This is a genomic window from Roseovarius sp. ZX-A-9 (genome assembly GCF_028369135.1).
In the GTDB taxonomy this organism is placed as follows: Bacteria; Pseudomonadota; Alphaproteobacteria; order Rhodobacterales; family Rhodobacteraceae; genus Roseovarius.
This window is the reverse complement of record NZ_JAPWHW010000018.1, coordinates 56,388-110,721: the sequence shown is the minus strand read 5'-3', so window position 1 is coordinate 110,721 and position 54,334 is coordinate 56,388. Positions and strand designations below refer to the sequence as shown.

Here is a 54,334-nt window from a genome sequence, read left to right as displayed (position 1 = left end):
CGGCCGATGTTCCAGCGCCCAAAGCGTCTGCAGGTTGCAGCGCTGTGTCATCGTGGCGCGGGCAAGGAGACCGAGGTGTTGCTGGTTACCAGTCGCGGCACCGGTCGCTGGATCATTCCCAAGGGCTGGCCGATACGGGGGCTCGACTCTCCGCAAGCGGCACTGCGCGAGGCGTGGGAAGAGGCCGGAGTGTCCGGCACCGCCGCCAACCGCAATCCGATCGGCAGTTACAGCTATGACAAGATCATGCCCGCCGGACTGGCGGTCCCGGTCGAGACGCTGGTTTATTCCGTTGAGGTCGAAAAGACCGCGACCCGGTTTCCCGAAGCGCATCAGCGTCGTCGGAAATGGATGAGCCCGAGCGCGGCTGCGGAGCTGGTAAACGAAGTGGAATTGAAGGCAATTTTGCACAATCTGGCCAGAGCCTGCTGAATGGGGTCTCTGATCGGTTGATCTTTGCCCGGCTGCACGGTTAGGTCGCCGCGCAGCGGTCGGGGGAATCCACATGAGCGCACCGAATGACAATGATCCGCGTCACCTTGAGACGCTGGACCGCGACCTGGCGCGATATTCCAACCTGGAACTGGCGACGAGCTATGTCGCGCGGCCGATCGTGGGACCGGGGCTGGCCTTGCTCTTTGTCATATTGGCCGGGCTGGCGGCGGCCCTGTTCCTGGGACAAGCCAACAATACGCTGATTGTCGTCATCGCGGCCTGTCTCGGGGCCTATATGGCGCTGAATATCGGGGCCAACGATGTGGCCAACAACATGGGGCCGGCGGTCGGGGCCAATGCGCTGACCATGGGCGGCGCCATCGTGATCGCTGTCGTATTCGAGAGTGCCGGCGCATTGATTGCGGGCGGCGATGTTGTCTCGACCATCGCCAAGGGGATCATCGCGCCCGACAGCATGGCGAATGCGACCGTGTTCATCTGGGCGATGATGGCGGCGCTGCTGGCAGCCGCACTCTGGGTCAATATGGCGACGTGGATCGGGGCGCCGGTTTCGACCACGCATAGTGTTGTCGGCGGTGTCATGGGGGCAGGGATTGCGGCGGCGGGGTTCGCGGCGGTCAACTGGCCCACGATGAGCGCCATCGCGGCAAGCTGGATCATCTCGCCGCTGCTGGGCGGTATCATCGCGGCGGCGTTCCTGTGGCTGATCAAGACGCGCATCATCTATCAGGAAGACAAGATCGCAGCAGCGCGGTGCTGGGTGCCGGTGCTGATCGGGCTCATGGCCGGGACGTTCGCCACCTATCTGGCGCTCAAGGGGCTCAAGCATCTGATTGCCATCGATTTGACCGCCGCATTGCTGATCGGAGCGGGCATCGGTGTGGCGATCTGGGTCGCGATGATCCCGGTGATCGCGCGGCAGTCCGTGGGGCTGGAGAACCGCAACAAATCTCTCAAGACGCTGTTTGCTGTCCCGCTGGTGATCTCTGCGGCGCTGCTCAGCTTTGCGCATGGGGCGAATGATGTGGCCAATGCGGTCGGGCCGCTGGCGGCGATCGTGCAGGCCTCGCAATCGGGCGATTTCATGAGCGCTGTCAGAATCCCGCTCTGGGTGATGGTGATCGGTGCGCTGGGCATCTCGTTCGGCCTCTTTCTCTTTGGACCAAAGCTGATCCGCATGGTCGGCGGCCAGATCACCAAGCTCAACCCGATGCGCGCCTATTGCGTGGCGCTGTCTGCGGCGATCACGGTGATCGTCGCCAGTTGGCTGGGCCTGCCGGTCAGCTCGACCCATATCGCCGTAGGCGGGGTCTTCGGTGTCGGCTTCTTTCGGGAATGGGATGCCGAGCGGCGGCTGAAAAAGGCACGGTTGACCATGCCGGACCGTCCTTCGTATTCCAAGGAAGAGCGTCAGCGCCGCAAGCTGGTGCGCCGGTCGCATTTCATGACCATCATCGCGGCCTGGGTCGTGACCGTGCCTGCGGCGGCGGTCCTGTCGGGGATGATCTTCTGGGGGATCACATTGATCCTGGGGTAGGTCCGTAGCGGCCTGCGCTGGCGGCCGTCAGGGCGTGCCACTGGCGGTAAAATCCGCCGCGATACGCATCTCGCGCATTGGGCGCACGCGCGCGATGCAGGCGGTGTAGATCGGGTGCGCCTTGTAGGCGGCAAGCGCGGCCTCGTCGGCGAATTCGGCATAGACCACCAGATCGGGCGCAGGCCCGCTGATCGGGTCTGTCCCGAGGTTGCGGCCCACTTCGAAATGCAGCGCATGGGGAATGTCTGCCAGCATCATCAGCCCGTCGCGGACTTGCTCCACGCTCGCCCCTTCGGCGGCGCTGAAAAAGACGATGTGCCGGATCATCTAACTGTCTCCGGTGCCGCCTGTGCGCGCCGCTTTTTCGGCCAGCCCCGATTGGGCCTGCCGCCGTTCAAGTTCGGCCATGACATCAGCCAGTGCCACGTCGCGTGATTGCAGCATGACCAGCAGGTGAAACAGCACATCGGCGGCTTCGGATGTCAGCCTTGCGCGGTCGCCTTTCACGGCTTCGATGATCGCCTCAACGGCCTCTTCGCCGAATTTCTCGGCGCATTTTTCCGGACCCATGGACAGCAACTTGGCAGTCCAGCTGCTGTCAGGGTCGGCATCCGCGCGGGCGGCGACGATTGTGGCGAGATCATCCAGCGTCATGCTGCGAGCCGCATCGGTATACCGGCGGCGGCCATGTGCTCTTTGGCTTCGCCGATTGTGAATTCGCCGAAATGAAAGATAGACGCGGCCAGCACCGCGCTGGCGCCGCCCTCGAGCACGCCTGCGACGAGGTGATCCAGCGTACCGACGCCGCCCGACGCGATCACGGGGACGTTCACGGCGTCGCTGATGGCGCGGGTCAGGGGAAGGTTGAAGCCCGCGCGCGTGCCGTCTCGGTCCATCGAGGTCAGCAGGATTTCACCCGCGCCGTTGCTTGCCGCCAGCCGGGCGAATTCCACGGCGTCGATGCCGGTGGGTTTGCGCCCACCATGGGTGAAGATCTCCCATTTGCCGGGAGAGACCGTCTTGGCGTCGATGGCCACCACGATGCACTGGCTGCCGAACTGATCGGCGGCAGCGCGTACCACCGAAGGGTCGGCCACGGCGGCGGAATTGAAGCTGACCTTGTCGGCGCCCGCCAGCAGCAGGGCCCGTACATCGGCGGGTGTGCGCACGCCGCCCCCCACGGTCAGCGGGATATAGCATTGCTCGGCGGTGCGGCTGACTACATCGAACATGGTGCCGCGATTCTCGTGCGTGGCGTGGATATCGAGAAAGCACAGCTCGTCCGCGCCAGCGGCGTCATAGGCGCGTGCGGCATCGACCGGATCGCCTGCGTCGCGCAGACCGACGAAATTGACGCCCTTGACCACGCGGCCATCGGCCACGTCGAGACAGGGGATGATACGGGTTTTGAGCATGGTTTTGCCGCCCTTTGCGTGTCACGCAATCGTTTATGGGCAATCGCGCCCGGATGCCAGAGGGTAGAGGTGAAATTGGATGGAGGGAATTTGATGAAACGTTTGATCACAGCAATCGCACTGATCTGGATGGCAGCCCCGGCACTGGCCATGTCGGACGATATCGTAAAGGTGAAATCGGCGCAGGACGTGGCCGCGACGATGGACGCGCTGGAGGCGGCGGTCACGGGGGCAGGGGCCACGGTCTTTGCCCGGGTGGATCACGCGGCCGGGGCGGCGTCGGTGGACATGGCGCTTGATCCCGCACAACTGCTGATCTTTGGCAATCCCAAGCTGGGCACGCCCGCGATACAGGACGATGCGCTGGCCGGGCTTTACCTGCCGCTGCGGGTACTGGTGTATCGCGACGGGGCCGGGCAGGTCTGGCTGGCCTATGAGGACCCCAAGGCCATGCTGTCAGGTCTGGGCGGCGTCGCACCCGATGCCGGGTATATCGCCAAGATGACCGGCGCATTGGGCAAGCTGACGGGCAAGGCTTCGGGCATGTAGGCTCTGGGGGAGGCTCCGGCGCCGTGGCGCCGGGCCTCTATCCCTTGAGGGTTGCCAGTGCGGCGCGCAGGTCAAGCGCGCCGTCATAGAGCGCGCGTCCCGAGATCGCACCGTCAAGCGCTGCGCCGCAATCGCGCAGGGCGACGAGATCTTTCAATGAACTGACGCCACCCGACGCGATCACCGGAATATCGACCGCCCGCGCAAGCGCTGCCGTGGCCTCGACATTCGGGCCCTGCATTGCGCCGTCGCGGTTGATGTCGGTGTAGATGATCGCCGCCACACCGGCATCCTCGAAGCTGCGGGCAAGGTCGGTGACCATCACTTCGGTCTCAGTCGCCCAGCCCTTGGTCGCCACGCGCCCGTTGCGGGCGTCGATGCCCACCGCGACCTGCCCGGGAAAGGCGCGGGCCGCTTCGCGCACCAGATCGGGGTTTTCGACCGCGACGGTGCCCAGGATCACTCGCGCCAGCCCCTTGGTCAGCCACATCTCGATGGTGGCCATGTCACGGATGCCACCGCCCAGTTGCGCGGGCACCGCGCAACGCTTCAGAATGGCCTCGACCGGGGCTGCATTGACCGGGGTGCCGGCAAAAGCGCCGTTGAGGTCCACCAGATGCAGCCATTCGCAGCCCGCATCCACGAACTCGGCCGCCTGTGCTGCCGGATCGTCGTTGAACACCGTCGCCTTGGCCATGTCGCCGCGCAGCAGTCGCACGGCGGCACCGTCTTTGAGGTCGATCGCGGGATAGAGGATCATCGGCCTCTCCTGAGTTGGGTTTCACGGGTGGTCTTATGCATGAGGCCGCCGGGAATGCAACGCGACCCAACGTCATTGTTGATCCGCAGGGGGCATTGCAAGCAGTCTGATCGCCAGAGTTGAGGAGGATACGTCATGAACAAGTTTGCACTGGCCGCGGCTGCGGTTCTGATGGGAGCGGGCATGGCAGCGGCCGAGCCGTTGCTGGGGATGTGGCGCACCGCCGCCGATGACAACGGCAATTCGGGCCTGATCAAGGTGGAAAATTGCGGCGCGAAACTGTGCGGCACGCTGGTCAAGGCATACGGCCCGAACGGGAAAGAGATCAAATCCGATAATATCGGGCGCAAGCTGATCTCGGAGACCGTGAACAAGGGCGGCGGCGAGTATCGCGGCAAGGTCTATTCGCCCGATCGCGGCAAGACCTACAAATCCAAGCTGCAACTCAGCGGTGACACGCTGCAGGTCAATGGCTGCGTCATGGGCATCTGCCGCAGCGGCGGCACCTGGAAGAAGGTCAAGTAAAGCTGGCAACCGCGTCACACTTGCCCAGTAAATCAAGGCGGGCAGGGCGGCCCGCGTGAATTATCTGGACGCAAGGCGGCTGCGGCCCTAGATCAACGTTTGTTCCGGCGCCACGAGCCGGGACACGCGCCCTCCGGCCGAGGGTTCGCTGGTGGAGGATACGCCGGTGAAAACAACTCTTTTCTCCCTGATCGCAGTTGCTTTGCTAGCAGCCCCGGCTTTCGCCAAAGACCCCGTCGAGGGCCTGTGGCAGGCGCCGCCCGACGCAAAGGGCCAGATCGGTCATATCGAGATCAAACCGTGTGGCGCGATGATGTGCGGCACGATCATCAAAGCCTATGCGCCCGATGGCCAAGAGGTGATGACCCCCAATGTCGGCAAGCGCCTGTTCTGGGATATGCAGGTTCAAGGTGGCGGCAATTACGGCGATGGCCGGGTCTATGTGCCGGCGCACCGCAAGGAATATGACGCCAAGATGAAGCTGAGCGGCAACAGCCTGAAGGTGAAGGGCTGCGTCGGTCCTGTCTGTCAGGGGCAGACCTGGAAGCGGGTCAGATAGTGAGGCGGTGACGTGCCCGCCCGCGGGCAAGAAAAGCCTCAGCTCGCCGCTGCGCCAAAGACCGACCAGCCTGTGAGGTCGGTCAGGCGCTGCATCGCCTCGGTTCCAAGCTTTGAATTGCCGTAGTTGTTCAGCCCCGGCGCCCAGACCGCGATAGAGGCGATGCCCGGCGCGATGGTCAGGATGCCGCCGCCGACGCCGCTCTTGCCGGGCAGGCCGACACGGTAGGCGTAATCGCCCGATCCGTCATAATGCCCGCAGGTCATCATTAGCGCGTTTATGCGGCGGATACGGCTGGGCGCGACCATGCGCGGCGCATTCTCGCAGGCAGTCAGGAAAAGGCCCGCATTGGCCAGCTGCGCACAGGTCATCTCGATGGCGCATTGGTGGAAATACGTGCCCAGCGTCAATGCGGGCGGATGCCGCAGGTTGTCATGCGACAGCAGGTAATGGGCGAGCGCGAAATTGCGGTGGCCGGTGGCGATCTCGGATTGCGCGACGCTTTCGTTGATATGGATGGAATCGTCGCCCGCCGCCTCGCGCACGAAGCGCAGGATGGAGGCCAGCGTCTCTTTCGGCTCGGAGCCTTCGAGAATGGCGTCGGTGGTCACGATGGCGCCGGCGTTGATGAACGGATTGCGCGGGCGGCCCTTTTCCAGTTCCAGCAGCAGCACACTGTCAAAGGCCTGTCCCGACGGTTCGCGGCCGACGCGGTTCCACAGCCGGTCGCCCAATGTTCCCAAGGCCAGGGCGAGGGTGAAAACCTTGGACACCGACTGGATCGAGAACGGCTTGTTCGCGCGTCCGGCGGTCAGCAGCGGCTGGCCGGGGCGGGCCACGGCGATACCGAACTGGTCGGGGTCAACGGCGGCCAGTTCGGGGATATAATCGGCAACGCGGCCCTTGTCCGCTGTGGCAAAAGCCGCATCGGCGACCTGATCGAGGATGCGTTGTAGCCGCCCGTCGTCCATCGCTCACGGCCGCCAGCGCAGGAAGTTCGCAATCAGCGCCAGCCCGGTGGCCTGACTTTTTTCGGGGTGGAACTGCGTGCCGATGATGTTGTCTCGCCCCACGATGGCGGTGACCGGGCCTGCATAGTCCACATGCGCCAGCAGATGCGCCGGATCGGTCACCTGAAACTGGTAGGAATGCACGAAATAGGCATGCTGACCGGTTGTGATCCCGTCCAGCACCGGGTGGCTTTGGTCCACCACCAGATCGTTCCAGCCCATATGCGGCACCTTCAGCGCCGGGTCTGCGGGTGCGATGGGGGCGATCGTGCCCGCGATCCAGTCAAAGCCGGGGGTCTCGGTATATTCTAGCCCGCGCGTGGCCAACATCTGCATGCCGACGCAGATGCCCATGAACGGGCGCGCGCGGTTGATCACCATCTCGTGGATGGCCTCATGGATGCCACGATGATCAAAGAGCGCCTCGCGGCAGGCCGGGAAGGCACCGTTGCCGGGCAGAACGACCCGCTCTGCGCCCAGAATCACATCCGGGTCGGAGGTCACGCGAACGTCGCCGGCGCCGACCTCGCGGGCCACGCGTTGGAATGCCTTTTCGGCCGAATGCAGGTTGCCGCCTTCGTAGTCGACGATGACAGTGGTCATGTGGTCTACAGCGCCCCTTTGGTCGATGGGATTGCGTCGGATTTGCGAGGGTCGGTCTCGATCGCGGCGCGCAGGGCGCGGGCAACCGATTTGAACGCGGCCTCGGCGATGTGATGGCTGTTGATTCCGTGCAGCGCATCGACATGCAGCGTCATGGCCGAATGAGTCGAGAAAGCCTGAAAGAATTCGCGCACCAGTTCGGTGTCGAACGTGCCGATCTTGGCTGTGGGCAGATCCACATTCCACACCAGATAGGGCCGCCCGCTAAGGTCAAGTGCGGCCCGCACGAGCGCGTCGTCCATCGGCAACAGGCAACTGCCATAGCGGTGGATGCCGCGCTTGTCTCCGAGGGCCTGGGACAGCGCCTGACCCAGCGCGATGCCAACATCCTCGACCGTATGGTGATCGTCGATATGCAGATCGCCGGCACAGCGTATCTTCATGTCGATCAGCGAATGGCGTGCCAGTTGGTCCAGCATGTGGTCGAAAAAGCCGACCCCGGTCTGGTTGTCGTAGCTGCCGGTGCCGTCGAGGGTGATTTCGACGGAAATATCGGTCTCATTGGTCTTGCGGGTCACGGTCGCGCGGCGCATGGCAATCTCTCGTCCAGAGGAATGTGCCGCCCTTATAGGCACAAGCCCTTGCCGCGCCAAGAGCGCGCAGACCGCGCGAGCTGCCGCTTAGCTCTCGGCAGTATCGCTGATTGCCTTGCCAACCGATTGGATGTCCTTGCCTGCGCCCTCTACGGTTTCGCAGGCAGCGAGACCAAAGAGCGTGAAGGCAGCAATCATGCAGCGGAGTGTCGGTGTCATTCGGGATCTCCAAGGGTTGGTTGCGGGCGCTGGTCGTGGAACGCACTGGCGCAGCATTGGTTCCGGCAGGAAGTGGGGCGATTTCAGTAATCGACCTGCTCGACGAAGGTATCGGCGTCATGTGCCGTGAATGTGACGTGCAACTCGTAGCGGTCGGGCAGATCGTTGATTTCGAGCGTGCCATCAAGCTGCATCACGAAGGAATCGATCAGTTGCGAGCCAAGCCCCGAGGGCGAGGCATCCTCGACAGGCTCTGCCGATTCGTCACGTGAATTGACCACGCTGAGACAATAGACCCGGTCCCCTTGATCGTGCAGGACCATTTGCATCCATGCGGGCTTGCCCCCGGCGGGGCCGGCGTATTTCACGGCGTTCATCGCGGCCTCGGTTGCCAGCAGGCAGAGCGGCACCGCCTGATCCGGGGTGATTTCCGCCGGGCAGATATTGGTCGAGACCGAAATATGCCGATCCCCGTCCTCCATGCCACCAGCCTTGACCAACTGGCTGACAATCGATTCCAGCAGGTCGTTGGCCTGCACAACCGACAAGGAGCGCGCGGTGTAGAGCGTGCGGTGGATCGCGGCCAAGGCCATCACCCGGTCCTGGACGCGGCGCAAAAGCAGGCGGGCCTCGGGGGTGCGGGATTTGCGGATTTGCATGTTCATGATGCTGGAGATCAGTTGCAGGTTGTTCTTGACCCGGTGGTGCACCTCCTTGAGCAGGACGGTCTTTTCCGCCAGATCCTCTTCACGGCGATGTTCGTGTTCGCTCAGCCTGCGGGTCATTCGGCGAAACGCTTCGGCCACGACCTCCAGCTCTTCGGGGGGATTGTCCAGCCTGGCATCGGTAAAGTCGATCCGACCGGCGGAATACATGCGCATCCAGTTACGCAGCCGGTAGATGTGCCGCACCACGAGGCGATTGATGCCGAAATAGGCCACCACCATCGCCACCGCCCACATCAGAAGAGGAAAGTAGAGCGCGATGGTCGAGGACGAACCGAGCAATGCGCCGCTGCGCTGCGGCTCCCAACTGCCGAGGCCGTAAACGATGCCCTCGACAATCGGGACCACGGCAAAATCACGCTCTACCCCGGCGCGGTTCATGTGCTGGAAGGTGCGGGCGTCACCCTGCACCAGATCGATCAGCTGCATGTCGGCAGGCAGGGACATGCGCCGGTCATCGTCAAAAGCCTGAGTGGCCAGCACCTGGCCCTTGGCATCGAAAACCAGAAGATCAACGGCCTGATCGTTGCCCGCCACAAGCAGTTCGTTGGCGATCGCGTAGGGGATCGCGATCCAGACTGCGCCCAGATATGTCCCGTTGTCGATCACCGGGACGCTGACGCTGAGCACCATGCGCCCGTTCAGAACCTCGCTCGGGCGGGTTTCGACCCGCGGGGCGTGGTTGGCCTGACTGTCGGCAAAGATATCATCCTTGGACAGTTGGCCGCGTTGCCCGGACGACGAACAATGCAGCACGCCGTCCTCGGTCACATATCCCACAAAGATGTACTGTTCGTTTTGCTGATCGAGCGCCGCCAGAACGGTGTTGCAGGTCTCGACATTGGCGCGCAGGACCGTCGCCACGGAGGACACCGCATTGGCCGCGCCAATGGCGGACTGGATCAGTTCGCGTTCGGCCGATGTCATGGACTGTGTGCGTTGCAGAAGCGCGGTTGCCGATAACGACCGCGATTCGCGCAGGACATTGGACGTCTGGTAAACCGAGATCAGCCCAAGTGGAAGGATCGCGATGCTGAGTATCGCGATCAATTGAACAACCAGCCGTGTATACGGTTTTTGTCCGTCTACCGCTGGCAGCCGTTTCATGCCGCGGGCTTAACCGACGTAACTGCCAAAGTTGCGGCATCGGTCATTTCCAGCTCTTCCTCGTCTTCCAGATGCATCAGCTCCGCCAGCCTCTTGCGGGCGCGGTTGGTACGGCTCTTGATCGTGCCGACGGCGCAACCGCACATCTCGGCGGCCTCTTCGTAGGAGAACCCTTCGGCGCCGACCAGCACGAGCGCCTCGCGCTGCTCGTCGGGTAGCTGGGCAAAGGCGGTGCGGAAATCGTTCATCGCAAGCCGACCGTCGTGATGCGGCTTTTCCGACAGTTGCTCTGCCATCACCCCATCCGGGTCCTCGACTTCGCGGCGGCGCTTGCGGTGCAGCGAATAAAAGGTGTTACGCAGGATGGTGAACAGCCAGGCGCGCAGGTTGGTGCCCGGCTGGAACTTGTCGAAATTGCTCCAGGCCTTGACGAGGGCGTCTTGCACCAGGTCATCGGCGGTCGCTGAATTGCGCGTCAGGCTCATGGCGAACGCCCTCATGGCGGGCAGGTGCGTTACCAACTCGTCTCTGGGGTCTGAATGCGAGGTCACTTCTGGTGCCCATCCTCTTTATCATCGCTCTCGGCTTCCTGCTGGCGCAATTGCTCCAGCAGTTTGGTAAAGCGGTCGGGCACCTTTTCCTGGACGGCTTCGGAATATACCCGGCGTAGGTTGGTATCTATGTCTTGTTCCACACGGCTGACTCTATCTTTGTTTGGCATTTTCAGATCTTCTGCGCTTTCAATCACTGTTTTACGGCGCGCGAATGGAATTTTCGCGTATGGTCGGGAACCTAACACGCCGGGCGGCGTTCGGTTCCCGATAACATCGAAAAAAATTGAGGATGTCATGACGCAAACGATGGGACACGCAAACCTAGCTGACAAGATCGGGCAGGAATTGCCCTATTTGCGGCGCTACGCGCGGGCGCTGACCGGCAATCAGCAGACCGGCGACACCTATGCCGCCGCAACGCTTGAGGCGATACTGGCGGACCGGAGCCTGTTTGACAGCGCGCAATCGGCCAAAGTGGCCTTGTTCAAGGCGTTCAACCAGATCTGGGTCTCTTCGGGGGCGCCGGTCGACCATACCGATGGTGAAGGCGATGGGTCGCCAGAGGCGCGCGCACAATGGCGTCTGGCCGGGCTGACCAAGCACAGCCGCGAGGTGCTGCTGCTACATGCGATCGAAGGGCTGACCATTGATCAGGTTGCCGAGGTGATCGGCGCGAGCAAGGATGAGGCAGCCGAGTTGCTGACGATTGCGCGCACCGAAATGGCCAAGGCCGTCACCGGCCGTATTCTGGTGATCGAGGATGAGGCGATCATCGCGATGGACATCATGGCGATCGTCGAGCAGATGGGGCACCGCGTCACCGGCAACGCCCGCACCCGTGACGCGGCGATCAAACTGGCGCGCAAGGATCCCCCCGACATGATCCTCGCCGATATCCAGCTGGCCGACAAATCCTCTGGCATTGATGCGGTTGCGCATATCCTCAAAGAGCAGGGCGATATCCCGGTCGTGTTCATCACGGCATTCCCAGAGCGGCTTCTGACCGGCGAGCGCCCCGAACCCGCCTTTCTAATCACCAAGCCGTATTCCGAAGAGCAGGTCTGCTCTGCGGTGAGTCAGGCAATGTTCTTTGCCAGCACCCAGACGCTGTCGACCTGAGCGCGCGGTATCCGGACAGACAAGAGGCCCCCGCAGGTGATGCGGGGGCCTTTTTTGATCTTGGTGTGAGGGGGGGGGGCGAGGGCGGCTAGCTGCGCGCGTGTTTGATGATAGAGGCGATCAGGCTGAGCACAAATAGAGCTAAGAAGATGAAGAAAAGGATCTTGGCAATCCCGGCCGATGCCGATGCGGCCGCGACAAAGCCGAACGCCCCGGCGATCAGGGTGATTATGAAAAAGATCGCGGTCCAATACAGCATCTCACCAGTCCCTCTCGGTAGGTTCCGTTATCTGCGCAACCCGGAGCAACCGCAGCGGGTTCCGGAAAATCCGGGGTTTCGGCCAATCTGCGACTGACTGACGCGGCCCCGCTTTCGCGGGAAATTACGCGGGAACCATTGGGTGATCCCGGCGTTGACCGGGCAGAAGTTGCATAACGCAAACCAAAATGGAGATGACGACATGGCACAATCCAAAAGTTCGGCAGAGTCTGGTGGGGCAACCGTCGAGGAGCTGACAAGCCAGATCGAAGCACTGAAGGGCGATATCGCGGCCATTACCGGGACCCTCGCGGATCTGGGGGCCGAGACGCGTGATCAGGCCAAGGCGCGGGTGCGTGATGCGGCTTCTGATGTAAGGGCGCGGAGCGAGAAACATCTGAAGGACGCACAGGCGTGTGCCGAAGATCTGAGTGCCCAGGCAACGGATGCGGTCCGCCAGCAACCCGCGATGGCCGTCGGCATCGCCGTCGGTGTCGGGTTTCTCATCGGCCTCGTGACAGCGCGGAGATAGCGCATGCTGGGCTTGGTCGACACACTACGGCAGGAGGTCCGCGCAGCCGCGCGGGCCGCTGCGCTGAGATCGGTCGCAATGGTGCTGTTGTTGGTGGGGCTGGCGTTCCTGACAGCGGCCCTGTGGCTGTTCATCGTGACCGTTGCCACAGCGCTTACAGCGGCCGTGGTGATTGGCGCGCTCTATTGCGGGGTGGGATTGATCCTGCTCGCGATGGCGTCGTTCCGGTCGGGCGGGCATACTTCCGCCCATACGGCGGCAAGCCCCACGCCCGGTGCCACGCCAACGCCGCAGGCACCGTTGGTACAACTGGCCGAAGGCTTCGCGATGGGTATGCAGGCCGGGCGCGCAGCGCGGTCACCGGGCCGCGGCAGCTAGCCTTGCCGCGGTTTCAGTGCGCCGCTGCCGGTCCGTCCGGGGCCGGCGCATTTTCCAGCGACGCCAGAACCATGGTGTCCGTAAAGGGGCGGGCCAGCAAGGTCACGCGCTCGGGCTGCGGCGGGGCAAGCGGAGCGTCATCCCCTTCCGGTTCATCACAGGTAAGGATCAGCTGCGCACCACGTGCGCGCAGGAACCTGCCCATCCCGCTCTGGTCCAGCTCTTCGGCGCGCATTTCAAGGAATGCGGCAGAAACCGCGCGGATATCGGCCAGCGCCTCGGGAATCCGCGCGGCGGATCTGGCATGAACGACCCGGCAGGTGAAGGCCGCCTCGAGCGTTCCGATCAGGTCGGCGGCGATCAGCGGATTCGATTCGAGCACGAGATAGACCCGCATCGCAGTATCCGTCGTGTCGGCAGGCGTCGCCAGGCACATGGTGTCCATCATTCTTCATCCTCAGACTGTCGCGCGATGATGGAACAAAACGACGTGTCGCGCATTAAACTATGACGTGTGTGGAGGAGATAGATGATGCAGACGGAATGCCGGCGCTGCCCACTGAGAAAATTTCCCATCTTCGTCAAGATGACCGACCGCGAGGTCGATTTCATGCAGAGCTTCAAGGTCGGGGAATTGAAAGTGGATGCCGGGACCACGCTCATGATGGAAGGGTCCAACAGCCCGCAGCTTTACACGCCGCTGCGTGGCATGGGCCTGCGCTACAAGACATTCGAAAGCGGCGAGCGGCAGGTCCTGAATTTTGTTTTACCGGGCGATTTCATCGGCTTGCAGGCAGGTGTCATGCACGAAATGCAGCATTCGGTCGAGGCGACGACGCACATGACCTTGTGCGTTTTCGACCGCAAGGCGCTTTGGACGATGTTTCGCGATTACCCTGAACGCGCGTTTGACCTGACCTGGCTGGCCGCTGTCGAAGAGCATTTTCTGGGCGAGAGCCTGGCTGCCGTCGGCCATATGGACGGGCTGGGCCGGGTCGCCCGCGCCTTTGTCAGGCTACATGACCGGGCCTTGGCGATTGATCTTGTGACAAAGGACGGGATGCATCTGCCGTACAAGCAGCAAGATCTCGCCGATGCGCTGGGCCTGTCACTGGTGCACACAAACAAGACGCTGAAGAAATTGCGCGAACGCGAGATTGCCATCTGGCGCGACGGGCAGCTCAAGATCCTGTCCTATCCAAAGCTGTGTGCGATGGCGGAACTCAGCGAGGCGCGCGAGCCGGTCTTGCGCCCGCTGATCTGATTGATGCCGGTTTTTACTGGCGCGGCCCCGGGATGCGGGTGCCGGGCTTTCCACCCTGAAAGGTGCCATAGATGTCCATCAGTTCCGACCGCGACGCGGTACAGCGCACCGCCCTTGTCATTCTTGCGATTGTCACGACCTTTGTCACCCTGAAACTGGCCGAAGATATCCTGGCGCCAATGGTGCTGGCACTGGTCACCGGCGTGATCCTGTCGCCGCTCGGCCGCATGTTTGAACGGCTGGGATGGCCGAACGGTCTGGTGGCTACCGGAGTCGTCGTGCTGTGCATGTTGCTGGTCGGGGTCGTTGCATTCCTTGTCGAGCCATTGATCTGGCGACTGGTCGAGACACTGCCGCGGATCCGCTGGGAATTGCGCGGTTTTGTCGAGCAATTCCGCGACCTGATACAGGGCCTGTCAGAGGTGAACCAAGAGGTCGAGGAGGCATTGGGCACGAATTCGGGGGCCGGAACCGGGGGCGGCGAGGACGTTTCCGAAAGCATGCCAAAGCTGACCGACGCGCTGTTTTTCGCGCCGGTGATCATCGCGCAGGCGCTGGTTTTTCTGGGCACTCTGTTCTTCTTCCTGCTGACGCGTCGGGACATTTACGATTGGATTTCGGACCGCGTCACAGGCAGCCCGCAGGATGCAGGCCGCGTGCGCGGGCGTTTCAGAACCGCCGAGGCGCTGGTCTCGCGCTACTTTCTGACCGTGACGATCATCAACGTGGCGCTTGGCGCAGCGTTGGCGTGCGCGTTGATCATTGTCGGATTGCCCGCGCCGCTGGTCTGGGGCGTGGTTGCCGCCGGGCTCAATTTCGTACTCTATCTGGGGCCGATGGCGGTCACGGCTGGGTTGCTGGTGGCCGGGATCGTGGCCTTTGACGGGCCGACGGTTCTGGCACCGCCGCTGATTTTCCTGTGCCTCAACATGGCCGAGGGTCAATTCATCACGCCAGCGCTTGTCGGGCGGCACATCTCGGTCAATCCGCTTTTGGTGTTCGTGTCGCTGGTCGTGTGGCTGTGGCTGTGGGGGCCGATTGGCGGTATCGTGGCGATCCCGGTTCTGGTCATCACGATGGCGATGCTCGATATTTTTGAAACGGACGACGCGGCCACCGAAGAGGCGCAGGATCAGCCATCAATTTGATGGCGTCACGGGGGCTCTGCGCCCCGAATCCTTGTGGTGAATGGACTGCTCGCTCTGCCGTGCCCCTGTACCGAAACAGACGAAAAAGCCCCCGCCGCGCTGGGCAGCAGGGGCCAATGCCACACCGGGAGGGACACAAGGGGTGCGGCAGGACGATGCCGGGTCAGGGAGGGAACGCGGCGTGTCCGGGGTTGAGACGCGGCAAGGCAGACTGCCGGTCTGACAGGGTAACACCGCCGGGCGGCATTTCGTTCCGGTCAGGATCAGGATTTCTTGTCCGGCCCGGCAAGTGTTTCGGGATGCGGGCCGTCGCCCGGCTCTTCACCCGAATCGTTCGCCAGGCGGGCGGTCCCGTCTGCATCGCGCACGTGATCGGCCACCCAGGCCTGCCGCCGCCCCGGCGGGGCCGATGCGCCAACGGTCGTGTCATGCGTGGTCGACAATTCCAGTTCGGCGTTCACCTGTGCGCCCAGCAGTACCACATACGCACTGAGATACAGCCAGAAGAGCAATGCCACCACCGCCCCGAGCGAGCCGTAGACTTCGTTGAAACTTCCGAAGTTGCGCAGATAGATCGTGAATACAGCCGACCCTGCCGCCCAGAGGACCAGTGCCAGAACCGCCCCCGGCGTCAGCCATGGCACCCGTGCGCCGCGTCGGTTGGGGCCGTAGCGATAGAGCAGGCAGATGCCGAAGAAGACCACCAGCAACACCACCACCCATTTCACCGCGGCAATGATCATCTCGGTCAGCGCCGGGATCGCCAGAAAGGCGAGCATGGCGGGCAGGATCACGATGCAGGCAAAGGCAAAGACCCCCACCAGGATCAACAGGACTGTCAGGAATATCGCCACCGCGAAGCGCCGCAGCGGATTGCGCCGATGTTTCTGGCTGTAGATCGAGTTCAGCCCGCGGATCAACGCGGCGATGCCGTTGCGGGCGGTCCAGATTGCCAGCAGCAGCGACACGAGGCTGGTCACTTGCAGGGCAGAGTTGTTGGCGGCGACAAGTACGCTCACCTGATCGTTCAGGATGGCGAAGGCCTCTGAGGGCAGGAATTGTTCGGCGATGCTCATCTGCTGGGCAATCATGACAGGGTCCGCCACATAGCCCCACAATGCTATGATCGCAGCAAGACCGGGAAAGATCGACAGCAGCGCGTAAAAGGCGACGCCGGCAGACACCAGACCCAAGTTGCGCTCGTCCGCTTGCTGCATTACCCGGCGCGCTACTCGCCACCAGACGCGCCAGCCCAGACGTGAAGGGTGGGCGGCGTCTGTAGCGTTCGGGGCGCTCTGATGAGGGAGGGTGTCGGTCATGGCCGCAGCCTATCATGGCTCATGCGCCACGCCCACTGTGTCCGGTGCTTGTCGAAGGCCGATGACCAAGATGATTGCCCAAAGATCGAGGGCCAACAGGATGAGGCCACCGAGGCCGGTGATGTCCAGCATGGAGTGTCTCCTGCAAGGTAGGCTAGGTCACCTACGCAACGCGCAGACCGGTGCCGAAGTTCCTTCGGGGGAGAGGCGGCTCAATGGCCGATTATGCTATGTATGATTGGAAGAATTTGGAGCGGGTGATGAGATTCGAACTCACGACATTTACCTTGGCAAGGTAACGCTCTACCCCTGAGCTACACCCGCGTCCTTGGGTAGGGCCGAGATACGAACTCCGCGCGGTGGTGGCAAGTGCAAATCGCGCCTTGATGGCATTTTTTTGCCCAGAATCTTCCGGACACAAATATCCGGGGTCCGGGGCAGGGCCTCCGGGGCCTGTGCCCGTGCGAGAAGCGTCATTTTGCGCGGCCGGGCGTGCTGGCGGGTCAGTCGTAGAACAGGGCCTGCCGGCCGGGGATGTCGAAATCTTCTGAATGCACGACCACACCGGCGCCAGTCAGGTAGAGCAGGCCATAGGCACCCGGCTCGTCGATCGAGGTATGTTCGTCCATTCCCGGACGCAGGATCGGCGATTGATGGCAGCTGCTCTTGAAGAGGGCGGTGGGAATGCCGCCCGCGCCGCCTGAAATCGTCCGGTGCACATGGCCGCTGATGATCTGGCAGACCTGCGGGTAGGCGTCCAGCAGGGCCAGCAACTCGGCCTTGTTGGTCAGCCCGATTCGGTCCATCGAGGCAAAGCCCACATCCATCGGCGGGTGATGGGCAAAGACTATCACCCGGCGCGTGCCGGCCCCGTCCAGCGCTGCGCGAAGCCAGTCAAGCCGCGCGGTGCAGAGCCGCCCGCTATGCTTGATTTCGGCGTCTTCATCGACTGTGTCGAGAAGGATCAGCCGGTAGTCGCCGGTGTCGATCACCTGTTGCACATGCCCCGCCTGGGTCAGCGGCGCATCCGGGAAGGCCGCGCAAAACGCCGCGCGCCGGTCATGGTTGCCGATCATCAGATGCACCGGAATCGGGCAATCGGCCAGCGCGGCACGCAACCGTTCATATTGCGCGGGGCGACCGTGATGTGCCAGATCGCCACAGATCACGATTCGCTCCGCATCGGGCACTTCGGCCAGCGCGTGGCGCAAACCGCTCAGCAGCCGGTCTTCGGGATCAAGGTGGCCGATGCGCTGGCCATGTTCGACAAAATGGACGTCGGTAAAAACCAGGATCTTTTGCATCGGCCTTCTCCCATGGCGAGGTTATTCGAATTCGATCAGCAGGTCCTTGGCGTCGATCTGCCCGCCCGGCTGGACATGCACGGCCTTGACGGTCGCATCGCGTTCGGCGTGAATGCCGGTTTCCATCTTCATCGCTTCGATGGTCAGTAGCAAATCGCCTTCCTTGACCTGCTTGCCCACGGTTGCGGACACACTGGCCACGACCCCCGGCATCGGCGCGCCGATATGCAACGGGTTGCTGGCCTCGGCCTTGGGCCGCGCCGCTGTCGTCGCCTTGACCAGACGGTTCGGCACCCGGATCACCCGCGGTTGGCCGTTCAGCTCGAAGAAGACTTTGACCTCGCCATCTTCGCCGGTTTCACCCACTGCCTGCAGGCGGATTTCGAGGATCTTGCCGGGATCGATTTCGGCAGTGATCTCTTCGCCCGGTTGCATGCCGTAAAAGAAGGTATGCGTCGGCAGGCTGCGCACCGGACCATAGAGACGGTGGCGCCCCATGTAGTCGAGAAACACCTTGGGATACATCAGGTACCCGCAGAGATCCTCGTCATCGACAGCTTTGCCTTCCATCTCGGCGATCAGATCGGTGCGGGTCTGCTCCAGATCGACCGGCGGCAGGTGCTTGCCGGGGCGCTCCGTGTTCGGGGCCTCGTCCTTGAGCACTTTCTTGACGATATTCGCCGGAAAGCCACCTGGAGGCTGGCCGAGATTGCCGCGCATCATGTCCACGACAGATTCGGGAAACGCCAGATCGCGTGCGGGATCTTCGACTTCGGCACGGCTGAGGCCTTGGCTGACCATCATCAGCGCCATGTCGCCTACCACCTTGGAGCTGGGCGTGACCTTGACGATATCGCCGAACATCTGGTTCACGTCCGCATAGGTCTGAGCCACTTCGGGCCAGCGATCTTCCAGACCGAGGCTGCGTGCCTGCGCCTTGAGGTTGGTAAACTGCCCACCGGGCATTTCGTGTAGGTAAACCTCGGAGGAGGGCGCCTGCATGCCGCTCTCGAAGGCCGCGTAATGGGCCCGCACCGCATCCCAGTAATCCGAGATTTCGCGCACCGCGCTGATATCAATCCCGGTGTCCCGGTCGGTATGGGCCAGCGCCTCGACGACGCTGCCCAGTGTGGCCTGGCTGGTGTTGCCGCTGAGCGCGTCCATCGCGCAATCGACAGCATCCACGCCCGCGTCTGCGGCGGCAAGGATGGTGGCGCAGGCGATGCCGGCGGTGTCGTGGGTGTGGAAGTGGATCGGCAGGCCGACCTCTTGTTTGAGGGCGCGGATCAGAACCTTGGCCGCTGCGGGTTTCAGCAACCCGGCCATGTCCTTGAGCCCCAGCACATGCGCGCCTGCGGCTTCCAGCTCCTGCGCCATGCCGACATAGTATTTCAGGTCATACTTGGCACGGTCAGGGTTCAGGATATCGCCGGTGTAGCAGATCGTGCCTTCGCAAATCTTGCCCGATTCGATTACCGCGTCCATCGCGACACGCATGTTCTCGGTCCAGTTGAGGCTGTCGAACACCCGGAAAACGTCGATGCCGGTGTTGGCCGCGACGCGCACGAATTCCTGCACGACGTTGTCGGGATAGTTGGTGTAACCTACGCCATTCGAGGCGCGCAGCAGCATCTGGGTCATCAGGTTGGGCATCGCCGCGCGCAGGTCGCGCAGCCGCTGCCACGGACATTCCTGCAAGAACCGGTAGGCCACATCAAAGGTGGCACCGCCCCAGCATTCGACCGAAAACAGTTGCGGCAGATTGGCGGCATAGGTCGGCGCCACCTTGATCATGTCGTGGCTGCGCATCCGTGTGGCCAGCAGCGATTGGTGACCGTCGCGCATCGTGGTGTCGGTGATCAGCAGGCGTTTCTGCTTTTTCATCCAGTCAGCGACGGCGGCGGGGCCCTTCTGCTCCAGAAGGTTGCGGGTGCCCATGGTCGGCTCGCCTTGCGGCTCTGGCGGGCGCGGGTTGCGCAGGTTTGCGCGCGGACTCGGCCGATCCTTGGTCTCGGGGTGGCCGTTCACGGTGATGTCGGCGATGTAGGTCAGCACCTTGGTGCCGCGGTCGCGCCGGCGCGAGAACTGGAACAGCTCGGGCGTCTCGTCGATGAACTTGGTGGTGTATTCGTTGTTCAGGAACGTGGGGTGTTTCAGCAGGTTCTCGACAAAGGCGATATTGGTGCTGACGCCGCGAATACGGAATTCGCGCAGCGCGCGGTCCATCCGGGCAATCGCCTTTTCCGGGGTCGGTGCCCAAGCGGTGACCTTGGTCAGCAGGCTGTCGTAATAGCGGGTGATCACCCCGCCGGCATAGGCGGTCCCGCCATCAAGCCGGATGCCCATGCCGGTGGCCGAGCGATAGGCGGTGATGCGGCCATAGTCAGGGATGAAATTGTTCTGCGGATCCTCTGTGGTGACCCGGGTCTGCAACGCGTGGCCGTTCAGGCGGATGTCGCTCTGCGCGTCCTTGCCGGTGGCCTCGGCCAGCGACTTGCCTTCGGCGATCATGATCTGCGCCTGAACGATGTCGATGCCGGTGACTTCCTCGGTGACGGTATGCTCTACCTGCACGCGGGGGTTGACCTCGATGAAATAGAACTTGCCGGTCTCCATATCCATCAGGAATTCGACCGTACCGGCGCATTCATAGCTGACATGGGCGCAGATCTTGCGGCCAAGCTCGCAGATTTCTTCGCGCTGCGCCTCGGTGAGATAGGGCGCGGGCGCGCGTTCGACCACTTTCTGGTTGCGCCGCTGGACCGAGCAGTCGCGTTCGAAAAGGTGGTAGATATTGCCATGCTTGTCGCCGAGGATCTGCACCTCGACGTGGCGGGCGCGCGTGATCATCTTTTCCAGATAGCCCTCGCCGTTGCCAAAGGCGGCCTCGGCCTCGCGACGCCCCTCCAGCACCTTTTCTTCCAGTTCAGCCTCGGACTCGATCGGGCGCATGCCGCGCCCGCCGCCGCCCCAGGATGCCTTGAGCATCAGCGGATAGCCGACTTTGGCGGCCTGGGCGCGGATCTTGTCCATGTCGTCGCCCAGCACATCGGTGGCGGGGATGACGGGCACGCCGGCCTCGATCGCCACGCGGCGGGCGCTGGCCTTGTCACCAAGCGCGCGCATCGTGTCGGCTTGCGGGCCGATGAAAGCGATGCCATTGGCGACGCAGGCATCGACGAAGTCGGGGTTTTCAGACAGCAGGCCATATCCGGGATGGATTGCATCGGCGCCGCAGTCGCGCGCGACGCGGATGACCTCTTCGATGCTGAGATAGGCGGCAACCGGTCCCATGCCCTCGCCGATGCGGTACGCCTCGTCCGCCTTGAAGCGGTGCAGGCTCAGCTTGTCCTCTTCGGCAAAGACCGCAACGGTTCGCTTGCCGAGTTCATTCGCGGCGCGCATGATGCGGATAGCGATCTCACCTCGGTTGGCGATCAGGATTTTCCGGAATTCAGTCACTGGTCTATCTCTCCCTTGCCGATTCTTGCCATCATGCGCCTTGGTTTAGCTGAATATTGCCGCAGCGCAGCGTAAATCTTTCGCAGTTTGTAGGATTTGTGCATGGTTTGCGCAATAGCCGGGCCGCTCGGTTATCCCGGTCGGGGGGCAATTCCTGCCCGATCGGGTAGGGATATTACCCGACCAGATGACGCGACGGCACGTCTTTCAGCGACCGGGTGCCTAGCTGACCCATGTTGGCAATCAGGTCGAGCCGCAGCATGTCGGTCAGATGCTCTGGCCCGGTCGGTCCAAGGGCCGCCAGCGCATAGTGCCAGGGGCGCGCCAGCATTACGAAATCGGCGCCGAGTGCCATCGCGCGCAGGATATCGAGCCCGCCGGTCACGCCGCCGTCGAAAATCAACGGCAGGTCGGTTTGTGCGCGCAGGGCGGGCAGCATGTCGATCGTGGCGGGGGCGGCGTCGAACTGCCGGCCACCGTGGTTGCTGATCCAAATCGCATCGACCCCGGCGCTTTGCAGGCGCGGCACCATATCGGGATCGAGCACGCCCTTGACCACGAATGGCCCGTCCCATGCATCGCGCAGCCAGTGTAGATAGTCCCAATCCGGCGACGTGCGCAGCAGATAGCCCGCGTGGCCGTTCGACGGCAGGCCCTTGGTTTCGCCCGAATAGCTGTCGATCATTTTCATCCGGGGCAAGCCGCGCCGCGCCATGCCCGCCGCCCATGCCGGACACATCGCCACCTGCGCCATCAGGCGAGGCGTCAGGCGTGGCGGCTGTGTCAGCCCCGAGCGCACCTGCCGTTCGCGCCGCGAGGCGACCGGCACATCAACGGTCAGCACCAGCGTGCCGAACCCGGCAGCCCGCGCCCGGTTCAGCATATCGGTCCGAATTGCGGGATCGCGTGGCGGATACATCTGGAACCACGCATGTGCACCTGCATGCGGGCCGACATCCTCGGGCGTCTGGCTGGCCACGGTCGAGAGCGTGTAAGGGATGCCCGCCGCCGCCGCTGCCCGCGCCAGATGCGCCTCGGCATCCGGCCAGATCAGGCCCGACATGCCCACCGGGCCGATACCGAAGGGCAGGGGCAATGTCTGGCCCAGCAACTGCACGCTCAGATCCGGTGTGAATTCGCCGTGCAGGATGGAGGGCATCAGATTGACGCCGGCCAGCGCGCGGCCGTTTTCGGCGCTGGTTCGTTCGGTGCCGGTGCCGCTGTCGAGATATTCCCATACGAAACGCGGCAGGCGCTGGCGGGCGCGGGCCTTGAGGTCCGAAATTGCGGGGTATCTGGCGTGCAGGTCCATGTCCGCCATTTGCCCCGCGCGCGTGGCATTGTCCAGCAGGTGCTGCACCAAAACAAAACCCAAAGGGGCATGGATGTCGCGCGAAAGCGCGGTTAGGCGCGGGCAGGGAGTAGAGCCGGATGGCCGGCTTCAACTGTCATCCGGGAATGAAAAGGCGTTCGTCCCGAAGCCCTGCTCGGGGCTGTTGCGAGATCATCAATTTTGAAAAATCGAACAAGTTCGGCTGGTTGAGGCTCGACATTGCGCTGCGGATGATCTCTTGATGCGCGCATGAACCGCCGCCCTCCCTCTGGCCCCGGTTGGGGTATTTTCTGGATGATCGTCACTGGCATTCTGTTTGTCGCCGTGACGGCGCTGGTCAAGATTCTGGGGCCACGCATCCCGGCCGCCGAAGCGGCGTTCCTGCGTTACTTGCTGGGGCTGGTGTTCCTGATCCCGATGGCGGGCTCGTTGCTGCGCGCGCGGCTGACGCGGCGGATGACGGGTATCTTCGTGGCGCGCGGCATGGTGCATACTTGCGGCGTGGCGCTGTGGTTCTTCGCGATGGCGCGGATCCCGATCGCCGATGTGACGGCGATGAACTATCTATCCCCGATCTACGTGACGCTGGGAGCGGCCCTGTTCCTGGGCGAAACATTGGCGCTGCGGCGGATCATGGCGGTAGTGGTCGCGCTGCTGGGCGCGCTGATCATCCTGCGGCCGGGGTTCCGCGAGGTCGGGCCGGGGCATCTGGCGATGCTGTTCACCGCCATCTTCTTTGGGGCGTCCTACCTGCTGGCCAAGCTGGCCAGCGATGACCTGCCGCCTGCCGTGGTGGTGGGCATGCTTTCGATCACGGTAACCATCGGGCTGGCCCCGCTGGCGCTGGCGAACTGGGTCGCGCCGAACTTTTCGGAATTGCTGATCCTGTCAGGGGTGGCCTGTTTTGCCACTGCGGGACACTACACGATGACGCTGGCCTTTCGCGCCGCACCGCTGACCGTGACGCAGCCGGTGACGTTCCTGCAACTGGTCTGGGCGGTGCTGCTGGGCGCGGTCTTCTTCGGCGAGGGGGTCGATCCCTATGTCATCCTTGGCGGGATGGTGATCGTGGGGGCGGTCAGCTTCATCTCGTGGCGCGAGGCGGTGCTCAAGCGCAAGGCCGTGACGCCGGCGTTTCACCAGACCAAGAACTGATCATACAGAGGTGTTTGGTGGCATTCGGTGCCATCATGCCGGAGATGCGAAAAACCCCGGTGCAGCGCACCGGGGTTTCCCAATTTTTCAACGCACCGGAAGGTTCCGGGCTTATGCGAACCACCAGCGTTCGGCCCAGCGTTCGCCGTCCATGTCCCAGTTCGACGCGACTGCCTCTGGCATCGCGATCTTATTGGACGAGGCAAAGACATAATTGGCGAACATCGGGATGACGATAGCGCCCTGATTGGAAACGATTTCCTGCATTTCCCAATACATGTCCTTGCGCTTGGTCTGATCCAGCTCGGCGCGGGCTTCGACCATCAGCTTGTCGAACTTCTCGTTGCACCAGAAACCGTCGTTCCAGTCTGCGCCACAGGAATAGGCGGTTGCAAACATCTGGTCCTGAACCGGGCGGCCGCCCCAGTAAACGGCGGTGAAGGGCTTCTTCATCCAGACGTCGGACCAATAACCATCGTTCGGTTCGCGCACGACGGTGAGGTCGATGCCGGCACCCTTGGCCGAGTTTTGATAAAGTACAGCCGCATCGACAGCACCCGAGAACGCAGCATCGGCGGCCGACAGGCTGACTTCGAGTTTGTCCAGTCCGGCCTCCTTGAGATACCACTTGGCCTTGTCCGGATCGTAGGTCTTCTGCTCCAACTCGGTGTTGTAGAATTGCTGGTTCTGACCGATCGGAACGTCGTTACCGACCGAGCCGTAGCCGAACAGGATCTTCTCGACCAGTTCTTCGCGGTTGACGGCATATTTCAGTGCCTGACGCACGTTGTTGTCGTCAAACGGCGCCTGGTTCGCGGACATCGCGAAGGTGAAGTGCTGGGTGCCAGCGATCGAGCTGATGTTGATCGACTTGTTGCGCGCCAGTAGGCCGACGGTCTTGAGGTCGATCTTGTCGACGGCATCAACATCACCCGCGACCAGCGCCGTAGTGCGTGCGTTCTGATCCACGATTGCCAGCATTTCGATGGAATCGAACCATGCCACGTTGTCGCGCCAGTGGTTGGGGTTGCGTTCCAGCGTAACCGAAACACCAAGGTTCTTGTTTTTCAGGATGTAGCTGCCGCAGCCATCGCCGGACTGCCACTCGATGCTGTCACCTTTCGCAGGGTGGATGCTTAGGTGGTAATCGGTGAGGGTGAACGGGAAGTCGGCGTCGCCGCCGTGGAGTTCAAACACGACCGTATCGCCGTCGGCCGACATTTCCTTGATCGGCGCAACGAGGGGACCGGCGGCCGAGGTTGAATCCTTGCCGCGGTGAAAGTTGAGCGACGCGACCACATCTTCGGCAGTCACAGTCTTGCCGGAATGGAACGTCACGCCATCGCGAATCTTGAAGCGCCAGGTCTTGGCGCCATTGCTGGCTTCCCAGCTTTCGGCGATTTCCGGGCCGACAGAGCCATCGGGCAACACTTCGGTCAGGTGGCCGTGGATGGCGAAGGCAACGGCGATCATAAAGCCGTTTTCCCAAGTGCCGGGGTTCATCGTGTCGGTGGTCTGGCCATGACCCTTGGCGATCCGCAGATGGCCGCCGCGCTTGGGGGCTGCGAAGGCGCCGCCCATGGGCAGGGTGGCCGCGATTGCGGTTGCTGCTGTCGTCTTGAGAAAGCCGCGCCGGTCTAGTCGACCGCCATTGGTAGTTGACATGTTCGTACTCCCTGATTGTTGTCATTCATGCAGTTGGCCCGGCCACCCGGTCCGGGTGCTGAGCCGCATTTGGTATTGTACCCTTGGCAGGCAAGAACTGGCAGCATTGTGTCGTTCAAAAAAACTGGGCCTCGCCAACCGTTGGTTCGGATTGCACCTGTCGAAGGTATTATGACGCTACATCAAAGCGCAATGCCATTGTGCGATTTCGATCATTTCTGACCGGAATATCGAAAACATGATAATCATTGACTGGCGAGTCAATGAAAAGTTATCTGCCAATCAGTTACATTCAGGAGGCGCCCGTGGCCAAGCGCGACATGGAACCCAAGAGGCGTTCGGCGCTGGTAGATGCCGCGATCCAGGAGATCGGCACGCACGGATCGCTGGATGTCACGGTCAGCCAGATCGCGCGGCGCGCGGGCATGTCGAGCGCGCTGGCGCATCATTATTTCGGCTCCAAGGAACAAATTTTTTCGGCCACGATGCGGCATATCCTGCAACTCTACGGCGCGCAGGTGCGCGGCGCGCTGGCGATGGCCCGGACCCCGGAAGAACGCATCGAGGCCATCGTGCGCGCCAGCTTTACCTCGACGAGCCAGCGACCCGAGGTCATCGCGGCATGGATGAACTTTTATGTTCAGGCGCAAAAGACACCGGCCTCGGCGCGTCTGCTGAGGATCTATCAGCGCAGGCTGCATTCGAACCTCTACCATGGGTTTCGCCAGATCATCCCCGAGCAGGCGGCGCTGCTGGCGCAGGGCGTGGCAGCGATGATCGACGGGCTTTACTGCCGTCATGTGCTGCGCACCGGGTCGCAGGTGTCCGGGCATTCCGTCAAAACCTTGCTGCATTACATCTCTCTCGCTCTGAATGAGGCCAACAGAAAATGACACAGCCCAACATCCTGATATTCATGGTCGATCAGCTCAACGGCACGCTTTTCCCCGATGGCCCGGCGGACTGGCTGCATGCGCCTAACCTGAAAAAACTCGCTGCGCGCTCCACCCGGTTCGCCAATGCCTATACCGCCAGCCCGCTCTGCGCGCCGGGCCGTGCCAGTTTCATGTCTGGCCTGCTGCCGTCGCGCAGCCGGGTCTATGACAACGCCGCCGAGTTTGCAGCCGACATTCCCACCTATGCGCATCACCTGCGGCGGGCGGGCTATCAGACCTGCCTCAGCGGCAAGATGCATTTTGTCGGACCCGACCAGATGCACGGGTTCGAGGAACGGCTGACCACCGACATCTATCCCGCCGATTTCGGTTGGACGCCCGACTATCGCAAGCCCGGCGAGCGGATCGAATGGTGGTATCACAATCTGGGCAGCGTCACGGGCGCGGGCGTGGCCGAGATCACCAACCAGATGGAATATGACGATGAGGTTGCCTACAACGCGACCCGCAAGGTCTATGACCTGGCGCGAGGCCATGATGCACGGCCATGGTGCCTGACGGTCAGTTTCACTCATCCGCATGACCCTTATGTCGCGCGGCGCAAATACTGGGATCTTTACGAGGATTGCGACCATCTGCTGCCCGAAGTGCCGGCGATGCAGTACGATCACCACGATCCGCACTCGAAACGGATTTTCGACGCAAATGACTGGCGCAGCTTTGACATCTCGCCCGAGGATATCCGCCGTTCGCGCCGGGCCTATTTCGCCAACATCTCGTATCTCGATGACAAGATCGGCGAGGTGATGGAGGCGCTGGAATCCACCCGGCAGGAGGCGATCATCCTGTTCGTGTCCGATCACGGCGACATGCTGGGCGAGCGGGGCCTGTGGTTCAAGATGAGCTTCTACGAGGGCTCGGCGCGGGTGCCGCTGATGATTGCCGCGCCGGATATGGCACCGGGGCTGGTGACGGCGCCGGTCAGCACCATCGACGTGTGCCCGACACTATGCGATTTGGCGGGGGCCGATATGGACGAGGTCGCGCCGTGGACCACCGGCGAAACGCTGGTGCCTCTGGGGCAGGGCGGCAGCCGCGATGCACCGGTGGCGATGGAATACGCAGCCGAGGCGTCATACGCGCCGATGGTGTCGCTGCGCTATGGCCGGTGGAAGTTCAACCGCTGCGCGCTCGATCCCGATCAGTTGTTTGATCTTGAGGCCGATCCGCACGAACTGACCAACCTTGCCGACGATCCAGAACATGCCGGCACGCTGGCGCAGTTGCAGGCCAAGGCCGAGGCGCGCTGGGATCTGGCGGCCTTCGATGCCGCCGTCCGCGAAAGCCAAGCCCGCCGCTGGGTGGTCTACGAGGCGCTGCGCAAGGGTGGGTACTACCCTTGGGATTACCAGCCGCTGCAAAAGGCGTCGGAGCGGTACATGCGCAACCACATGGACCTCAATGTGGTGGAGGATAACCAGCGGTTTCCGCGCGGCGAGTAGGCGGCTGCGTGCGCAACTTTTCCGCGCTGGTTTGATCCCGGTCAATACGGGTCTGGCAGAGGGGGCCTATTCTGCCCTCTGACCAAACAACAACGGAGCAGAAATCATGTCGCACACACCCCACGAACTGCACGAGGAATTTCCCGACAAGGTCGCGAAAATCGCCGAGCTCAAACAGTCGGATGCCCATTTTGCGCGGTTGGCGGACGAGTATCACGAGGTCAACCGCGCCGTGCACCGCGCCGAGACCAACGTGGAGCCGGTCGACAACTTGGCCGAAGGCGAGTTGCGCAAGAAGCGCGCCGCGCTCAAGGACGAGATTTACCGCATGCTGGCGGACTGATCGTCGATGAAAGACCACAGGCGCGGCATTACGGTGCTGCGCCATACATTGTGATGGCCCGCGCCACGCACCGCGACGAACCACTTTTGCCGTGATCCGGCGGCGCGGAACACCGCTCGGCCTTGGGCGATGGGGATCAGCGGGTCTTGCTTGCCATGCAGTACCAGTAGCGGCGCGCGCAGGGCTTTGACATGGGTGGCGCTGTCCCAGATATTCGTCATCCTCGGGATCAGCGGCGCAAGCCGGGGCAGGCTGGCGCGCACCACATCCGGCAAAGAGGTATAGGGCGCCTCCAGCACTACCCCCGCAGGCTGTGCCTGCCGCGTGGTGGCCGCCAGTTCCAGCGCCACGCCGGTGCCGAGGCTTTCGCCGTAAAATATGACGCGCGCGGGTGTCAGACCGGGGATGAGCGCCCCGAGATCGGCATAGAGTCGCAGCGCGTCGGCGGTCAGTGCCGCCTCGGTGGGCGTGCCGGTGCTGCCCGAGGAGCCGCGATAGGCAGGCGCGATCAGACCGTAGCCGCGCGCGGTGAAATGATTGAACCGCCCCGCCCGCAGCGCCAGATTGCCCGCATTGCCGTGGAAATAGAGGATTACCGGCTTGCCCGGTTTCGGCGCGGCGACCCAGACGATGGCAATCTCGCCGTCATGGGTCTGCACCACCTCGCGCACGCCCGTGGCCCCCGCTGCCTGCGGCGTCACGCGGGTGGCGTCGAACGGATAGATTGCCTGGCGTTCCAGTGTCGCAAGGCTCAGCCAGCCGCCGGTGGTCAGGATCACGAGGAAAAACGCCAGTTTGATCATGCGCCCTATCCCACGTCGTAGGGCAGCAATCCGCGCTCGTCAGGGCGCACCTGCAGGCGGCGCTCCAGCGGCGGGATCGAGCGTTGATGGCAGTTGGTGCGCTCGCAGATGCGGCAGGAAATACCGATCGGCTCGAACGCCGCCGGGTTGCTGAGGCCGAGATTGTCGGCATAGACCAGCGCCTCGGCGTGTTTCACCTCGCAGCCCAGTGCGATGGCAAAGCGCCGGACCGGCGCGCCAAAGCTGCCGCCGGGCTTTGAGACATCCCGCGCAAGGCTGATGTAGCGCACTCCGTCGGGCGTTTCGGCCAGTTGCCGCAGGAAGCGCCCGGGCGTCTCGAAGGCGCGGTGGACGTTCCACAGAGGGCAGGCCCCGCCATACCGCGCGAACTGCATCAGCGTGGCCGAATGCCGCTTGGTGATGGTTCCGGCCTGATCGACCCGTACAAAGAAGAACGGAATCCCCTTGGCCCCGGGGCGTTGCAACGTCGAGAGGCGGTGCGCGACCTGCTCGATCGAGGCGCCGAAACGGCTCGACAGGATTTCAAGATCGTGGCGGCAATCCTGCGCTGCATCCAGAAAGGCGCCATAGGGCATCATCGCCGCACCGGCGTAGTAATTGCCCAAGCCGATCTTGGCGATGGCGCGCGCCTCGCTCGACTGGAAGCGCGCCAGATCGAGCGTCGCCTCGAAAAGCTGATCCTGCGTCAGCAGCGCCAGTTGCAGCAACATCTGGAAGCTGCGGGTTTCGGGGGCCGCGCGCGACGACAGGTAGAGTACGCCATTGCCCCGGTCGAGATGTCGCAGCTTGTCGCTGTCCACGTTGATTACCGAGATGCCGATCTCGCCCAGGCGCGCCACCGCGCGCTCCTGTGCGCTCTGGCGAGGGGGGCCAATGGTGCCAAACCGTTCGGCCGCGCGGTCCACCGCGTCGATGTAATTGTCGCAGTAATGGAAGAAATCGCGCACCTCGTTCCACGGGCTTTGCTGGGTCTGGGCATCGTCGCGCCCCAGCGCCTCGTCCAGCGAGGCCAGCCGCTCGTGGGTCTGCCGGTAGGCGCTGTGCAATTCCAGAAAGGCGCGGGCAAGCGCGGGGGCATTGGCCGCCGTCAGGCGCAGATCCGCCAGCGGCGGCGGGTCGCTGAACACCGGGTCGGCCAGCGCCTCGCGCATGTCAGAGGCCATGCGTTCGGCATCGCCGGTGCTCAGCTCGGTCACGTCAAAGCCGAACTCCTGCGCCAGCGCCAGCACGACGGTGGTGCTGACGGGGCGGTTATTGTTCTCCATCTGGTTGAGATAGGGCAGGGATATGCCCAGCCGGGCGGCAAAATCCTTTTGCGTCAGCGACAGGCGCTGGCGGGTCTCGCGCAGCTTGGCCCCGGCATAGAGTTTCTTGATCGCCATATGCGCCCCGTTGGTTTGCAACTTTGCTATTGTTGCAGGGTAGGTTTGCATAGGGGGCTTGGCAAGCGGTCCTGCGCTGCCGTCGGTTAGGGGAAGAATTGGTGCGGCGCGGGGTTCAGTCCGGCACGCGCCCGGCTCAGCGCGCGTCCAACTGGCGCGAGCGGGCCATCACGATCAGGATCGACACGATCGCCAGCAATGCGCTGATCAGCATCAGCCACAGCAGCGGCGCAGCCCCGCTTTCGGGGGTCAGCAGCCAGCCGGCCAACGCCGAGAGCGCCGCCCCGCCGCCGATCATCAGCGCCCCGCAAAGGCCGCTGGCCGTGCCGGCCAGATGCGGGCGCACCGACAGCGCGCCTGCAGTCGCGTTCGGGATCGACATGCCGTTGCCGAGGCCCATCAGCGTCATCAACCCGAAGAAGCTGAGCGGCGTGCCCAGCCCGACCTGGACCAGCCCGAGGTTTATCGCGATCCCGGCGGCGTTGATCAGCGTGCCCCAATACACCATCCGGTCGATGCCGATCCGCACCGAGAACCGGGCCGAGATGAAATTGCCAACGAAATAGCCGCCCGCCGGGGCGCCGAAATAGACGCCGACCTCTGCGGGCGTCATGCCGAACACCTGATCGCCGACATAGGGCGCGCCGCCCAGATAGGCAAAGAACGCGCCCGACGACAGCGCCGTGGCCATCGAATAGCCCCAGAATCGCGGCGAGCGGAACAGCACCGGGTATTCGCGGAACTGCTGCGACAGCGAAAGCTCGCTGTGTTGCGCCGTCTCGCCCAGATCGGCCCAGGACAGCCAGAGCACGGCCAGGCCCAGCAGCAGCAGCAGCCAGAAATTCGACTGCCAGCCAAAATGCTGGTCCAGCAACCCGCCGATCGCCGGGCCAAGCATCGGCACGACAGCCATGCCCATGGTGACATAGCCGATCATGCTGGCTGCCTCTTCCTGCGGCACCATATCGCGCACGATGGCGCGGCTGAGGACCATCGCGGCCACGATGGTGGCCTGCATCATCCGGAAAAACAGGAACAGCGTCACATTCGTTGACAGAGCGCAGCCGACGGTCGCCAGCAAGAAAATCACCAGCCCGCCGAGGATCACGGGCCTGCGCCCCATCTTGTCGGATATCGGCCCGATCAGTATCTGCACAATGGCGTTGACCCCCAGATAGAGCGCCACCGAAAGCTGCATCAGCCGGTAATCGGTTTCGAAATACTCGCTCATGCCCGGCAGGCTGGGCAGAAAGATGTTCATCGCCAGCGCCGCCAGACCCGCCATAAGGATCAGCGTCGCGATATGCGGCGGCGTGCTGCGGTCGAGGAACCGGGATTTCGAAACAGTGGACATCTGGACTGGCTAATCGCGGGGCGTTGAAGAGTCCATGAGCGGGCAGGGGGCTTAGCAATTTTGCATATTTGCCAAAAGCCATTTCCAAATATTTGCAAATTAGCGGGAATCTGCTTTCGGGCGCGCCGAATTGCAGTATAGCCTGCGGTAAACGCGAGGGGGATCACCATGAAAGATATTCTGCAGACGCTCGAAGATTGTCGCGAAGCGGCGCGCAAGGGTGGCGGCGAGCGCCGGATCGAGGCGCAGCACGCCAAGGGCAAGCTGACGGCGCGCGAGCGGTTGGAGCTGTTGCTGGACGAAGGCAGCTTTGAAGAATTCGACATGTTCGTCACCCACCGCAGTACCGATTTCGGTATGGAAAAGAGCCGCCCATACGGCGACGGCGTCGTGACCGGCTGGGGCACGATCAATGGCCGGATGGTCTATGTGTTCAGCCAGGACTTCACCGTTCTGGGCGGGTCGGTGTCCGAAACCCATGCGCGCAAGATCTGCAAGATCATGGACATGGCCATGGAAAACGGCGCGCCGGTGATCGGCATCAACGATTCGGGCGGCGCGCGCATTCAGGAAGGCGTGGACAGCCTCGCGGGCTATGGCGAGATCTTCCAGCGCAATATCCTGGCCAGTGGTGTCGTGCCGCAGATCAGCGTCATCATGGGGCCCTGCGCAGGCGGCGCTGTCTATTCGCCCGCGATGACCGACTTCATTTTCATGGTCAAGGACAGCTCTTACATGTTCGTGACCGGCCCCGACGTGGTCAAGACTGTGACCAACGAACAGGTCACGGCAGAGGAACTGGGCGGTGCATCGACCCATACCCGCAAATCCTCCGTGGCGGATGGCGCGTTTGAAAACGATGTCGAGGCGCTGGCCGAAGTGCGTCGCCTGGTCGATCTGCTGCCGCTCAACAACCGCGCCAAGCCCCCGGTGCGTCCGTTCTTTGACGAACCGGGCCGGATCGAGCCGTCGCTGGATACATTGGTGCCGGACAATCCGAACACGCCCTACGACATGAAAGAGCTGATCATCAAAGTCGCGGACGAAAGCGATTTCTACGAAATTCAGGCAGAATACGCCAAGAACATGATCACCGGTTTCATCCGGCTCGAAGGGCGCACCGTCGGGGTGGTGGCCAACCAGCCGATGGTGCTGGCCGGGTGTCTGGATATCGACAGTTCGCGCAAGGCGGCGCGCTTCGTGCGGTTCTGCGACTGTTTCGAGATCCCGCTGCTGACGCTGGTCGATGTTCCGGGCTTCCTGCCGGGCACGGGGCAGGAATATGGCGGCGTGATCAAGCACGGGGCCAAGCTGCTCTTTGCCTATGGCGAGGCGACGGTGCCCAAGGTCACGGTGATCACCCGCAAGGCCTATGGCGGCGCCTATGATGTGATGGCGTCCAAACATCTGCGCGCCGATTTCAACTATGCTTGGCCCACGGCCGAGATCGCGGTGATGGGGGCCAAGGGGGCCGCCGAGATCATCCACCGCGCCGATGCGGCCGACCCTGACAAGATCGCGGCCCATGCCAAGGATTACGAGGACCGCTTCGCCAATCCCTTTGTCGCCGCCGAGCGTGGCTTCATCGACGAGGTGATCATGCCGCAATCCACCCGCATGCGTGTCAGCCGTGCCTTCGCGTCGCTGCGCAACAAGTCGGTGCAGATGCCATGGAAGAAGCACGACAATATTCCGTTGTGAGTTTCTGACTTGCTTTGAATATTCAGGCCGGGGGCAACAGGTTTTGCGCCTTGCGGAACAACAGGAAGGGGGGCGATCGGTGACACAACTGTATAAAAATCAGGCGTTTACAATCGCCCATGCGGATGATGGCGAGTTCGTGGGCGAGGGTCTGCGCGCCTTCTTTGAATATCGCGATTTGGGGATCAAGACCGCCACCAAGGGCAAGTTCGGGGCGCATGTGATTCGTGCCGTCCCCGGCGAGGAAAGCCCGGGGGCATGGCACAGCCATGATCTTGAGTTTCAGATGGTGTACGTCACCCGGGGCTGGGTGGTGTTCGAGTATGAAGGCGAGGGCGAGCATATCCTGCGCGCCGGGTCTTGCGTGCTGCAACCGCCCGGTATTCGCCACCGCGAGGTCCGCCATTCGGACGATATGGAACTGATCGAGATCATCAGCCCGGCCGAGTTTGCCACCACGCCCGAAGAGGCACCGCAATGAGCCATGACCGCTGGCATATGCTGCGCGGCGAGGGCGCGCTGACGCTGTCGCGACGGCTCCCTGTGCGGTTCGATCTGGCGGTGTCCACGCAACTGCCCGAGGCCCGTATGGGCCGGATCGCGCATCAGGTCCGGCAGGATATCTGGCGGGCGCTGCGGGGCCTGCGCGGCTTTGCCCCGGCGGTGCGGGTGGAGCGCACGCCTGCCGGGCTGAACGTGACCGCAGGCGGGCAGGTGGCGTGCCGATTTCCCCGCGCCGAGGCCGAGGCACGGCTGCACGCGGTGCTGGAGAATGCTGGCAATCGTGCCCGCTGGCTGCGTTGTGCCAGATGAGGTGGACAGGGGCATTGGTGATGATGGCGCTGGGCGCCACGGCCAGCGCAGAGAATGCGCCGCTCGCCTTGCCTTCGGGCCTGAATGCGCGGCTGCAGGAAGTGCTGACCGACCGGCCCGGCGAGGGTCTGGTCTACCGGTTTCGATTCGTGGCCGAGGGGTTCATCCCCGAGGCGGGCCAGCTCGAGACCGTGCTGGGGGATCTGACATATCTGTGCACCGAATATGCGCTGACCCGGATATCCGATATCGGGCCGCAACCACGCCAGATAATCATTTCGCTGGCGGACAAAGAAACCGAATTCGGCGTTGCCGACCCCACCGCTCGCCAAGTATTCGAGGCCTTCGCGGTAGAGGAAAATACCTGCATCTGGGAGCTGTTTTGATTATGACACAATATGTTGCGAGACAAAGTTCAGCCGATCCCGGTTGTGATGCTTTGTGGCCACATCGGACTTGCATTGGTGCGTTTTCGTATCAATTGCCCGTGAATTGTTCTATCTTCACCTCCGGATGCACCCAAGCAATCCAAACCTCGAGTCGAGGGCATGGGGTGGGCTCTGCCCTTACATCACACCTAGGAAGTGACAGGAGTAAAATATGTCGAACGTTATTAAGGGCCTTTTCGCACTCGGACTGGTTGCAGTCACATCGGCGTGCGCACAGCAAGAAGAAGAGTATGTTGTTGTCGAGCCCGAGCCGATCACGGTCGAGCCCGTTTCGACCGGCAAGTACGGCGGCAAATACTGATACGCGTTGTCGCGTAGCGCAACGGAGGCAGGCCTTCAGGCCTGCCTCGACCCCCGCGCATGACATGCTGACCCGGTGCGAGGCAGCGTCATGATCAAGCATCGCGGATTTCCCGGGCGTCTGCCCAGCACCGATTTCCAATTCACCATTCGTCGCGCCAACCCCAAAGGCGCCACGCCGCTCATCGCGCGCGAGCGTTTCCGCGACCGCAGACCTGCGGACCGGCGCGCTGACATTGGCTTTGTCGCCGCTATATGGGCCTGTTTCGGGACCGAGCCGTTCGAGCGCGGCAACCTCGATGCCGGACGGCTCAGCTGGCTCTTCGGGCGCGAGGTACTGCCCGCCGAGGACCCGTTCGACCCAGAAAGCTACGAGGCATTGCTGGTTCTGGACGAGGCGGCAGCACGCCGCTCCTTTCCCGAGGCGTTCCGGGCGGAAGACGAGTGATGCGCATCGGCACCGCCTCCCTTGTTCTTGGCGATGCGCGGATCACCGCCGATGTGCCGCGTGGTGGCGCGAATTCGCGCATGACGTGTAAATTTACGCGAAGTTCAGCCGATTCATACGCCTGTTTCCCTGTGCGCTTGGCGCGCCGTCCTTTTGCGGGCAGCTTGGTGGACGTAGTGGCGGGCCTTCCCCAAGGGTCCGGGGCACATAGTCCGAACCGTTACCCTTCCCCTGATGGGCGGCCTCGCGCAATATTGCGCAGGTCGCCTTTTTTTCTATTTGATTCAGAATGTTACAATGATCGGCAATCGGCCGCGCAAACTGCTGTTGCGTGGCTGTCGGGCATTGCGAATGCCAGCGATAGCGCTACCCGTGGGGGCACGTTTCCTATCCAAGGCACGCGAGGCTCAGATCAATGTTCACATCATACAGGGCAGGTTTTGCCTGCATTCTCCTATTCACCCTTAGCGGGTGCGGCGGCACCGTTCCCGAACAGGCCATTTTCGGTGCGGGTGCCGGTGCGGGCACCGCGGCTGTGCTTGACGGCAACATCGCCGCAGGCGCCGTCGTCGGTGCGGCCGGCAATATCGCCTATTGCCAGACATTCCCGGATCGCTGTCTGTGATCCGGCACGCGCGCTGCGCGTAAATCAACCTTATGCGCGTCGCGCGCAGTTCAGCCAAATGCAGCCATCGGTGCGGGTCCGCGCGCCGGTGGCTTTTTCGTCGTTACGGCCCGGCCACAAGAGCCGTGGCAGCACATAAAGGGGACATGCAATGTTCAAGAAAATCCTGATTGCCAACCGTGGCGAGATCGCCTGTCGTGTGATCAAGACCGCTCGCGAGATGGGCATCAAAACGGTTGCCATCTATTCGGACGCCGACCGCAACGCGCTGCATGTCCGGATGGCCGACGAGGCGGTGCATATCGGCCCGCCGCCCGCCAACGAATCCTACATCGTCATCGACAAGGTGATGGATGCGGTCCGCCAGACTGGCGCAGAGGCGGTGCACCCCGGTTACGGCTTCCTCAGCGAAAACAGCAAATTCGCGCAGGCGCTGGAGGCCGAGGGCGTTGCCTTTATAGGGCCCCCTGTGGGTGCGATCGAGGCGATGGGCGACAAGATCACATCCAAGAAGATCGCCCAGGAGGCTGATGTCAGCACGGTGCCGGGCTACATGGGGTTGATCGAGGATGCCGAGGACGCGGTCAAGATCAGCAACCAGGTGGGCTACCCGGTGATGATCAAGGCCAGCGCCGGGGGTGGCGGCAAGGGTATGCGCATCGCCTGGAATGATGACGAGGCGCGCGAGGGTTTCCAGAGTTCGAAGAACGAGGCGGCCAGCAGCTTTGGCGATGACCGGATATTCATCGAGAAATTCGTGACGCAGCCGCGCCATATCGAAATTCAGGTGCTCTGCGATGGGCATGGCAACGGGATTTACCTGGGCGAGCGCGAATGCAGCATCCAGCGCCGGAACCAGAAGGTGATCGAAGAGGCTCCGAGCCCGTTCCTGGACGCCGAGACGCGCCGCGCCATGGGCGAACAGGCCGTGGCACTGGCGCAAGCGGTGGATTACACCAGTGCCGGCACGGTCGAGTTCATCGTCGATGGCGACAAGAACTTCTATTTTCTCGAAATGAATACCCGCCTTCAGGTGGAGCATCCGGTGACCGAACTGATCACCGGCGTCGATCTGGTCGAACAGATGATCCGGATTGCGAATGGCGAAGCACTGAGTATCACGCAAGACGACGTGAAGCTGAACGGCTGGGCAATCGAGAGTCGCCTTTATGCCGAGGATCCCTATCGCGGCTTCCTGCCGTCCATCGGGCGGCTGACGCGCTACCGGCCGCCAGAATCGCTTAATGTCGAAGGGGCTATCGTGCGCAATGACACCGGCGTCTACGAGGGCGGCGAAATCTCGATGTATTACGATCCGATGATCGCCAAGCTGTGCACCTGGGGTCCGGATCGCGCCGCGGCAATCGAGGGCATGCGGAACGCGCTTGACGCCTTCGAGGTCGAGGGGATCGGGCACAACCTGCCGTTTCTCAGCGCCGTGATGGACCACCCCCGGTTCGTGTCGGGCAATATCACGACGGCGTTCATCGAAGAGGAATACCCCGACGGGTTCAACGGCGTGGAACTGGACGATGCCGCATTGCGCCGAATCGCCGCCTCCTGCGCCGCGATGCACCGCGTCGCCGAAATCCGCCGCACCCGCGTGTCGGGCCGGATGGATAACCACGAACGCCACGTGGGCGAGGACTGGGTCGTATCGCTGTCGGGGCAGAGCCACGCGGTCACGATCGACGCCTTCAGGGGCGGGGCGAGTGTCCGGTTCGAGGATGGCAGCGTGCTGAAGGTGACCAGCGATTGGACGCCGGGTGATCCGCTGGCGACGCTTGATGTTGATGGCACGCCGCTGGTGCTGAAGGTCGGCAAGGTTTCGGGCGGTTTCCGCATCCGCAGCCGGGGTGCGGACCTGAAGGTGCATGTGCGCACGCCGCGTCAGGCCGAGCTGGCGCAATTGATGCCCGAGAAACTGCCGCCAGATACTTCGCGGATGCTGCTGTGTCCGATGCCGGGGCTGATCGTCAAGGTCAACGTGGCCGTGGGCGATGAAGTTCAGGACGGGCAGGCGCTGTGCACCGTCGAGGCGATGAAGATGGAGAACATCCTGCGCGCCGAGAGGAAGGCGATCGTGTCCAAGATCAATGCAAGCGCGGGCGACAGCCTTGCGGTGGACGACGTGATCATGGAGTTCGAATAACGCCCATGCACCTGAATGCCGCCACGCCAGTCAGCCGGGCCGCACCTGCCAATGTGCAGGGCGATCCGCCGGGCGTGACCGGGCGGCGGCTTCAGCCAGCCTCGCGCCGATCGCGGATCTCCTGCTGGCGCATCGGCAGTTTGTCGATGGTGCGGGTGATCTCGCGGACGTCCCAGGGCGTGGGTTTGCGCAGGTATATGGTGCCGTCCTTGACGATCAGCGCCAGCATGAAGCCATTGGGGCGCAATTTTTCGCGCAGGGGGCTTTTCGCGGATGGATCGGTGTCGGTCAGGATCACGACATCGCGTTCTGCGAGGTCTTCGAGCCGGGCGTTCAGATATTCCATCTGCTGCACGAAACGCGGGTCGAATTCGCTGTCGGCAAAGATCACGAGGGGCCGGTTTTTCCATAAAAATTGGCTCAAATCGACATCGGTGCCTTCGATGAAAATACTCGGCTCTGGGGCCGCCGCGACATTGTCGGCAACCAGGGGTGCTGCGATTACGCAAGCAAAAACAAAGGGCAGCAACTGTTTCATCATGTCTCCTGTCAGGCTGAATATAGGCCCTGACCAGCCGATTACGATGCCAAGCATCGGCAGTGGGGCGGAAAAATCAATGTTAATCGCATTCCAAGCATTGGCGGGGCAAGAAAGAGGGGAGTTCCTCTTTCGGTCGCCGCGTGGTGCGGTGCCTCTGCAAAAGGCGCGATCTGACATGGATATCATCCTGCATCCCGGGGCGCACCGCACTGCCTCGCGCAGTTTTCAGCATTACATCCGGCGCAACGCGGGGTCGCTGCGGGCGGCAGGCACGGCGTTCTGGGGCCCGCCAGAGATGCGCGGCGGGCTGTTGGCAGGGGTGGTGCCGTGCCCCGGCCCGATCTCCGCGTCACGGCAGCTCAGGCGGGCCCGTGGGCGCGTGGCATTGCAGATGGCCAAGCTGCCTGACACCGAGATCGTCGTGCTGTTGCACGAAACCTGTGCCAGCGTGCCGGAGCGCAAGCTGTCGGCAATGACCGACTTTGCAAACCCACCGCAACGCCATGCGCGTGAATGGCTGAACCGCGCGCCGGGTCTGGATGCACTGCGTGGTATTCTGGCCGAGCGTGACCAGAACCCGAATTTGCTGCGGCGGGACACTGGCGATGCCTGGCACCCCTTTACCCGATACCAGCGCGCGGCGTTGCGTGATGCCTATGCAGAAGATCTGGCCTGGCTGCGCGCAGGTGCCGATGGTCTGGCGAAACTGACAGAGAACCCCGCCCTGGCTGGCACGGTGAAAACACCGGCCGGCGAAGGTTTGAGAAGAGGACAACATGATGACATCGAAGCAAAAAGACTGGCATGAACTGGCGACCAAGGAGCTGCGAGGGCGCAAGCCCGAGGACCTGACCTGGCACACGCTGGAAGGGATCGACGTTAAACCGCTTTATACCGAAGACGATGTTGCCGGGCTGGACCATATGGGGGGCATTCCGGGGGCCGCGCCGTTTACACGCGGCGTCAAGGCCACGATGTATGCGGGCCGTCCGTGGACGATCCGACAATATGCAGGCTTTTCCACCGCCGAGGAATCAAACGCCTTTTACCGCCGCAACCTGGCCGCCGGTCAGCAGGGCGTCAGCGTCGCATTCGATCTGGCCACCCACCGTGGCTATGACAGCGATCACGCCCGCGTCGAGGGCGACGTGGGCAAGGCCGGGGTTGCCATCGATTCGGTCGAGGACATGAAGATCCTGTTTGACGAAATCCCGCTGGATCAGGTCAGCGTCAGCATGACCATGAACGGTGCCGTGATCCCGGTTCTGGCCAGTTTTATCGTCGCGGGCGAAGAGCAGGGCCATGACCGCAGCGTTCTGTCCGGCACCATCCAGAATGATATCCTCAAGGAATTCATGGTGCGCAACACCTATATCTATCCGCCCGAGCCGTCGATGCGGATCGTTTCGGACATCATCGAGTACACCAGCGACGAGATGCCGAAATTCAACTCGATCTCGATCTCGGGCTACCACATGCAAGAGGCCGGCGCGAACCTGGTGCAAGAGCTGGCCTATACGCTGGCCGACGGGCGCGAATACGTGCGCGCAGCGATCGAGGCGGGCATGGATGTCGACAAATTTGCAGGGCGGCTGTCGTTCTTCTTTGCCATCGGCATGAACTTTTTCATGGAAGCGGCCAAGCTGCGCGCCGCGCGTCTGCTCTGGCACAGGATCATGACCGAGTTCGGCGCGAAAAACGACCGGTCCAAGATGCTGCGTACGCACTGCCAGACCAGCGGTGTCAGCCTGCAAGAGCAGGACCCCTACAACAATGTCATCCGCACCGCCTACGAGGCCATGAGCGCGGCGCTGGGCGGCACACAGTCGCTGCACACCAACGCATTGGATGAGGCGATGGCGCTGCCCACGGATTTCAGCGCCCGGATCGCGCGCAATACCCAGCTTATCCTGCAAGAAGAGACCGGGATAACAAACGTCGTCGATCCGCTGGCAGGCAGCTACTATGTCGAGAGCCTGACCGCCGAGCTGGCCGAGAAGGCCTGGGCGCTGATCGAGGAAGTCGAGGAGATGGGCGGCATGACCAAAGCCGTGGCCAGCGGCATGCCCAAGCTGCGGATCGAGGAATCGGCCGCCACGCGGCAGGCGATGATCGACCGGGGCACCGAGGTGATCGTGGGCGTGAACAAGTATCGCCGCGACAAGGAAGATCCGATTGATCTGCTGGACATCGACAACTCGGCAGTGCGCGAAAGCCAGATCGTCCGGTTGAAGCGTATTCGCGCCACGCGTGACGAGGCTGCATGTACCGCCGCACTGGCGGAAATGACACGTCGCGCCAAGGAGGGCGGTAATCTGCTGGAGGCCGCAGTGGAAGCGGCCCGCGCACGGGCCACGGTAGGAGAGATATCCATGAGCATGGAAAAGGTATTCGGCCGTCACCGCGCCGAGGTGAAAACCCTGGCCGGTGTCTACGGCGCGGCCTACGAGGGCGACGAGGGCTTTGCCGCGATCCAGAAATCGGTTGAGGACTTTGCCGAAGAAGAGGGCCGCCGCCCGCGCATGCTGGTGGTCAAGATGGGCCAGGACGGCCATGACCGGGGTGCCAAGGTGATCGCCACGGCCTTCGCTGACATCGGCTTTGACGTGGATGTTGGCCCGCTTTTCCAGACACCCGAAGAAGCAGCGCAGGACGCGATCGACAACGACGTGCATGTGATCGGGATCAGCAGTCAGGCGGCGGGACACAAGACCCTGGCGCCCAAGCTGATCGAGGCGCTGAAGGCGCAGGATGCGGGCGATATCCTCGTGATCTGCGGCGGCGTCATCCCGCAGCAGGACTACGACTACCTCAAGGCAGCGGGGGTCAAGGCGATCTTTGGGCCGGGAACGAACATCCCCGAGGCAGCGCAGGACATCCTGCGGCTGATCCGCGAGGCGCGCGGCTAAAGGCGCGCCCTATCCGCCCCGGGCGGACGCCTTCAGGCCTATCAGGGCAGGGGGTGGCCGACCGGGGTGTTTTGCGGTGCAAGAGACCTGCCGCCGGAACGGGCGTTACTTGGGGTGCGTTTTGCAAGGGAAAGTCATCTTGCCGTGAAGGAAGATTTTGGTGGCGTGGGGGAGACTTGAACTCCCGACCTAACGATTATGAGTCGTTCGCTCTAACCAACTGAGCTACCGCGCCGTCGCGCGGTGAGGTATGACAGACCACAAGTCGCGTCAAGGCGGAAATGTCGTATTGCCACCCAATGTTTGCGATCACCGATTGCAAAACCCATGCTGTTCCCATCTGGTACCATGACACGGGAGCGGCAGTTGCCCCAATATACTGTCCTCTGCGCCTGACATCCGGCCACGCGATGTTGCGCGGCGGAGAGGGGACATAGTAAGTAATTCGGGAACATTGCAGGGCACAGATGACCAAGCGTGCACGAATCATGATCGGGATGGCGGCAGGGGGGCTCTGGGGGCTGGTGTTGCTCTGGGGCGCGGCGCGCTACGTGGTGCTGCCTGTCTTCGCGCTGATGCCGACGATCATGACCGCGTTCCTGTTGCCGGGCCTTTTCATGCTGGCGGTGGTCGCGCGGCTGGCGCAAAGGCGCTTCTTCGATGACGAGATCATCGACGGCGCAGCCTTCGTGCCGGGGTCGGGCGGCGATATCGATCAACGGGTTCTGACCAACACCGCCGAACAACTGGTGCTGGCGCTGTGCATCTGGCCCGCGGCCGCGGTGCTGTTGGGCGGGCAGGGGCCTGGCGTGATTGCCAGCCTTGGCGTCGGGTTCTTGCTGGCGCGGCTGGCATTCTGGGCCGGATACCACCTTTCGCCGCCGCTGCGCGCCTTCGGCTTTGCAGCCACGTTTTATCCGACGATCTTCGTGGCGCTCTGGGCATTGATACGGCTGGCGGGGGGCTGAACCCCGCCGGTTTGCGCCGGTTTGATCCCTGCGCGACACGCCAGCGCCCTTGATCGGTTTTTTCCTGTTTTGCCCCATTCCCTGATTCAAATGCAGGGCGATACGTTCTAGACAGTGCGCGAAACCATCCAACGCCGGAGGCCGCCATGAAACTGGATCACATCGCCATCGCCTGCGAAACCCTGGAAGAAGGGCGCGCGGCGGTCGAGGAGGCGCTGGGCGTGCCGCTGCAGCCCGGTGGGCAGCATAAGCATTTCGGCACCCATAATATGCTGCTGGGGCTGGATGACGGGCTTTACCTAGAGGTGATTGCGATTGATCCCGGCGCCGCGCCCTTGCCCTATCCGCGCTGGTTCGATCTGGACCGGTTCCAGGGCACACCACGACTGACCAACTGGATCTGTCAGGTAGAGGACATGCCCGCCACGCAGGATGCGCTACCCGAGGCGGGCGCACCCGTCGCGTTGGAGCGTGGCGCGCTGCGCTGGCAGATGGCCGTGCCCGAGAGTGGCGCGCTGCCCTATGACGCGATGTTCCCGGCGCTGATCGAATGGGCAGAGGGGGTCGCGCACCCCAGCGCCCTGCTTGCCCCTTCGGGCTGTCGCCTGTTGCGTCTGGTTGTCAGCCATCCAGAGATCGACGCGCTGCAAGCGCGGTTGCATCCTCAGCTGCGCGAAGATCGCGTTGTATTCGAGACGGGGCCGACGGGGCTGCGCGCCGAGCTTGAGACGCCGAGCGGCGTGCGCGTGCTGTCATGATTATCCGGGGTGCGACGGCTGCAGACATCCCACAGATCATTGAAATCTGGAACCCGGTCATCCGCAAATCGGTGGCCACCTTTACGACCGAGGAAAAGACCGCCGCAGACATCGCCAAAAGCTTGGCAGACCGTGCTGCGATGGGCCACGCCTTTTTGGTGGCGTGCGAGGGGGCGCAGATCCTGGGGTTTGCCACCTGTTTTCCATTTCGCGGCGGGCCGGGCTATGTCTACACGCTGGAGCATACGGTGATCGTGGCACCATCGGCCTGCGGGCAGGGTATCGGGGGCTTCTTGATGTCTGCGCTGGAGGATGCGGCCCGCAAGGCAGGGGCGAGGCACCTCATTGCGGCCGTGAGCGGTGAAAACACCGGCGCGGTGAGCTTTCACGAAACCATCGGGTTTCGAAAGGTTGGGCATTTGCCAAATGTGGGACGCAAATTTGGCCGTTGGATGGACCTGATCTTGTTACAGAAAACGCTGACCGACCCGACTGACAACCAATCCGAAACTGGCTAGGCTGAAGACCATGTCGATCTGGGCGCGTATCTCCGAGGCGATCTCGGCTCTTGCCAGTGGCGAAGGGCTGAGCGCGGTATTTGACAAGCTGCGCACGCCGCCCGAGCGCAGCGTCGCCTTTACCATCGCGGTCATCGCGCTCAGCGCCAAGATGGCCAAGGCCGACGGGCTGGTGACGCGTGACGAGGTGACCGCGTTTCGCGAAGTGTTCCAGATCGCACCGCGGGACGAGGCCGGGGCCGCGCGGGTGTTCAATCTTGCACGGACCGACGTGGCAGGTTTCGAGGAATACGCGGCCCGGATCGAAAGCATGTTCGGAAGCGGCAGCAAGATGCTGGACGACCTGATGGAAGGCCTGTTTCACATCGCGATGGCGGACGGGCACTATCATCCCAACGAGGATCGGTTTCTGGAGCGGGTAGCCGAGATCTTTGGTGTTGCCGATCGGGATTTCCAGGGTATGCGCAGCCGGTTCGTCCCGGATGCCAAGCCCGATCCATACTCGGTTCTGGGCGTGCAGCCCGATGATTCGCTGGACGACATCCGCGACAGGTATCGCCACCTTGTCCGCGAGAATCACCCGGATCGGATGTTCGCGCGGGGCGTGCCCCAGGAGGCGATCAAGCTGGCCGAAAAACGCATGGTCGACATCAACCGCGCCTGGGAAGAGATCAGCCAGGCGCATACTTCATGAGGCTGGCTACCTACAACATCGAATGGTTCAACGCGCTCTTTGATGATGAGGGCATGTTGCTGGAAGATGATGGTTGGTCGGCGCGCTACAAGGTTACGCGCGCCGAGCAGATCACCGCCATCGGCATTGTCCTGACCGCGCTTGATGCGGATGCGGTGATGATCATCGAGGCCCCTGACCATAACGGCGTCCGCTCCACCGTGCAGGCGCTGGAGCATTTTGCCGAAGTCATGCAACTGCGCGCGCGCCGGGCGCTGGTCGGGTTCACCAACGACACGCAACAAGAGATCGCGCTGCTCTACGACCCGGATGTGCTGAGCGCCGCGCATGATCCGGTGGGCGAAGAGACGGGCAAGCGGGGCGCTTTCGATGCGCCGCGATTCGACGGCGTTTTCCGGATCGATCTTGATGTTGATGCCACCGAGGATCTCGTCCGGTTCTCCAAGCCGCCGCTGGAGGTGGCGCTGCGCACGGCCGGCGGGGCCGCATTGCGGCTGATCGGGGTGCATCTGAAATCCAAGGCACCGCATGGGGCCGTGGACAAAGACACCGTGATGCAGATCGCCATTGCGAACCGACGCAAGCAATTGGCGCAGGCAATCTGGTTGCGCCAGCGCATCTGCAGCCATCTGGAGGCGGGCGAGCCGCTGATCGTGATGGGCGACATGAATGACGGGCCGGGGTTGGACGAATACGAAAACCTCTTTGGCCGGTCTTCGGTCGAGATCATCCTGGGCGACGGCGAGCCGTGCGAATTGCGCCTTTATGATCCGCATGCTCGTGGCGCGCTGGACCAGAAAATCAGCGCGGCCCAAACCACGTCGCGATTCTACCTGTCGCACCAGAAACGCTACATGCAGGCACTGCTGGATTATGTCATGGTTTCCCCCGACCTGCGGGCGCGCCGCCCGGTGTGGCGAATCTGGCATCCCTTTGACGATCCTGCCTGCTGGGAAAATACAGAGCTGCGCCAGGCGCTGCTGACGGCGTCGGATCATTTCCCGGTCACGCTGGATATAGATTTGGCACCTTAAATTTTGTTGCAAGCTGCCCTATATTGGCTGGCATGAGACAGTTTATCACATTTGCCGCTGTTGCGATGTTGGCTGTTGCGCCGGTTCACGCGCAGGAGACCGAAGAGGATGGCTTTTCCCTGATGGAGGAAGGCGCCCGCCTGCTCTTCGAGGGGCTCAGCCGGGAAATGGAACCGGCCCTGCGCGACCTGATGGGGCTGACCGAAGAGATTGAGCCGAAGCTACGCCAGTTTGCGCAGGAGATGGGCCCGGCGCTGGCCGATATCATGGGCAAGATCGAGGATCTGAGCGCCTATCACGCGCCCGAGATGCTACCCAACGGTGATATCATCATCCGCAAGAAGACCCCGCAAGAGATGCTGGACGAACCCGAAGAAGGCGAAGAGATCGAGATTTAGGGCGGTCTGCCCGGGCCTGTCGAATGTCGGCCTACCGTAGCCGTCCGATCTTCGTTTCGGCTCCCAATGAGCTGGCCAGTGACTGGAACCGGGCTTCGGCCACCTCGCCAAAGAGGCCGGCCGCGTCATCGGTCAGGCGCAGTTCCAGCAGTTTCTTCTTGGGATACCACCGCAACGCCCCCAGTTCGGCGTCTTTTTTCAGCCACAGCATCGCGCCGAACCGCATCGCCTTGCCCAGAATCTCGGCTTCGTGCTGGGTCTGCTCGTCCACCAATGCGCTCAACTCCTGAAACCGGGTTCCGGCGCGGTTGTTGGAATAGCGGTGCAGCAGGGCGAGGCCCAGAAATACCCGTTCTGAATGCTTCAGCCCGCCCAGATTGGCGCGCGTGGCGTTGTCAAAGCAGACCTCGGCGCGGTAGTCGGGATGGGCCCGCCAACTGACATCGTGCAGCAGGCACGCGGCCTTGATGATGCGCCTGCGTTCGGGACGTGCGGATTTATAGAGCGGCTGGATGAACTGGTAGAGCGTCTTGCCAAAGCCGGGCAGGCGCGCATCCTTGGATTCGATAAAGCGGCAGGCCTCGATCAGCGGATCACGGTCGCGCAAGGGTTGCGGCATCTGCTCGTAGAGCAGCCCCTCGCGGATACCGTAGCTCGACACCGCGATGTCATGCGGTTTGAACGTGTGCAGCACTTCGTTCAGCACTTCTGTGGCATGCGGGACCAGCGACATCCGGGCCGATGAGACGCCCGCACGCGCGCGCAGCGCCTCGGAATCCTGCTCGGCGATGTAGCGGAATGTCTTGCGCAACTCCTTGGCCTGCATGCGGTATTCGTGCAGTACATGGAGCGGATAACCGCGCCGTTCCATGTCGATCTTGGCGATTGCCCGCCAGGAGCCGCCAACGAGAAACAGCCGGTTTTTCTGTTCGCCCAACTGTTCGGCGATGCCCTGCAGGACCGACTGGATGTATTTGCGGCGTTCCTTGCGGCCACCTTTCATGTCGCGCAGCTTGAGCGGGCCGAGAGCCGAACTGACACGGCGCCCGACATGCCCGCCATTGATCTCTGCCATTTCCATGGATGACCCGCCGATATCGCAGACCAGCCCGTAGGACCCCGGCCAGCCCAACAGTACGCCTTGTGCCGACAGCCGTGCCTCTTCTCGCCCGTCCACGACCCATAGCCGCAGGCCGGTCGCAGCCTCGATTTCGCGGCAAAATTCGGGGCCATCCTTGGCCTCGCGCACGGCGGCGGTGGCAACACAGGTCAGCGGCCCGGTCTCCATCCCGACCGAGAGGCGCTGAAAACGCTTCATCGCGTTCAGCGCGCGCACCCGCCCTTCGGGGTTGAGCTTGCCGGTTTCAGACATGCCCGCGCCGAGGCCGCACATGATCTTTTCATTGTAGAAATAGGCGGGACTGCGCGCCGCGCCGTCGAATACCACCAGCCGGACCGAGTTGGAACCCACATCGACAACGCCCACCCGGCGCAACGCGCGCGCCGAGGGTTTGTTGAAGAGCGCCCGGCCAAAGGGGCCGCCGTCGGGCTCGCCCGGTTCAGTGCTCGAGTCCATTAGGCCCCCCGGTTCTCGTCTTGCGCCTCGTTATGGTCCAAGGCTCGGTGTCGGTCAATCTTCGGTATGGGTGAGTTTCGGCACATCCGCAGCACCGGCGGAACCGCGCCCCGAAAGTGACGGATTTTCCATGAAGAATCGATGGCAGCTGAAGGCGAACGCGCCCTCTGGCGTCGGTGTGCGGGTGAACGAGCCATCCGGCGCCATGACCCAGCTTTGCGCCACATCGGCCATGTTTGCCGCCATCACCTGGCTGGTGATCTGCGCCTTGACCGTCGGGTTTTCGATCTCGACCAGCGTTTCCACCCGGCGGACGAGGTTGCGGCCCATCCAGTCGGCGGACGAGATATAGACGCGCGCCTTCTTGTGCGGCAGCCCGTAGCCGTTGCCGAAGCAGACGATGCGGCTATGCTCCAGGAACCGCCCGACGATGGACTTGACGCGGATGTTCTCGCTCAGCCCCCGGATGCCCGGACGCAGCCCGCAGATGCCGCGCACGACAAGGCTGATCTTCACGCCCGCCTGGCTGGCGGCGTAAAGCGCGTCGATGATGTCAGGGTCGACCAGGGAATTCATCTTGGCCCAGATTTCCGCCGGCTTGCCTGCCTGGGCATGATCGGCCTCTGCCGCGATCATCTCTAGCAGGCGCGACTTCAGCGTGAGCGGGGAAATCGCCAGGTTTTCCAAGTGATCGGGTTGGGCGTAGCCCGACAGGTAGTTGAACACCTTGGTGGCATCACGCCCCAGCGTGGTATCACAGGTGAAGAAGCTGAGATCGGTGTAGATGCGCGCGGTGATCGGGTGATAGTTGCCCGTCCCGTAATGGGTGTAGGTCACCAGATGGTCGCCCTCGCGGCGGACAACGGTGCTGATCTTGGCGTGGGTCTTGAGATTGAGAAACCCGTAGACCACATGCGCGCCTGCGCGCTCGAGCCTGCGTGACTGGCGAATATTCGCGGCCTCGTCGAATCGCGCTTTCAACTCGACCAGTGCGGTGACGGATTTGCCGTTCTCGGCGGCCTCGCACAGCGCCTCGACGATGGGCGAGCGATTGGAGGTGCGGTAGAGTGTCTGCTTGATCGCAACCACGTCCGGATCGCGCGCCGCCTGCGCGAGAAAGCGGATGACCATGTCGAACGTCTCGTAAGGGTGGTGCAGCAGCATGTCCTTTTGGCGGATCGCAGCGAACATGTCGCCGTCATGGTCCTGCACCCGTTCGGGCACGCGCGGGGAAAAGGCGGGCCAAAGCAGATCGGGGCGCGAGTCGAGTACCAGTTCCTTGAGGTCGGCAAGACCGAGCATGCCCTCCACCTCGACCACCTCTTCGGGGACGACGTGCAATTCACTCATCACCAGTTCGCGTAGCGCGGCCGGTGCATCGGTCGAGATTTTCATCCGCACGACCTCGCCGCGGCGGCGGCGTTTCAGCGCGACTTCAAACTCGCGCACCAGATCCTCGGATTCTTCCTCCACTTCCAGATCGCTGTCGCGCAGCACCCGGAAGGCACAATGCCCCTTGTACTGGTAGCCCGGAAAAAGGCTGCTGAGGTTGAGCAGCAGCAACTCTTCGAGCGGCAGGAAGCGATAGGTGGCATCCGCGCCGGGCAGTGACACGAAGCGGTCGATCTGCTGCGGGATCGGCAGCAATGCGCGTAGCGGGCGTTTGTCATTTGCCCGTTCCAGCCGCAGGGCAAGCGCATAGCCCAGGTTCGGAATGAAGGGAAACGGGTGCGCGGGGTCGATGGCCAGCGGTGACAGAACCGGGAACACCTTGTTCAGGAATACATCCGCCAGGTAAGTCTGGTCGTCATCTGTCAGGCTGGTGCGATCCAGGATGACGATATTTTCCGCCTCCAGCTCGCCGCGCAAAGACTGGAAGGTTTCCTGTTGTGCGGCCAACAATATGCGGGCGTTCTCGTTGATCAACACCATCTGCTCGGCAGGGGTCAGCCCATCGGCGGCGGGGGTCGTGTTGCCCGCGCGCGCCAGTTCGCGCAGGCCCGCGACACGCACGTTGTAGAATTCATCCAGATTGGTGGCCGAAATCGACAGGAACCGCAGTCGTTCCAGCAGCGGCACGCGCGGGTTTTGCGCCTCTTCCAGAACCCGCCAGTTGAACCCCAGCCAACTGAGTTCGCGGTTGTAGAACCGGCCCGGCCCGCTGATGTCCAGATCGGGCAGATCCACCGGTTCGGGATAGGGGGACTTCAGGAAATCGGCTTGCGTCATGGCGGGGGTATAAGCCTGTGATGTGACACGGAGGTGACGAAGTGTGCCGCTACCCCTGAGAATTGTCCAGCAGTTGTGCCGCCAGCGCGCGATTGACCGGCCGCCCCGTGGACAGCGACAAGGCATCAAGCGCCTCAACCGTGTCGCGTGCCGACCGGAAGGAACGCGGGATGCGCTTTGCCAGATAGGGGATCGTGCCCGGTGACGGCATGATCTGGCGGTCGGCAAACTGCTTCATCATCACGGCGCAGAGCAGCGCATCGTCCGGCTCTCCCATCACGCAGGCGGGCGTGCCCTGCATGCGGCTGGCCAGATCGGGCAGCCCGAGTGGCCACGCGCTGGGCGGGGTGCGCGCGGTGAACAGCAGGCTGTGCCCCTCGGCCAGCGCGAGGTTGTGCAGGTGAAAGAGCGCGGTCTCGGCTGCAGCCTGCCCGGCGATGCCGTCGGTGTCCTCGATCGCCAGGTTGCCGGTGGCAAGCTGTGCGATATCGGCGCTGGCCAGATCGGCGGCGGCCAGGATGCGCGCGCCGCTGAGTTCGGCCCAGACATGGGCCAGATGGGTTTTGCCTGCGCCATCCGGGCCGCTCAGGATCAACTTGCGCGCGGGCCAGTCGCGCCAGCCTTCGATCAGCGCAACGGCGACGCCGTTGGCGGCGGAGACGAAGAAATCGTCGCGGCCCCGCGCCGGTTTGGCGGGCAAATCAAAGCTTAGTTGGTTGGGCATCAGTTGTTGTCCTGCGGTCCGCGATAGAGCAGGCTGCTCTTGTACTGGCTGATGGCGAACCGCGCCAGTACCCCGATGGCGGCAGCCACCGGCACCGCGACCAGCATCCCGACAAAGCCGAAGAGCGCGCCAAAGACCGACAGTGCGAAAATCAGCCAGACCGGGTGCAGTCCGACAGAGTTGCCCACCAGCTTGGGCGTCAGCACGTTGCCTTCGATGACCTGACCGACCACGAAGACGCCGGCGACCAGCCCGATGGAAACCCAGTCACCCCAGAACTGAAACAGCGCCAGTCCGATGGCCAGCGCCCCGCCGACCAGCGCGCCGACATAAGGGATGAAGGTGATCAGCCCCGCAATCGCCCCGACGACCAGCCCGAATTGCAGCCCCACGAACATCAACGCCAGTGCATAGTAGGTTCCCAGCACCAGGCAGACCGTGCCCATGCCGCGGATGAAACTGGCCAGCGTCTTGTCGATGTCGCCCGCCAGTTGGCGGATGGTCGGGGCATGTTCGCGCGGCAGCAGCTCGTCGATCTGCGCAATCATCCGGTCCCAGTCATAGAGCAGATAGAACGCCACGACCGGGACGACCACGAACAGTACGACGATGTTGATCAGCGACGAAACCGACCCCAGCAGCGCCTCGACCAGTTCACCGCCGCGTTCCTGAATGGTGGTGCCAATGCCGATCAGTGATCGGCGCAGCGTCGAATCGGTGTCCACCAGTTGTGGAAACTTCTCGGTCAGAAAATTCTGCAGGTCCTGGGTCAGTTGCGGTGCGGTGTTGACCAGCGATGTCGCCTGCGAGATCAGTGTCGGCACCACCAGCAGCGACATGATCACGAAGATCAGCAGCGCCAGCAACGTGATCACCGTGACCGACAGGGCTCGCGACATCCCCATGCGTTCCAGCCGGTCCGCGACCGGGTCGAGGAAATAGGCAATCGCGCCGCCCAGCACGAAGGGCATGATCACATTGCCCAGCAGCCACATCACCAGCAGGAAAACCGCCGAGGCGATTCCCCAATATTTCAGCTGTGTCTTTACAGGCAGGGACATGCGCGCTCCGGTCGGGTGACACTACACATCGCCCATGCCGCGCGCCCTTTCAAGAGCGCAGCGGCAATTCCGCTGCGGAGAGCGGAAGTTGCGCGGATCATCGGCACGGCCCCGGTGATCATGCCGTGATCGTGCGGCTATGAAGATAGCGGGATTTATGATAAGTAGAAAATACTCCCTGATTGCAACCGCCGGGGGAAATATGCCGTTCTATTTCTCGATCAGACGCATGGCCCAGGACGAGCGCTTGCGCACGGTCGAAGGGCTGATCCGGCTGCGCGCACAACTTGACGATGAGATGCCGCCCAAAACCCGCAACGACACGATCGTTCTGGGGACGTGGAACATCCGCAACTTCGATGACAACCGCTTCGCCAATGGGCCGCGCAGCAAGGAAGATTACTTCTACATCGCCGAGATACTGTCCCGGTTCGACGTCATCGCCGTACAGGAAATTTGCGAGGATCTGGGGCCGCTTGAAGACATCATGTACATCCTGGGCCGCGAGTATGATTACATTCTGACCGATGTCACCGAAGGTGTTTCAGGCAACTCCGAGCGGTTGGGGTTCATATTCGATACCGCCAAGGTCCGCTTCAAGGGGGTCGCGGGCGAGCTGGTGCTGCCCGACAGCCTGCTGATCGTGGATGACCAACGAAAACTCCAGTTTTCCAGAACGCCGTTCATGTGCCTGTTCCAGAGCGGCTGGTTCAAATTCGCCTTCTCGACGGTCCATATCTATTTCGGGTCGGATACCGGCAAGAAATTCGCCCGCCGCGTTGACGAGATAGAAGCCGTCGCCGGGTTTCTGGCGAAACGCGCCAAGAACGACCCGATGAACCATATTCTGGTCGGCGATTTCAACATCCCGAAAATCGGCGACAAGGCGTTCAATGCCCTGGCAGATCGCGGCTTTACGGTTTTCCAGAACCACAAGGGCTCGAACAAGGATCAGACCAAGTTCTACGACCAGATTTCGTTCATGTCGCAACGCATGGAAGTGAACAAGAGCGACGGCGACAAGGCCGCGGGCGTCCTGCAGTTTTTCGACAGCATCTTTCGCGAAGAGGATTTTCCGGCCTACCGCACCCGTCTGATCGAAGCGCAACGCGACAAGATCGCCAGCTACACCGAGCAAATCGCCGAGCGCGAGGCAAAGATCCTGCGCGCGCGCACGGAAAGCTCGAAGGAACGGCACCGCGACAAGATCGAATCGCTTCGCGAGGCGATCCTTCAGGCGCAGGACGTTATCGGCGATGATGCGAAACTGAAAAACTACTACCTTCAGGAGTGGCGCACGTTCCACGGATCGGATCACCTGCCGCTGTGGGTCGAGTTGAAGATCGACTTTTCAGGCGATTATCTGGGCCGCTTGCAAGCAAGCTGACAACTGCCGGGCGCGGGCGGGCGCAGCTGCAGGCCGCGCCACGGTGCGGCACTTGCAAGCCTTGTAAGGGCGCACGTAACCCCATAAACGAAGGGAAATGACATTTTCACAAGGTAAGCCAATGCGCCTCTCCCGTTACTTCCTGCCTGTCCTGAAAGAGACCCCGTCAGAGGCACAGATCGTCAGTCACCGGCTGATGCTGCGCGCGGGGATGATCAAGCAGGCAAGCGCCGGGATTTATTCCTGGCTGCCATTGGGCTTCAAGGTGCTGCGCAAGCTGGAAAACATCGTGCACGAAGAGCAGATGCGCGCGGGCCATATCCCGATGCTGATGCCGACGCTGCAATCGGCGGATCTGTGGCGCGAAAGCGGGCGTTACGACGACTACGGCGAGGAAATGCTGCGCATCCGCGACCGTCAGGGGCGTGACATGCTCTATGGGCCGACCAACGAAGAGCTGATCACCGACATCTTCCGCGCCCATGTCGGCAGCTACAAGGATCTGCCGCTGACGCTCTACCATATCCAGTGGAAATTCCGCGACGAGATCCGCCCACGTTTCGGTGTGATGCGCGGCCGTGAATTCCTGATGAAGGACGGCTATAATTTCGACGTCTCCAAGGAGGCGGCGCTGCACGCCTATAACCGGCATCTCGTGACTTACTTGCGCACCTATGAACGCATGGGCCTGCAGGCGATCCCGATGCGCGCGGATTCAGGCCCCATCGGTGGCGATGACACGCATGAATTCCTTGTGCTGGCCGATACCGGCGAAAGCGAAGTGTTCTATGACAGCGAGATCACCGATCTGAAATTCGGCGATCGGAAGGTCGATTTCGATTCGGTCGAAGAATGTCAGGCGGTGCTGGACGAGTTCACCAGCCGCTATGCGCGCACCGATGAAACCCATGACCCGGCCATATTCGAGCAGATCCCCGAAGAGCGCCGCCGCGTGGCGCGCGGTATCGAAGTGGGGCAGATCTTCTATTTCGGCACCAAGTATTCCGAAGCGATGGGCGCGACAGTGCAGACGCCGGATGGCAAATCCGTCCCCGTCCACATGGGCAGCCACGGCATCGGCGTCAGCCGCCTTGTGGGCGCGATCATCGAGGCCAGCCATGACGACAAGGGCATCATCTGGCCCGAGGGCGTGACCCCGTTTCATGTCGGGATCGTCAATCTCAAACAGGGCGATGCC

58 protein-coding genes and 2 tRNA genes (2 of these 60 only partly in view) are annotated in these 54,334 nt (G+C 62.6%); 32 read left to right on the top strand and 28 right to left on the bottom strand.

Features of this window, described 5'->3' with window-relative positions:
• Together O3306_RS16995 and O3306_RS16990 are read left to right on the top strand one after the other, a co-directional pair.
• Positions 1-432 carry the 3' portion of an NUDIX hydrolase gene (locus tag O3306_RS16995; RefSeq protein WP_272009461.1) on the top strand. The gene continues 39 nt to the left of window position 1, outside the view, so the window shows 432 of its 471 coding nt (coding positions 40-471); the start codon falls outside the window, past its left edge; it ends in the stop codon at positions 430-432.
• Positions 433-505: 73 nt separating this feature from the next.
• Positions 506-1,993: an inorganic phosphate transporter gene (locus O3306_RS16990; RefSeq protein WP_272009459.1), complete on the top strand. Its 1,488-nt coding sequence runs from the start codon at positions 506-508 to the stop codon at positions 1,991-1,993.
• Between the two features lie 27 nt (positions 1,994-2,020).
• Here the strand turns inward: O3306_RS16990 and O3306_RS16985 are convergent, their stop codons facing one another.
• From O3306_RS16985 to hisF, 3 genes are read right to left on the bottom strand one after another with little or no spacing between them, the layout of a single operon-like run.
• Positions 2,021-2,320: a Dabb family protein gene (locus O3306_RS16985; protein WP_272009457.1), complete on the bottom strand. Its 300-nt coding sequence runs from the start codon at positions 2,318-2,320 to the stop codon at positions 2,021-2,023.
• Positions 2,321-2,647: a phosphoribosyl-ATP diphosphatase gene (locus O3306_RS16980; RefSeq protein WP_272009455.1), complete on the bottom strand. Its 327-nt coding sequence runs from the start codon at positions 2,645-2,647 to the stop codon at positions 2,321-2,323. It abuts the gene before it with no gap.
• Complete coding sequence (hisF, locus tag O3306_RS16975; protein WP_272009454.1) at positions 2,644-3,408, bottom strand: imidazole glycerol phosphate synthase subunit HisF; 765 nt, start codon at positions 3,406-3,408, stop codon at positions 2,644-2,646. The genes O3306_RS16980 and hisF overlap by 4 nt, the downstream gene beginning before the upstream one ends.
• A gap of 93 nt (positions 3,409-3,501) precedes the next feature.
• Between hisF and O3306_RS16970 the strand changes: the two genes are divergently transcribed.
• Entirely contained in the window at positions 3,502-3,957 is a 456-nt protein-coding gene (locus O3306_RS16970; RefSeq protein ID WP_272009452.1) for a DUF302 domain-containing protein, read from the top strand.
• A gap of 37 nt (positions 3,958-3,994) precedes the next feature.
• Here O3306_RS16970 and hisA read toward each other — a convergent pair whose 3' ends face one another.
• Positions 3,995-4,717 carry a 1-(5-phosphoribosyl)-5-[(5-phosphoribosylamino)methylideneamino]imidazole-4-carboxamide isomerase gene (gene hisA / locus O3306_RS16965; protein WP_272009450.1) on the bottom strand — a complete coding sequence of 241 codons (723 nt, stop codon included), beginning with the start codon at positions 4,715-4,717 and terminating at the stop codon, positions 3,995-3,997.
• Between the two features lie 135 nt (positions 4,718-4,852).
• Between hisA and O3306_RS16960 the strand changes: the two genes are divergently transcribed.
• Positions 4,853-5,242 (top strand): DUF2147 domain-containing protein, encoded by a 390-nt coding sequence (locus O3306_RS16960; protein WP_272009448.1) that lies wholly within the window; start codon positions 4,853-4,855, stop codon positions 5,240-5,242.
• Positions 5,243-5,408: 166 nt separating this feature from the next.
• Entirely contained in the window at positions 5,409-5,801 is a 393-nt protein-coding gene (locus O3306_RS16955; protein ID WP_272009446.1) for a DUF2147 domain-containing protein, read from the top strand.
• A 38-nt stretch (positions 5,802-5,839) separates the two neighbouring features.
• Here O3306_RS16955 and O3306_RS16950 read toward each other — a convergent pair whose 3' ends face one another.
• The 7 genes from O3306_RS16950 to O3306_RS22420 all read right to left on the bottom strand — a co-directional run bounded on the left by O3306_RS16950 (position 5,840) and on the right by O3306_RS22420 (position 10,908).
• Positions 5,840-6,772: a glutaminase gene (locus tag O3306_RS16950; protein ID WP_272009444.1), complete on the bottom strand. Its 933-nt coding sequence runs from the start codon at positions 6,770-6,772 to the stop codon at positions 5,840-5,842.
• Positions 6,773-6,775: 3 nt separating this feature from the next.
• The gene (gene hisH, locus O3306_RS16945) at positions 6,776-7,414 is read right to left on the bottom strand and encodes an imidazole glycerol phosphate synthase subunit HisH (protein WP_272009442.1); all 639 of its coding nucleotides are present in this window, start codon (positions 7,412-7,414) and stop codon (positions 6,776-6,778) included.
• 5 nt (positions 7,415-7,419) lie between these two features.
• On the bottom strand, positions 7,420-8,007 hold the full coding sequence (hisB, locus tag O3306_RS16940; protein WP_272009440.1) for an imidazoleglycerol-phosphate dehydratase HisB: 588 nt from the start codon (positions 8,005-8,007) through the stop codon (positions 7,420-7,422).
• Between the two features lie 87 nt (positions 8,008-8,094).
• Positions 8,095-8,226: an entericidin A/B family lipoprotein gene (locus tag O3306_RS16935; protein WP_442970015.1), complete on the bottom strand. Its 132-nt coding sequence runs from the start codon at positions 8,224-8,226 to the stop codon at positions 8,095-8,097.
• An 83-nt stretch (positions 8,227-8,309) separates the two neighbouring features.
• Entirely contained in the window at positions 8,310-10,058 is a 1,749-nt protein-coding gene (locus O3306_RS16930; RefSeq protein WP_272009439.1) for a sensor histidine kinase, read from the bottom strand.
• Positions 10,055-10,609 carry an RNA polymerase sigma factor gene (locus O3306_RS16925; RefSeq protein WP_272009437.1) on the bottom strand — a complete coding sequence of 185 codons (555 nt, stop codon included), beginning with the start codon at positions 10,607-10,609 and terminating at the stop codon, positions 10,055-10,057. The genes O3306_RS16930 and O3306_RS16925 overlap by 4 nt, the downstream gene beginning before the upstream one ends.
• Positions 10,606-10,908: a NepR family anti-sigma factor gene (locus O3306_RS22420; RefSeq protein WP_334312358.1), complete on the bottom strand. Its 303-nt coding sequence runs from the start codon at positions 10,906-10,908 to the stop codon at positions 10,606-10,608. Before O3306_RS22420 ends, O3306_RS16925 begins: the two co-directional genes overlap by 4 nt.
• Here O3306_RS22420 and O3306_RS16915 point away from each other — a divergent pair.
• Complete coding sequence (locus tag O3306_RS16915) at positions 10,907-11,731, top strand: response regulator (RefSeq protein ID WP_272009435.1); 825 nt, start codon at positions 10,907-10,909, stop codon at positions 11,729-11,731. The two genes, O3306_RS22420 and O3306_RS16915, sit on opposite strands and share 2 nt — an antisense overlap.
• 88 nt (positions 11,732-11,819) lie before the next feature.
• Here O3306_RS16915 and O3306_RS16910 read toward each other — a convergent pair whose 3' ends face one another.
• Positions 11,820-11,990: a DUF1328 domain-containing protein gene (locus O3306_RS16910; RefSeq protein WP_272009433.1), complete on the bottom strand. Its 171-nt coding sequence runs from the start codon at positions 11,988-11,990 to the stop codon at positions 11,820-11,822.
• A gap of 202 nt (positions 11,991-12,192) precedes the next feature.
• On the opposite strand from O3306_RS16910, the gene O3306_RS16905 reads away from it, so the two are divergent.
• A complete protein-coding gene (locus tag O3306_RS16905) occupies positions 12,193-12,522 on the top strand; it encodes a DUF883 family protein (protein ID WP_272009431.1) in 330 nt (109 codons plus the stop codon).
• Between the two features lie 3 nt (positions 12,523-12,525).
• The gene (locus tag O3306_RS16900; RefSeq protein WP_272009429.1) at positions 12,526-12,900 is read left to right on the top strand and encodes a phage holin family protein; all 375 of its coding nucleotides are present in this window, start codon (positions 12,526-12,528) and stop codon (positions 12,898-12,900) included.
• A gap of 13 nt (positions 12,901-12,913) precedes the next feature.
• Here the strand turns inward: O3306_RS16900 and O3306_RS16895 are convergent, their stop codons facing one another.
• Positions 12,914-13,348 (bottom strand): hypothetical protein, encoded by a 435-nt coding sequence (locus O3306_RS16895; protein WP_272009428.1) that lies wholly within the window; start codon positions 13,346-13,348, stop codon positions 12,914-12,916.
• Positions 13,349-13,432: 84 nt separating this feature from the next.
• On the opposite strand from O3306_RS16895, the gene O3306_RS16890 reads away from it, so the two are divergent.
• Positions 13,433-14,164 carry a Crp/Fnr family transcriptional regulator gene (locus tag O3306_RS16890; RefSeq protein WP_272009426.1) on the top strand — a complete coding sequence of 244 codons (732 nt, stop codon included), beginning with the start codon at positions 13,433-13,435 and terminating at the stop codon, positions 14,162-14,164.
• Between the two features lie 71 nt (positions 14,165-14,235).
• A complete protein-coding gene (locus O3306_RS16885) occupies positions 14,236-15,312 on the top strand; it encodes an AI-2E family transporter (RefSeq protein WP_272009424.1) in 1,077 nt (358 codons plus the stop codon).
• Between the two features lie 263 nt (positions 15,313-15,575).
• On the opposite strand, the gene O3306_RS16880 is transcribed toward O3306_RS16885, so the two are convergent.
• The 5 genes from O3306_RS16880 to O3306_RS16860 all read right to left on the bottom strand — a co-directional run bounded on the left by O3306_RS16880 (position 15,576) and on the right by O3306_RS16860 (position 22,718).
• A complete protein-coding gene (locus O3306_RS16880; protein WP_272009422.1) occupies positions 15,576-16,631 on the bottom strand; it encodes a YihY/virulence factor BrkB family protein in 1,056 nt (351 codons plus the stop codon).
• A 249-nt stretch (positions 16,632-16,880) separates the two neighbouring features.
• Positions 16,881-16,955, bottom strand: a tRNA-Gly gene (locus tag O3306_RS16875).
• A gap of 179 nt (positions 16,956-17,134) precedes the next feature.
• On the bottom strand, positions 17,135-17,935 hold the full coding sequence (locus tag O3306_RS16870; protein ID WP_272009420.1) for a phosphodiesterase: 801 nt from the start codon (positions 17,933-17,935) through the stop codon (positions 17,135-17,137).
• A 21-nt stretch (positions 17,936-17,956) separates the two neighbouring features.
• Positions 17,957-21,397, bottom strand: coding sequence for a pyruvate carboxylase (locus O3306_RS16865; protein ID WP_272009418.1), 3,441 nt, complete (start codon positions 21,395-21,397; stop codon positions 17,957-17,959).
• A 175-nt stretch (positions 21,398-21,572) separates the two neighbouring features.
• Positions 21,573-22,718 (bottom strand): alpha-hydroxy acid oxidase, encoded by a 1,146-nt coding sequence (locus O3306_RS16860; RefSeq protein ID WP_272009472.1) that lies wholly within the window; start codon positions 22,716-22,718, stop codon positions 21,573-21,575.
• Positions 22,719-22,979: 261 nt separating this feature from the next.
• On the opposite strand from O3306_RS16860, the gene O3306_RS16855 reads away from it, so the two are divergent.
• The gene (locus O3306_RS16855; RefSeq protein WP_272009416.1) at positions 22,980-23,885 is read left to right on the top strand and encodes a DMT family transporter; all 906 of its coding nucleotides are present in this window, start codon (positions 22,980-22,982) and stop codon (positions 23,883-23,885) included.
• Between the two features lie 111 nt (positions 23,886-23,996).
• Here the strand turns inward: O3306_RS16855 and O3306_RS16850 are convergent, their stop codons facing one another.
• Positions 23,997-25,550, bottom strand: coding sequence for an ABC transporter substrate-binding protein (locus tag O3306_RS16850; RefSeq protein WP_272009413.1), 1,554 nt, complete (start codon positions 25,548-25,550; stop codon positions 23,997-23,999).
• Between the two features lie 320 nt (positions 25,551-25,870).
• On the opposite strand from O3306_RS16850, the gene betI reads away from it, so the two are divergent.
• The 3 genes from betI (at position 25,871) to O3306_RS16835 (ending at position 28,291) form a co-directional block, all read left to right on the top strand.
• Positions 25,871-26,443, top strand: coding sequence for a choline-binding transcriptional repressor BetI (gene betI, locus O3306_RS16845; RefSeq protein WP_272009470.1), 573 nt, complete (start codon positions 25,871-25,873; stop codon positions 26,441-26,443).
• On the top strand, positions 26,440-27,948 hold the full coding sequence (gene betC, locus O3306_RS16840; RefSeq protein ID WP_272009411.1) for a choline-sulfatase: 1,509 nt from the start codon (positions 26,440-26,442) through the stop codon (positions 27,946-27,948). The genes betI and betC overlap by 4 nt, the downstream gene beginning before the upstream one ends.
• A gap of 106 nt (positions 27,949-28,054) precedes the next feature.
• Complete coding sequence (locus tag O3306_RS16835; RefSeq protein WP_272009410.1) at positions 28,055-28,291, top strand: YdcH family protein; 237 nt, start codon at positions 28,055-28,057, stop codon at positions 28,289-28,291.
• On the opposite strand, the gene O3306_RS16830 is transcribed toward O3306_RS16835, so the two are convergent.
• The 3 genes from O3306_RS16830 to O3306_RS16820 form a co-directional block, all read right to left on the bottom strand.
• Complete coding sequence (locus tag O3306_RS16830) at positions 28,270-29,094, bottom strand: alpha/beta hydrolase (RefSeq protein WP_272009408.1); 825 nt, start codon at positions 29,092-29,094, stop codon at positions 28,270-28,272. The genes O3306_RS16835 and O3306_RS16830 overlap by 22 nt on opposite strands.
• Before the next feature lie 5 nt (positions 29,095-29,099).
• Complete coding sequence (locus O3306_RS16825; protein WP_272009407.1) at positions 29,100-30,497, bottom strand: helix-turn-helix domain-containing protein; 1,398 nt, start codon at positions 30,495-30,497, stop codon at positions 29,100-29,102.
• A 136-nt stretch (positions 30,498-30,633) separates the two neighbouring features.
• On the bottom strand, positions 30,634-31,851 hold the full coding sequence (locus tag O3306_RS16820) for a multidrug effflux MFS transporter (RefSeq protein ID WP_272009405.1): 1,218 nt from the start codon (positions 31,849-31,851) through the stop codon (positions 30,634-30,636).
• A 168-nt stretch (positions 31,852-32,019) separates the two neighbouring features.
• Here O3306_RS16820 and O3306_RS16815 point away from each other — a divergent pair, with 168 nt between their 5' ends.
• From O3306_RS16815 to O3306_RS16780, 8 genes are all read left to right on the top strand, one after another.
• Positions 32,020-33,552, top strand: a complete 1,533-nt coding sequence (locus O3306_RS16815) for an acyl-CoA carboxylase subunit beta (RefSeq protein ID WP_272009403.1) — start codon at positions 32,020-32,022, stop codon at positions 33,550-33,552.
• A 79-nt stretch (positions 33,553-33,631) separates the two neighbouring features.
• A complete protein-coding gene (locus tag O3306_RS16810) occupies positions 33,632-34,033 on the top strand; it encodes a cupin domain-containing protein (protein WP_272009401.1) in 402 nt (133 codons plus the stop codon).
• Positions 34,030-34,365 (top strand): hypothetical protein, encoded by a 336-nt coding sequence (locus O3306_RS16805; protein WP_272009399.1) that lies wholly within the window; start codon positions 34,030-34,032, stop codon positions 34,363-34,365. Before O3306_RS16810 ends, O3306_RS16805 begins: the two co-directional genes overlap by 4 nt.
• 20 nt (positions 34,366-34,385) lie before the next feature.
• A complete protein-coding gene (locus O3306_RS16800) occupies positions 34,386-34,751 on the top strand; it encodes a DUF6497 family protein (protein ID WP_272009398.1) in 366 nt (121 codons plus the stop codon).
• Between the two features lie 214 nt (positions 34,752-34,965).
• The gene (locus tag O3306_RS16795; protein WP_272009396.1) at positions 34,966-35,115 is read left to right on the top strand and encodes a hypothetical protein; all 150 of its coding nucleotides are present in this window, start codon (positions 34,966-34,968) and stop codon (positions 35,113-35,115) included.
• A 90-nt stretch (positions 35,116-35,205) separates the two neighbouring features.
• The gene (locus tag O3306_RS16790) at positions 35,206-35,562 is read left to right on the top strand and encodes a hypothetical protein (protein ID WP_272009394.1); all 357 of its coding nucleotides are present in this window, start codon (positions 35,206-35,208) and stop codon (positions 35,560-35,562) included.
• Between the two features lie 415 nt (positions 35,563-35,977).
• Positions 35,978-36,187, top strand: a complete 210-nt coding sequence (locus O3306_RS16785; RefSeq protein WP_272009393.1) for a hypothetical protein — start codon at positions 35,978-35,980, stop codon at positions 36,185-36,187.
• A 151-nt stretch (positions 36,188-36,338) separates the two neighbouring features.
• Entirely contained in the window at positions 36,339-38,339 is a 2,001-nt protein-coding gene (locus O3306_RS16780) for an acetyl-CoA carboxylase biotin carboxylase subunit (RefSeq protein WP_272009391.1), read from the top strand.
• A 91-nt stretch (positions 38,340-38,430) separates the two neighbouring features.
• On the opposite strand, the gene O3306_RS16775 is transcribed toward O3306_RS16780, so the two are convergent.
• Positions 38,431-38,877 carry a DUF4174 domain-containing protein gene (locus tag O3306_RS16775; protein WP_272009389.1) on the bottom strand — a complete coding sequence of 149 codons (447 nt, stop codon included), beginning with the start codon at positions 38,875-38,877 and terminating at the stop codon, positions 38,431-38,433.
• Between the two features lie 178 nt (positions 38,878-39,055).
• Here O3306_RS16775 and O3306_RS16770 point away from each other — a divergent pair, with 178 nt between their 5' ends.
• Together O3306_RS16770 and scpA are read left to right on the top strand one after the other, a co-directional pair.
• Positions 39,056-39,688, top strand: coding sequence for a hypothetical protein (locus O3306_RS16770; protein WP_272009387.1), 633 nt, complete (start codon positions 39,056-39,058; stop codon positions 39,686-39,688).
• Complete coding sequence (gene scpA / locus O3306_RS16765; protein WP_272009385.1) at positions 39,660-41,789, top strand: methylmalonyl-CoA mutase; 2,130 nt, start codon at positions 39,660-39,662, stop codon at positions 41,787-41,789. The genes O3306_RS16770 and scpA overlap by 29 nt, the downstream gene beginning before the upstream one ends.
• Before the next feature lie 158 nt (positions 41,790-41,947).
• On the opposite strand, the gene O3306_RS16760 is transcribed toward scpA, so the two are convergent.
• Positions 41,948-42,024 (bottom strand) — tRNA-Met (locus O3306_RS16760).
• 232 nt (positions 42,025-42,256) lie between these two features.
• On the opposite strand from O3306_RS16760, the gene O3306_RS16755 reads away from it, so the two are divergent.
• The 6 genes from O3306_RS16755 to O3306_RS16730 all read left to right on the top strand — a co-directional run bounded on the left by O3306_RS16755 (position 42,257) and on the right by O3306_RS16730 (position 46,159).
• Positions 42,257-42,757 carry an MAPEG family protein gene (locus tag O3306_RS16755; RefSeq protein WP_272009383.1) on the top strand — a complete coding sequence of 167 codons (501 nt, stop codon included), beginning with the start codon at positions 42,257-42,259 and terminating at the stop codon, positions 42,755-42,757.
• A 146-nt stretch (positions 42,758-42,903) separates the two neighbouring features.
• Positions 42,904-43,515 (top strand): VOC family protein, encoded by a 612-nt coding sequence (locus O3306_RS16750; RefSeq protein WP_272009381.1) that lies wholly within the window; start codon positions 42,904-42,906, stop codon positions 43,513-43,515.
• On the top strand, positions 43,512-44,033 hold the full coding sequence (locus O3306_RS16745) for a GNAT family N-acetyltransferase (RefSeq protein WP_272009379.1): 522 nt from the start codon (positions 43,512-43,514) through the stop codon (positions 44,031-44,033). Before O3306_RS16750 ends, O3306_RS16745 begins: the two co-directional genes overlap by 4 nt.
• Positions 44,034-44,043: 10 nt before the next feature.
• A complete protein-coding gene (locus O3306_RS16740; protein WP_272009377.1) occupies positions 44,044-44,727 on the top strand; it encodes a molecular chaperone DjiA in 684 nt (227 codons plus the stop codon).
• The gene (locus tag O3306_RS16735; protein WP_272009375.1) at positions 44,724-45,761 is read left to right on the top strand and encodes an endonuclease/exonuclease/phosphatase family protein; all 1,038 of its coding nucleotides are present in this window, start codon (positions 44,724-44,726) and stop codon (positions 45,759-45,761) included. The genes O3306_RS16740 and O3306_RS16735 overlap by 4 nt, the downstream gene beginning before the upstream one ends.
• A 32-nt stretch (positions 45,762-45,793) precedes the next feature.
• Entirely contained in the window at positions 45,794-46,159 is a 366-nt protein-coding gene (locus tag O3306_RS16730; protein WP_272009373.1) for a hypothetical protein, read from the top strand.
• A 31-nt stretch (positions 46,160-46,190) separates the two neighbouring features.
• On the opposite strand, the gene O3306_RS16725 is transcribed toward O3306_RS16730, so the two are convergent.
• From O3306_RS16725 to O3306_RS16710, 4 genes are read right to left on the bottom strand one after another with little or no spacing between them, the layout of a single operon-like run.
• Positions 46,191-47,735, bottom strand: coding sequence for a Ppx/GppA family phosphatase (locus tag O3306_RS16725; RefSeq protein WP_272009371.1), 1,545 nt, complete (start codon positions 47,733-47,735; stop codon positions 46,191-46,193).
• Positions 47,736-47,789: 54 nt separating this feature from the next.
• Positions 47,790-49,964, bottom strand: a complete 2,175-nt coding sequence (locus O3306_RS16720; RefSeq protein ID WP_272009369.1) for an RNA degradosome polyphosphate kinase — start codon at positions 49,962-49,964, stop codon at positions 47,790-47,792.
• A 49-nt stretch (positions 49,965-50,013) separates the two neighbouring features.
• Positions 50,014-50,688, bottom strand: coding sequence for a DnaA ATPase domain-containing protein (locus tag O3306_RS16715; RefSeq protein WP_272009367.1), 675 nt, complete (start codon positions 50,686-50,688; stop codon positions 50,014-50,016).
• Positions 50,688-51,749, bottom strand: coding sequence for an AI-2E family transporter (locus tag O3306_RS16710; protein WP_272009365.1), 1,062 nt, complete (start codon positions 51,747-51,749; stop codon positions 50,688-50,690). Before O3306_RS16710 ends, O3306_RS16715 begins: the two co-directional genes overlap by 1 nt.
• Before the next feature lie 202 nt (positions 51,750-51,951).
• Here O3306_RS16710 and O3306_RS16705 point away from each other — a divergent pair, with 202 nt between their 5' ends.
• Positions 51,952-53,136 (top strand): endonuclease/exonuclease/phosphatase family protein, encoded by a 1,185-nt coding sequence (locus tag O3306_RS16705; RefSeq protein ID WP_272009364.1) that lies wholly within the window; start codon positions 51,952-51,954, stop codon positions 53,134-53,136.
• 121 nt (positions 53,137-53,257) lie between these two features.
• Positions 53,258-54,334, top strand: the 5' portion of a protein-coding gene (proS, locus tag O3306_RS16700; RefSeq protein ID WP_272009362.1) for a proline--tRNA ligase. The gene runs 279 nt beyond the window's last position; 1,077 of the gene's 1,356 nt are visible here — the first part of the coding sequence; it begins with the start codon at positions 53,258-53,260; its stop codon lies beyond the right edge, outside the window.

Excerpts from the sequence above, each read along its gene's own strand:
- O3306_RS16870 (WP_272009420.1), bottom strand. The coding sequence starts at position 17,935 with ATGCAAAAGATCCTGGTTTTTACCGACGTCCATTTTGTCGAACATGGC.
- O3306_RS16790 (WP_272009394.1), top strand. The coding sequence starts at position 35,206 with ATGATCAAGCATCGCGGATTTCCCGGGCGTCTGCCCAGCACCGATTTC.
- O3306_RS16830 (WP_272009408.1), bottom strand. The coding sequence starts at position 29,094 with ATGATCAAACTGGCGTTTTTCCTCGTGATCCTGACCACCGGCGGCTGG.
- O3306_RS22420 (WP_334312358.1), bottom strand. The coding sequence starts at position 10,908 with ATGACATCCTCAATTTTTTTCGATGTTATCGGGAACCGAACGCCGCCC.
- O3306_RS16960 (WP_272009448.1), top strand. The coding sequence starts at position 4,853 with ATGAACAAGTTTGCACTGGCCGCGGCTGCGGTTCTGATGGGAGCGGGC.
- O3306_RS16915 (WP_272009435.1), top strand. The coding sequence starts at position 10,907 with ATGACGCAAACGATGGGACACGCAAACCTAGCTGACAAGATCGGGCAG.
- O3306_RS16705 (WP_272009364.1), top strand. The coding sequence starts at position 51,952 with ATGCCGTTCTATTTCTCGATCAGACGCATGGCCCAGGACGAGCGCTTG.
- O3306_RS16780 (WP_272009391.1), top strand. The coding sequence starts at position 36,339 with ATGTTCAAGAAAATCCTGATTGCCAACCGTGGCGAGATCGCCTGTCGT.
- O3306_RS16750 (WP_272009381.1), top strand. The coding sequence starts at position 42,904 with ATGAAACTGGATCACATCGCCATCGCCTGCGAAACCCTGGAAGAAGGG.
- O3306_RS16930 (WP_272009439.1), bottom strand. The coding sequence starts at position 10,058 with ATGAAACGGCTGCCAGCGGTAGACGGACAAAAACCGTATACACGGCTG.
- betC (WP_272009411.1), top strand. The coding sequence starts at position 26,440 with ATGACACAGCCCAACATCCTGATATTCATGGTCGATCAGCTCAACGGC.
- hisB (WP_272009440.1), bottom strand. The coding sequence starts at position 8,007 with ATGCGCCGCGCGACCGTGACCCGCAAGACCAATGAGACCGATATTTCC.
- O3306_RS16910 (WP_272009433.1), bottom strand. The coding sequence starts at position 11,990 with ATGCTGTATTGGACCGCGATCTTTTTCATAATCACCCTGATCGCCGGG.
- betI (WP_272009470.1), top strand. The coding sequence starts at position 25,871 with ATGGAACCCAAGAGGCGTTCGGCGCTGGTAGATGCCGCGATCCAGGAG.
- O3306_RS16785 (WP_272009393.1), top strand. The coding sequence starts at position 35,978 with ATGTTCACATCATACAGGGCAGGTTTTGCCTGCATTCTCCTATTCACC.
- O3306_RS16735 (WP_272009375.1), top strand. The coding sequence starts at position 44,724 with ATGAGGCTGGCTACCTACAACATCGAATGGTTCAACGCGCTCTTTGAT.
- O3306_RS16710 (WP_272009365.1), bottom strand. The coding sequence starts at position 51,749 with ATGTCCCTGCCTGTAAAGACACAGCTGAAATATTGGGGAATCGCCTCG.
- O3306_RS16720 (WP_272009369.1), bottom strand. The coding sequence starts at position 49,964 with ATGACGCAAGCCGATTTCCTGAAGTCCCCCTATCCCGAACCGGTGGAT.
- O3306_RS16820 (WP_272009405.1), bottom strand. The coding sequence starts at position 31,851 with ATGTCCACTGTTTCGAAATCCCGGTTCCTCGACCGCAGCACGCCGCCG.
- O3306_RS16900 (WP_272009429.1), top strand. The coding sequence starts at position 12,526 with ATGCTGGGCTTGGTCGACACACTACGGCAGGAGGTCCGCGCAGCCGCG.
- scpA (WP_272009385.1), top strand. The coding sequence starts at position 39,660 with ATGACATCGAAGCAAAAAGACTGGCATGAACTGGCGACCAAGGAGCTG.
- O3306_RS16855 (WP_272009416.1), top strand. The coding sequence starts at position 22,980 with ATGAACCGCCGCCCTCCCTCTGGCCCCGGTTGGGGTATTTTCTGGATG.
- O3306_RS16755 (WP_272009383.1), top strand. The coding sequence starts at position 42,257 with ATGACCAAGCGTGCACGAATCATGATCGGGATGGCGGCAGGGGGGCTC.
- O3306_RS16745 (WP_272009379.1), top strand. The coding sequence starts at position 43,512 with ATGATTATCCGGGGTGCGACGGCTGCAGACATCCCACAGATCATTGAA.
- O3306_RS16775 (WP_272009389.1), bottom strand. The coding sequence starts at position 38,877 with ATGAAACAGTTGCTGCCCTTTGTTTTTGCTTGCGTAATCGCAGCACCC.
- O3306_RS16935 (WP_442970015.1), bottom strand. The coding sequence starts at position 8,226 with ATGACACCGACACTCCGCTGCATGATTGCTGCCTTCACGCTCTTTGGT.
- O3306_RS16815 (WP_272009403.1), top strand. The coding sequence starts at position 32,020 with ATGAAAGATATTCTGCAGACGCTCGAAGATTGTCGCGAAGCGGCGCGC.
- O3306_RS16985 (WP_272009457.1), bottom strand. The coding sequence starts at position 2,320 with ATGATCCGGCACATCGTCTTTTTCAGCGCCGCCGAAGGGGCGAGCGTG.
- O3306_RS16730 (WP_272009373.1), top strand. The coding sequence starts at position 45,794 with ATGAGACAGTTTATCACATTTGCCGCTGTTGCGATGTTGGCTGTTGCG.
- O3306_RS16740 (WP_272009377.1), top strand. The coding sequence starts at position 44,044 with ATGTCGATCTGGGCGCGTATCTCCGAGGCGATCTCGGCTCTTGCCAGT.
- O3306_RS16880 (WP_272009422.1), bottom strand. The coding sequence starts at position 16,631 with ATGACCGACACCCTCCCTCATCAGAGCGCCCCGAACGCTACAGACGCC.
- O3306_RS16970 (WP_272009452.1), top strand. The coding sequence starts at position 3,502 with ATGAAACGTTTGATCACAGCAATCGCACTGATCTGGATGGCAGCCCCG.
- O3306_RS16980 (WP_272009455.1), bottom strand. The coding sequence starts at position 2,647 with ATGACGCTGGATGATCTCGCCACAATCGTCGCCGCCCGCGCGGATGCC.
- O3306_RS16805 (WP_272009399.1), top strand. The coding sequence starts at position 34,030 with ATGAGCCATGACCGCTGGCATATGCTGCGCGGCGAGGGCGCGCTGACG.
- O3306_RS16725 (WP_272009371.1), bottom strand. The coding sequence starts at position 47,735 with ATGGACTCGAGCACTGAACCGGGCGAGCCCGACGGCGGCCCCTTTGGC.
- O3306_RS16800 (WP_272009398.1), top strand. The coding sequence starts at position 34,386 with ATGATGGCGCTGGGCGCCACGGCCAGCGCAGAGAATGCGCCGCTCGCC.
- hisH (WP_272009442.1), bottom strand. The coding sequence starts at position 7,414 with ATGACCACTGTCATCGTCGACTACGAAGGCGGCAACCTGCATTCGGCC.
- hisA (WP_272009450.1), bottom strand. The coding sequence starts at position 4,717 with ATGATCCTCTATCCCGCGATCGACCTCAAAGACGGTGCCGCCGTGCGA.
- O3306_RS16905 (WP_272009431.1), top strand. The coding sequence starts at position 12,193 with ATGGCACAATCCAAAAGTTCGGCAGAGTCTGGTGGGGCAACCGTCGAG.
- O3306_RS16835 (WP_272009410.1), top strand. The coding sequence starts at position 28,055 with ATGTCGCACACACCCCACGAACTGCACGAGGAATTTCCCGACAAGGTC.
- O3306_RS16950 (WP_272009444.1), bottom strand. The coding sequence starts at position 6,772 with ATGGACGACGGGCGGCTACAACGCATCCTCGATCAGGTCGCCGATGCG.
- O3306_RS16795 (WP_272009396.1), top strand. The coding sequence starts at position 34,966 with ATGTCGAACGTTATTAAGGGCCTTTTCGCACTCGGACTGGTTGCAGTC.
- O3306_RS16895 (WP_272009428.1), bottom strand. The coding sequence starts at position 13,348 with ATGATGGACACCATGTGCCTGGCGACGCCTGCCGACACGACGGATACT.
- O3306_RS16885 (WP_272009424.1), top strand. The coding sequence starts at position 14,236 with ATGTCCATCAGTTCCGACCGCGACGCGGTACAGCGCACCGCCCTTGTC.
- O3306_RS16715 (WP_272009367.1), bottom strand. The coding sequence starts at position 50,688 with ATGCCCAACCAACTAAGCTTTGATTTGCCCGCCAAACCGGCGCGGGGC.
- hisF (WP_272009454.1), bottom strand. The coding sequence starts at position 3,408 with ATGCTCAAAACCCGTATCATCCCCTGTCTCGACGTGGCCGATGGCCGC.
- O3306_RS16770 (WP_272009387.1), top strand. The coding sequence starts at position 39,056 with ATGGATATCATCCTGCATCCCGGGGCGCACCGCACTGCCTCGCGCAGT.
- O3306_RS16890 (WP_272009426.1), top strand. The coding sequence starts at position 13,433 with ATGCAGACGGAATGCCGGCGCTGCCCACTGAGAAAATTTCCCATCTTC.
- O3306_RS16825 (WP_272009407.1), bottom strand. The coding sequence starts at position 30,497 with ATGGCGATCAAGAAACTCTATGCCGGGGCCAAGCTGCGCGAGACCCGC.
- O3306_RS16990 (WP_272009459.1), top strand. The coding sequence starts at position 506 with ATGAGCGCACCGAATGACAATGATCCGCGTCACCTTGAGACGCTGGAC.
- O3306_RS16850 (WP_272009413.1), bottom strand. The coding sequence starts at position 25,550 with ATGTCAACTACCAATGGCGGTCGACTAGACCGGCGCGGCTTTCTCAAG.
- O3306_RS16860 (WP_272009472.1), bottom strand. The coding sequence starts at position 22,718 with ATGGCGGACATGGACCTGCACGCCAGATACCCCGCAATTTCGGACCTC.